This is a genomic window from Aquimarina sp. KJ22-3, assembly GCF_055808215.1.
This window is the reverse complement of the sequence record NZ_CM147859.1, coordinates 3,915,686-3,973,356: the sequence shown is the minus strand read 5'-3', so window position 1 is coordinate 3,973,356 and position 57,671 is coordinate 3,915,686. Positions and strand designations below refer to the sequence as shown.

Genomic DNA, 57,671 nt, shown 5'->3' with positions numbered 1-57,671 from the left:
CAACAAAATGAAATAGTCGCTGCAGGTTCTGGAACTAAATCCATAACAGTAACGCTACCAAATGCGCCAGAACCTGGAACAGGATATGTTTACAAAGCACACATCCGCCCACTAAATAGCTCTTGGCAAAATGCATTGGACAGAGATCAGGTGAACAATGTTACCGTACAACAACCATACGGCGATAAGGTGAGTTTTAAAAATGCACCTCTAGCCATTACTCAAGCTACTTCGTATACTTTTGATATTGATTACGAAGCCTCAACCGATAGAGAGATTATCGTAGAGTTTTGGTCGGCAACCAATTGGATTGCGCAAGAAAATATAACTGTAAGTGCAGGAAAAGGAGTTCAATCAGTTACTGTTACTCTTCCTGGTTTACCTAATCCAGGAAGCGGTTATGTATACAAAACGCATATCAGACCACTCAATACCACCTGGAGAGATTGGTTGGATAGGGATCAGGTTACTGGAGTTGCTATTAATGCCTTGAATACGCAAATCATTCCTGATGGTGCATATTTGATTACTTCGGCTGTAAATGATCAAAGATTATTATCAAGAGCTTTAGAGAATCACAGTGCCAGAATGGTCGACCCTGGTAATTTTGATGATCAAAAATGGGAATTTACTCACTTGTCGGATGATGTGTATACGATTCAAAATAAAGGAACCGGAAGATATTTAGAAGTTCCTTATGGAGCATGTAATGATGGTTCTAATGTAGCAACTTGGACTAATGCCGTAGATGCACATAAACAATGGAAAGTTGTACAAAATGGAAATGGAATTTATGGTATTAAGCCGAAGCATTGCTTAGGGCGTGGATTGGATAGAGCCGCCGGAAAATCAAATGCTAACGTACAGATTTGGGGATATAGTGCTACAAACACAAATCAGAAATGGAAGATCATAGCAGATAATACTTCGAGCAAGAACAATGTTACCAGAGAAGTAGCAGATATTGATGCAGAGGGTCTTATCGTTTCTCCTAACCCAGTTAAGGAAGTATTGAATTTACATAATATCAAAGAAAATACTTCAGTTAAAATACTAGACATCACTGGGAAACTGATTTTGTCTCAGAATTTGAATCAAAAGGATCAAAATACTCAAATCGATGTCTCGCAACTCATGAATGGGATTTACTTTATTTCTGTAGGCAATTTATCGCCTATAAAGTTCATGAAAGAGTAATAGGTATTAATAATAATATATTTAAATAAGAAAAAGGAGCCTTAAAAAAGGCTCCTTTTTTTATTCTACGGCTACAAAAATATCAACTTCGGCGTTGGTGGGATCCATGGCTCTATTATCATAGACTTCAAAATCTGTAGTGTACTTTCTGTCTAAATCTGATTTCCAAATGTTAGCCCAGGCATTTGGGATGGCATCTTTGGTTACGTCTCCTTTTGCAATAAATTTTGAGTAATTTCCGTCTTTGATTGTAGTGCCTACCAAACCTTCAGGAATATTATCCAGAGTACTTACTTTGTATCCAACAATTGCCGTATAATACCCAGCAGGACCATTTTCGTAATCTGTATAGATCCCATACATCGTATCTTCAATTCTGTTTGGGATAGTATGTACTGTTTCCTGGTCTATGAATTTTTTCCAAAGATTCTGAATATCCTGAGTGATATGTTGATCTTCGTTTCTAGTTCTTACAGATAGTCCGATAACATGAAATTCGTTAAATGATGTAGTTGTCATAATTTTGTTGTTTTAAGATGAATACTTCACCAAAGTTATATGTGGGTTATGACAACCTTATGTCAGCAGGATATTTTTGTTTTTGAAATTATACAAAATTTAGCTTGGTAAAGGCTTTATTAAGGACTTTATGATCATTTACTTCTAACCAATTGTCTAGAATAGTAGCATAAACACTTCTGAAATCCACGGTGTATTTGATATCTCCATTGTTATCTAAATCAGACAAGTTAGGAAGCTCATTATATACTCCAGGTTTTTTTAGACTACCACCTATGAGTAGAACGTTATTAGCAGCACCATGATCCGTTCCTCGACTACCGTTTTGTTGTACGCGTCTTCCAAATTCAGAAAAAGTAAGGATCAACGTGTCTTTAAATCGATCGTTCTTTTTTAAATCCTTTACCAGTGCATGGATACCATCGGCATAAACTTTTAGTAATCGATCCTGGCTGTTCAATTGATTTACATGACTATCAAAACCACTAAGAGAACTATAATACACACGGGTTTTTAAACCTGAAACGATAAAATCTGCAATCGTTTTCAAGTTTCGAGCAAAGGGGGTTTGCGGATATTGGGTTTGTGTTGTATAAATTTTAGATGTGTTATGAATATAAGATGCCGAAGAATACGTTTCTAACATGGTTTTATATAAATAACCTTGATTATCTTCATTCAGCATATTTTGATCTACATGGGTAATTACATTTTTAAAAAATGGTTCGCGGGTAGTTCTATGTAATTGTTTGGGATCAGAAACGGCAATTCCATTTTTGTCGTTGCCTTTTAGAGCTAGTGAGAGCGCACTATCTACTTCAATAGCCTCATACGGATGTTGGCAATTGGCATCCAGGTATCTGCCTACCCAACCTGTTGATAGATACTGATTTGTATCACTTGCCGTTTGCCAAATATCCGTACTTCTAAAATGAGAGCGGTTAGGATTCGGGTACCCAACGTTATTAATAATAGATATCTCTCCAAGATCATATAATTCTTTAATAGGTTTTAAGCTATTGTTGAAAGCCAAATCATTAGTTATTGATAGGGTTTCGCTAGCTTTTTTTGCAATAGATGGACGTAAGCGATGGTAAATGTCATTGCTTACTGGTATAATTGTATTTAACCCATCGTTTCCTCCTGATAGTTGAATGATAATCACATTTTTGTATCCAGATAATTGTTCTGGAGACAGGAATTCCATCCCTTTTAGAAATGAGGGAATCAATGTCATTCCTGATGCAAAAACGGATTGTCTTAAAAAATCTCTTCTTTTCATAATAGGATTATTTTTAGCAGAGTTGATATTCTGGTAAACTCAAAACAGCAGTAACATAATTTTTGAGATGATCTTCACTCAAATCCAATATCGAAGTATGTGCCGCAGGCGATAGTTCGGGTTGAATGAGGAAGTCAATGAGTTCAGTTTTGTTTTTTTGTTTGGCTATAGTTAAAAAACTATTCCAGTTGGGAGTTGCTTTTACCTTCTTCTGAAGTTTGGTCTTCATCTTTTGATACAATTGCTGTTTCATCATCGTATTTTCAGAAGGGGTTTTATCCCATTCGATGACACCACTATTCAAGGTGAGCGAAGGCAGTTTTAATCGAAGCATCAGTGTAGAGTTGTCTATCCAGGCTTTGCCACCTGGCCAACCGGCTACATTTGGCGGAAAAAACAACATTTGATTTAACTTCTTTTGAAGATATAGCAACACCTTTGGGTTCTCATAGGTAACCTTAAATGGTCGACTAAGGCCGACGATCAGCTCAATAGGAGATTTTATTTTAGACCCAATATTAACGGGTTTATAAAACCAATCGCTTTTCAGCAAGCTTTTCATCACAGCAGAAAGATCGTAGTTCGAGTTGTAAAGTACTTCAGTAAGTTCTTCTACATGTGGGTCTATAATAGTATCATTGACAAAGTATTGATATAGTTTTTGGCAAATATATCTAGCGGTTTGTTTTTCCTCTAGCAATATTCGTATAACATCTTCTCCTGTAAAATTTCCTGTTTTTCCCAAGATAGTCTTACTCCCATAATCATGGTGTGCGCTACGAAACATAAAGCTTCCCATTTTGGTAAAATTCCATCCTGTAAATGCTCTTGCCGCTTCTTTAATGTCATTTTCAGTATATCCATTATCTCGCCCCAGTGTAAATAGCTCCATCACCTCGCGCGCAAAATTTTCATTAGGATGATCTTTTCGGTTTTGTCTGTTGTTCAAGAAAATCAACATCGCAGGAGATTTTGAAACTTCCATCAACATATCGCCAAAATTTTCTAATGCGTTTTTTCTGATGACATTATTAAGATGAAGACATGCTCTTGGAGTTCTTAAACGAACCGCAAAATGATCATGAAAAAATAAGGTCATCTTTTCTCTGAGTATGCTTTCTGTTGTGATAATTTGATTGAGCCAAAGAAGATTCAGTTCGGTCATTTTTGTATTGCGAAGCTGTCTTAGCTTTCTACGTTCTTCTTTGGATAGTTCTTTAGGATTTTTGAGCAACGCGCCAAAATCCATTTGTAAGGGTGTAATGGCAGTGTGTTTTTCAAATAATTGATCTACAATCTGATCTTTAGAAAGCGTATTAACGGTTTCTAATTCCTGATATGAAATTCCAAAACCGGCACGCCAGTATAGGTGTTGTATTTGTTTATTTGTAAGACGCTTCATTACCAATGCTTTTTAGTATAGGACCGTCTATTTTAAAAAAGGTTTAAAAAAAGCCTTCAATATTTTTTGAAGGCTTTAGCATATGATGATGAGCATATTACTTACTCACATTGTATTTCACTTTTGGTATCATTACCTGTAGCATCGTTTTGAGTAATGTCTTCGGTAAACAAAACGAACTTGTCAATACCATGCCCTTCAGATCTTCCTGAAACCTCTATGGTATAATCGCCGGGAGTATCAAAGACCACAAAAATATTATGGGCGTCATTGTCACTGGTAGAAGATTGCCAATGCCATTTATTAGCCATATTCATATATATTTTAAACCATCCATCTTTACCCGATCCGTTTGGCGTAGTGTTTTGTTGACCAGCACTCTCGGGAATAGGATCCAAAGTAGTTCCTTTTGGATATACAATATTTCCATTGTTTTTTCTCCCGTAGAAGTGTTTGGCATCTGGTATTCTAAGCCAGGAATCATTATGTTCAGATCCATTTGATCCTATAGTGATATAAGATCTCCAAATAAAACGATAGGTACCCGTCTTGGTAATTCTTACTTTGTAGGTTAAGGTCCCATTGCCTGGTTCACCTAGAGAATTCTCGCCATTCCATACCAGGTATCCATCACCAGAAAATTCAGCAATATCAGTTGTTAATGTCCAATCCGTATTAGAAAAATTTCCGTTTTCAGATTCAATAATCAAAACTCCATCTTTTTCAATATAGACAGCTGTTTTGCCTTCTTCACAGGATCCATTAGCTGGATTTGTATCTGGAGTAGGAGTAGGGTCACCACCCGTTTCATCGGGAGAGGCTTCATCATCACCACTACAGGCAATAACTAAAGAGACAAGAATAAGAAGATAGAGTAATTTTAGATTTTTGGTTAGCATGAGTAATAAGCGTTAAGTTGATAAATAGAATTGGGTGTCTAATAAAAGGCTATAACGTAAAAAAATAAAAATAAGTATCGCTAAGGTTACTTTACTTTTACGGTATCCGGTACCAGTCCGGTTACATCTCCGCCGTTACGGATGACATCACGTACGATAGAGGAAGAAATATAACTCTTACCCGAAGAGGTTAATAGAAAAACGGTTTCTATTTCAGACATTTTACGATTGGTATGAGCGATGGCTTTTTCGAACTCAAAATCCGCAGGGTTACGCAATCCTCTAAGAATAAAATTAGCGTCCTGTTTTTTACAAAAATCTACGGTAAGTCCTTGGTAGGTCATTACTTTGATTTTTGGTTCATCTTTGAAGGAATCTTCAATAAATTTTTTCTTTCCTCGAGAGAGAACATATATTTTTTTCGGCATTTACTCCTATCGCCAGGATAATTTCATCAAAAAGAGTTAAACCTCTTTCTATAATATCATAGTGTCCTAAAGTGATGGGATCAAAAGATCCGGGAAAAACAGCTCTTCTCATGAGTTTACAAATGATGATGTGTTTACAAATATAACTGAAATAAAAAATTATATAAACTATCCTTTCTGTATTGCTTCTTCAATGGTGTTGGTGATTAGTTCTTGTATACTTATCCCAATAGCAGCTGCTTGCTGTGGAAGAATACTGGCTTCAGTAAAACCAGGATTGGTATTCATCTCCACAAAGTAAGGTTCTCCATCATGAAAAATATACTCGCTTCGCGAAAACCCTTTCATTTTTAAGATTTGATATATTTTTAAAGCAAGTACTCTTACTTTTTCCTCATCTTCTTTGGATAATCTAGCGGGTGTAATCTCTTGAGATTTTCCTAGATATTTGGCTTCGTAATCAAAAAACTCGTTTTCAGAAACAATTTCAGTAATTGGTAAAACCAGATCTTCTCCTTTGTAAGTAATGACACCAACTGATACTTCTGTACCGCTCAAAAAAGATTCAATAATGATCTCATCATCTTCTTTGTAGGCTACCTCTATTGCAGGAAGGAGTTCATCTTCACTTTTTACCTTAGAAACACCATAACTACTTCCTGCTTTATTAGCCTTAACAAAGCAAGGTAGACCAACAGTATTCAAGATGTCTTTTGCGTTTATTGTGTCTCCTTTATTCAAAAAGTAATTGGTAGCCGTTGGGATTCCGTAAGGTTTTAAGGTACTGATACAATCTCTTTTATTGAAAGTAAGTGCTGCCTGGTAGAAATCACAAGCGGTTTGCGGAATTCCGATCAATTCAAAATACGCCTGAAGTAGTCCATCTTCTCCTGGTGTACCATGTACAATATTAAACCCAACATCGAAAGTGATTTTTTGCCCATCCAGTAAAAGTGAAAAGTCATTCTTGTCTACAGGATGTTTTTTGTCGTCGTCATCCAGGTAGTACCATTCGTCTTTACTAATGACAATTCGAAAAGATTGATACCGATTTTTATCGATGTGTTTATGAACCACATTTCCACTTTGAATAGATATCTCATATTCGCTGGAATATCCCCCCATTAAGATCGCAACATTTCGCTTCATTGAATGACTTTTGAAAACAAAAATATCATTTATCTTATAAGAAAAGCTTAAAACTTTCCGTTTTTATATATTTGTCCAAACTATGAAGACATTTATGAATTTTTTCAAGGATCTTTTTGGATTTGTATACAGTAAAATATTTCTAATCCAAGTGGTTATTGCCATAGCTATGGTTGCGATATTAGCTTTTGTAGCTTTAGAATGGTTAGAAAGTACAACTAATCATCATCAGCGTATTGTTGTACCGAGTTTAAGTAAGAAAACGCTGGATGAGGTAGCTGGTATCCTTGAAGAGAAAGATTTGCGATACGAAGTGCAGGATTCTGCAAACTTTAACCCGGATTATCCTAGATATTCGGTGATAGAGCAAAATCCACCTGCAGGAAGCGAAGTAAAAGAGAATAGAAAGATATACGTTACCTTAAATCCATCAGGATATCGCAAAATTGAAGTTCCAGATGTGGTTCAAAAAACGAGAAGACAAGCAGAACCAAAACTGATTGCCCTTGGCTTTAAAATTGGTTCGGTTACTTATCAGCCTAATATCGCAAGAGATATGGTATTAGAAATGCGATTTAATGGTAAACGATTAAAACCAGGTACCAAACTAATGAAGACTTCTACTATTGATTTGGTTCTGGGTGATGGAAAATCAGGCTCAATTAACCTCTCAAATTAATTTTGGAAGAACACGTAGATACAGGAGATTTTGGTGCTAACGAAGATGATCTCTACGAACATTATCGATTTGTAGCGGGAGCAGGACAAGTACCACTAAGAGTAGACAAGTTCTTGATGAACTTTGTAGAAAACGCGACACGTAATAAAATACAACAGGCAGCCAAGGCAGGAAGTGTATTTGTAAATGATGTACCCGTAAAGTCTAACCATAAAGTGAAACCAAATGATATCGTTCGGGTATTGTTTGCACATCCACCTTATGAAAACCTGTTAACACCAGAAAATATACCTTTAGATATTGTTTACGAAGACGATGTGTTACTTGTGGTGAATAAACCAGCTGGGATGGTAGTTCATCCAGGGCATGGTAACTACTCGGGGACTTTGATCAATGCATTAATCTATCATTTTGATAACTTGCCCAATAACAGCAGCGATCGACCAGGGTTAGTGCATCGTATCGATAAAGACACCAGTGGTTTGCTGGTGATTGCCAAAACGGAAGAAGCGATGACACATTTGGCGAAACAGTTTTTTGATAAAACCAGTGAACGCGAATATGTAGCTATTGTTTGGGGTAATATTGAAGAGGATCAAGGTACGGTAGAAGGAAATATAGGTCGTCATCCAAAAAACAGATTGCAAAATACCGTGTTTGAAGGTGAGGAGGCAGAAAAGGGGAAACCAGCTATTACACATTTTAAGGTTTTAGAACGTCTTGGGTATGTGACTTTGGTTTCGTGTCGACTGGAAACCGGAAGAACCCACCAGATTCGTGTGCATATGAAATATATCGGGCATACACTTTTTAATGATGAACGATATGGAGGCGAAAAGATCCTTAAGGGTACTACCTTTACCAAATACAAACAGTTTGTAGAAAACTGTTTTAAGATATTACCAAGACAGGCTTTGCATGCTAGAACACTCGGTTTTGTGCATCCTACTACCGGAGAAAAAATGCATTTTGAAACTTCGATACCAGAGGATATGGAACAATGTGTTGAACGGTGGAGAAACTATGCAAAAAATCAGCTGTCTTCAGAATAGCTCTTAGCAATAAGCGTATAAATTCATACATTTTTAATGAATAACCCAAGGGTTAACATAAAAGAGAAAGAACTACTATCTGATCTTTGGTATAAACTCCATAAGATTACCTACGACTATCAAAATAATAATGGTACATGGGAATCACACCAGAGAGAAGTTTATGATCGCGGCAATGGTGCCACTATCCTTTTGTATAATAAGAAATATAAAACTGTAGTACTTACCCGGCAATTTCGACTTCCTACTTATGTGAACCAAAACGAAACGGGGCTTTTGATAGAAACCTGTGCAGGGTTATTAGATGGTGATCATCCAGAAGATTGTATACGAAAAGAGACAGAAGAAGAAACCGGATATCGAATTTCTAAGGTGGAAAAGGTAATGGAGTCGTATATGTCTCCGGGAGCGGTTACCGAGATCATTCATTTTTTTGTAGCCGAGTATTCCAAAGATATGAAGGTAAGTGAAGGAGGAGGTGTGCAAGAAGAGCAAGAACATATTGAAGTTATAGAATTAGACTTTGAGAAGGCTTATACTATGATTACTACTGGCGAAATCAAAGATGGGAAAACAATAATGCTGTTGCAATACGCTAAACTGCATCATTTGGTATAAACAGTTTTATGCGAGTTTGAGTCTTGGATAACTTTTACAAATACCTAAATAGATAAGAAATACATTTGCAGGTTTTATTTTTGATAGTACAATTGTATTTTTGGGTATCAAAAAAGAAATAGTAAATGAAAATTGTAGTATCTCCCGCAAAATCGTTGGATTTTGAAACCGAATTACCCACTCAAAGATTTAGTGAGCCAGTTTTTTTATCAGAATCAGAAAAACTGAATGGAGTTCTTAAGAAAAAATCTCCAAAGAAACTTTCAGATCTTATGGGGATTAGTGATAAGCTCGCTCAATTAAATTGGCAACGTAATCAGGATTTCCACCTTCCATTTACTAAAGATAATGCACGACCAGCAGTTTATGCGTTTAATGGGGATGTCTACACAGGTCTGGATGCCTATAATCTTCCAGAAGGTAAGTTGGATGCTTTACAAGATAAATTACGTATCTTATCCGGGCTTTACGGAGTACTTAAACCTTTGGATTTAATACAACCTTATCGATTAGAGATGGGAACCAAGCTCAAGGTAGGGCGCAAAAATAATCTTTACGAATTCTGGAAAAAAACGGTTACCGAAAAGCTCAACGAAGAGTTAGACGAAGGTGAACTGTTTATTAATTTGGCCAGTAATGAATATTTTAGTGCGGTAGATAAAAAGGCATTAAAAGTTCTTGTAATTACCCCACAGTTTAAAGACTGGAAAGGAGACAAGCTTAAAATGATTAGTTTTTTTGCCAAGAAAGCCAGAGGTATGATGGTGCGCTATATCATTGATACCGATGCAAAAACTATCGAAGATCTAAAAGGCTTTAATTATGAAGGGTATGGTTTTAGCGAAGAGCATACGGTAAAACCAAATGAATTAGTTTTTGTGAGATAGTACGGCTATTGTTTTTTATTTTTTGCTGCATCTAATTTTAGTATCTTTCCCTCAGATATGCTTCATACAAATTCTTAGATGCAAAAGATAATCAATATCCTTGATGAGATTGGTGAAAAAATTGGCACAACGGTGAGTTGGGTGTCGGTGTTATTAGCTATTATCATAGGGTTGGATGTTGTCATTCGTTATGTTTTCCAATTTACTTACGTCTGGATGATAGAAATAGAAATTTATCTATTCGGGATGTTATTTTTGTTGGCTTCCGGATATACCTTCAAATTTGATAAGCATGTACGGGTAGATATTTTTTATACCAAACTATCTCAAAAAGGTAAAGCCTGGATCGATCTTTTAGGAGCAGTTTTCCTGCTAATTCCTTGGTGCTATGTAGTTATTGTATCGTCTTGGTACTATGGTTTGTCTTCTTTTATGATAGGTGAAGGTTCTCCACAACCTGGTGGATTGCCTGCACTGTATGTCCTTAAATTTTGCATTACCCTTGGGTTTGTTTTCCTCCTGTTGCAAGGAGTGTCAAGCATTTTAAAATCAATTCAAATCCTTCGAAATAAAGATAATTAATGGAATATTTAGCAATTGTACTCTTTGTAATTATTTTTATTCTGATTTTAAGAGGTTATCCTGTTGCGTTCACTTTGGGCGGGATTTCTATAGCCTTTGCCTATGGCGTTTCCTTATTAGCGCCAGATGTTTTTCAGATGTCTACGTTCTATCTGTTGCCTTCCAGAATAATGGGTGTAGTCAATAACTATGTGCTTATGGCGGTCCCCTTATTTATTTTCATGGGGATTATGCTAGAAAAATCAGGACTAGCCCAAAGTTTGTTAGAAACCATGGCCATGATGTTTGGAAGAGTAAGAGGAGGATTAGCCATCTCTGTTGTGATTGTAGGTGCCTTGTTAGCAGCTTCAACTGGAATCGTTGGAGCAACTGTAGTGACTATGGGATTAATAAGTTTACCCACTATGCTCAAAAGAGGGTATAAAACTGAGTTAGCTACGGGGGTGATCGCTTCTTCAGGAACTTTGGGGCAAATTATCCCGCCTTCGATAGTTCTGGTATTGCTGGCGGATACGATCAATAGTTCTTCCAGAGGAGCGGCATCTGTAGATGTAGGAGCTCTATTTTCTGCAGCATTATTTCCGGGGATGGTATTGGTTGGTCTTTATATCATTTATATTTTGATCATATCCTGGATTCGTAAAGAAGATGCTCCAAGTATACCAGCAGAGGAGATACAGGAGTTTAGAGGATCCCAATTTGGAGCAAGAGTAATAAAGGTGTTATTACTTCCGGTGTTATTGATTGTTTTGGTGTTAGGGTCTATTTTTACAGGAATTGCTTCTCCTACCGAGGCCTCTGCAATTGGTGCCATTGGTGCTACTTTGCTTACGATTATTCAGAAAAAGTTCTCGTTAAAGATTTTGAAAGAAGTAGGCCAGGAGACGGCTAAGCTCACTTCAATGGTGTTTTTTATTCTTTTGGGAGCTACAACTTTTACCCTGGTATTTAGAACTCTTGGAGGAGACGCGTATTTGCAAGAAATCATAATGTCTTCAAACCTAACTCCGTTGCTATTTCTTTTGTTGGTGATGTTGGTGGTTTTTATAGCAGGATTTTTTATTGATTTTATTGAAATTGTATTCATCATTGTTCCGGTGGTGACTCCGGTATTTAATGCTTTTGGGATGGATATGCTTTGGGTAGGGATTTTGATTGCGTTAAATCTACAAACCTCATTTTTGACCCCGCCCTTTGGTTTTGCCTTGTTCTATCTAAAAGGGGTTGCTCCAGAAACGGTAAAAACAAGTCAGATTTACAAAGGGATCATTCCGTTTATCGTGATACAATTGTTCATTGTAAGTTTGGTGGTGTTTTTTCCTGAAATCATTTTCATATCAAAATAATAGAAATCACTTGTTGGTTTCATCGATAATATAGATAACTATGCGTTTTTTAAATTTCAAACCCTTTCAGCAATTTACAAAAGCTTCTTTTTGGTTTTTCTTGCTACCACTATTATTCTCTTCTTGTTTGGGAGATCCCCCAGCAAGTATGGATCCCAATACGGTGTACAATACTTCAAAACCGGACAAAGTGTTTTATTGGAAAATGACCACGACATGGCCTCCTAACTTCCCGGTTTTGGGAGAAGTGGCAGAAAAGTATTCAGAGTGGGTTGAAGAATTATCCAACGGACAAATAAAAATCAAAGTATATGGAGGAGGGGAACTAGTACCGCCTTTAGAAGCTTTTGATGCAGTTTCGCAAGGAACGATTGAGATGGGGTGTGGAGCGTCTTATTATTGGGCGGGGAAGACACCGGCAGCTCAGTTTTTTGCTGCGGTTCCTTTTGGTATGAATAGCCAGCAAATTACTTCGTGGTTAGAAACCGGAGGAGGATATGAACTATGGAAAAAAACCTATGCCAAATTTAATCTGGTTCCTTTTATGGGAGGAAATACAGGAGTGCAAATGGGAGGTTGGTTTAATCGCGAAATCAATTCTGTGGAGGATTTTAAAGGGTTGAAAATGAGATTACCAGGTATAGGAGGAAAGGTCCTTGAAAAAGCAGGTGGTGCTGCGGTATTGGTGGCCGGTAGTGAAATATATACCAGTCTAGAACGAGGAGTAATAGATGCTACCGAATGGATAGGTCCTTATCACGATTATAAAATGGGATTTCATAAAATTGCGAAATACTACTATACACCGGGTTGGCACGAAACGGGTTCTCAATTGGAGTTTTTTGTAAATAAGAATTTATATGATGGTTTACCTCCACATTTACAAGCGGTTTTGGAGGCGGCTTCAAAACGGGCACAAGTTTGGGTGTTGGCAGAATTTGATAGGCAAAATGGGATTTATTTGGATAAATTGGTGAATGAAGAGGGAGTTGAGGTTAGAGAATTTTCTAAAGAAACTTTGGATGCGCTGAGAGGATATACTGATGAAGCTTTACAAGAAATGGTAGGAGACGATCCGTTGACCAAAGAGGTGTATGAGAGTTACTCCAACTTTCAGAAAAAAATCGCAAAATGGTCGGAAGTTACCGAAAAAGCCTACTACAACAAGATACAGAAATAGCATAAAAAAACCGTTTTGGCAAGGGGAGCCAAAACGGTGAATACCACAATATGACGATGTTTACTATGGTATTATAACTCTATGGTTGTTTCATTTCCGTCTTTATCAGTCAGCGTAGCTAAATTGTCGCAGGTTCCATCTCCATAATCCAAAGTAGAAGTATCGCTATTTTCTGAAGTCACAACAACTCCACTCACCGTGTAGACACAACCTCTTTCATTTCGCAACGGAGTCGTAATTTCTACTGCATACACATCTCCATTACTAAACGTTGTAGTACTAGTTCCAGAGGTAAGGTTGTAGAAATCAAAATTACCTGGGGCATCTGCATTCATTTCAAAGAAAGTTTCATTTACAAAATTGGTGACACTAGTGGCAGAAAGACCATCTCCCCAACCAAAGGTGAAATTAGAATCTGTAGTAAATTTTCGAGTACCTGCATCACGATCAAATGTAAATATAGAGGTAGCAGTTCCGTTAACAGAAATATCTTTGTAGGTAAAATTCTCTACGGTGTAGGTAATGGTAACCTTATTTTCAGCATCCAGGTCTACGCTAAAACTCATCCTGATCAACCCGGTGATCACTTCACCTTGACCTACTTCACATCCGTCTCCAAAATCTATGGTTATAGTCCGTGTAGTTTCGGTAACCTCAGAAGTTGTAGTTACACAGTCGTTGGATTTTGTAGGTACTATTCGATTAGCAACAAAACCTGATTCTAAAGTAAATACATCCTGAACAAATGCTTGAATTCTTTGATTAGCCGCTTCAATATCCTTATATTGTATAGAGGTCGTGACCTGTTCGGTTGGAATCTCTTGCTCGTTGTCATCATTCTGGCAACCAACAAATAAAAATAGACCGAAGCATAGCGGACTTAAAAGCGTAATTACCCTGTTTTTCATGCTTAATTGATTTTTTTAATTAGTGAATATTATATTGGAATGGTTGTTTTTAAAACGGTAAAGCGGCCGATAATCTTATTATAGGATTCGTTAATTTATGTTAAGGTTATGTTAGAGAAAATGTGTTGAAAAAGAAAAAAAGCTCAAAAAAGAAACTTTATATTCTTTTTCTAATATTTTAAAATATCTATTGCAAAGAATTTATCTTATCAATATCTTCGCAGCGAATGTTCGCTAAAAGTGTTCTAAACTCAAAATTTAAATTATGCAAATTAAAAAGGTTTTAGTTGCCAATCGTGGTGAAATTGCCATTAGAATTTTTAGAGCTTGTACAGAAATTGGGCTACAAACTGTAGGGGTGTATACCTACGAGGATCGTTATTCTTTACACCGATATAAAGCTGATGAAGCCTATCAAATCGGAGAAAATCACGAGCCATTAAAACCTTATTTGAATATTCCGGAAATCATTAAAGTTGCTAAAAATAATAACGTAGATGCGATTCATCCGGGTTATGGTTTTCTTTCTGAGAACGCTGACTTTGCAGAGCAATGTCAGGAAAATGGAATCATTTTTATTGGACCAAAAGTATCAGTACTACGTTCGTTAGGAGATAAGATCACTGCAAAGAAGGTGGCTATAGAGAATAACATTCCTATCATCGAAAGCAACAAAGAAGATCTTGTAGATATAAAGGTTGCACTTAAAGAAGCTAAGCGAATTGGATTTCCGGTAATGCTGAAAGCAGCATCTGGAGGAGGTGGTCGAGGTATGCGTGTGATTAGAAATGCAGAAGAATTAGAAAAAGCATATCCCGAATCAAGAAGAGAGGCTCTTAATGCATTTGGAGATGATACTGTGTTTTTGGAGAAGTTTGTTGAGAATCCAAAGCATATTGAGATACAGATTGTAGCAGATCATCATGGTAATATGGTGCATCTTTTTGAACGAGATTGTTCGGTACAAAGACGTTACCAAAAAGTAATCGAATATGCTCCTTCATTTGGCGTTGCACAAGATATTTTGGACAATTTGTATAATTACGCACTTACGATATGTAAGGCAGTAGATTACAACAATATTGGGACGGTAGAATTTTTGGTAGATGATGATGGAAGTATTTATTTTATAGAAGTAAACCCAAGAGTGCAAGTGGAGCATACGGTTACCGAAATCGTAACTGGAATTGATTTGATCAAAGCTCAGATTTTTATTGCTGGAGGATATCAGCTATCTGACAAACAAATTAAAATTGGAAGTCAGGAAAGCTTAAAAGTCAACGGATATGCTGTACAATGTAGGATTACTACAGAAGATCCGGAAAATGACTTCAAACCAGATTATGGAACCATTTCTACCTATCGTAGTGCTTCAGGATTTGGGATTCGATTAGACGCTGGTAGTGTATATCAAGGGGTAACGATTTCTCCTTTCTTTGATTCGATGCTGGTAAAAGTTTCTGCCAATAGTAGAACATTGGATGGGGCTTGTAGAAAAATGAGAAGAGCGCTCTCTGAATTCAGAATCAGAGGGGTGAAAACCAACATGCCTTTCCTGGATAATATTTTGAATCATGATACCTTCAGAAAAGGTGCGGTAACGGTAAACTTCATCAGAGATACGAAAGAACTTTTCAAAATAAAAGAATCTCGTAACAGAGCGACCAAATTGGCTAATTTCTTAGGAGATGTTATCGTAAATGGAAATCCAGATGTAAAGAAATTAGATCCAACTAAAACTTTTGTGACGCCACAAGTGCCTAAGTATGATGAAAAAGGTGGATATCAAAAAGGAACCAAAGACTTGCTTACAGAACTTGGACCTGAAAAGTTTGCAGAGTGGTTAAAAAATGAGAAAAAAATCCATTTTACAGATACCACTATGCGAGATGCGCATCAAAGTTTGTTGGCAACACGTATGCGAACCTATGATATGTTGAAAGTAGCTGAGGGATTTGCAAAAAACCATCCACAAGTTTTCAGTATGGAAGTATGGGGTGGAGCAACTTTTGATGTATGTCTGCGATTCTTAAAAGAAAATCCTTGGGAGCGTCTTAGACTGCTTCGTGAGGCGATGCCTAATATTCTGTTGCAGATGCTAATCAGAGGGTCAAACGGAGTCGGATATACGGCATACCCAGATAATTTGATCGGTAAATTTGTAGAACAATCCTGGGAGAACGGAGTAGATGTATTCCGAATTTTTGATTCTTTAAACTGGATGCAATCTATTGCGCCTTGTATCGAGCATGTTCGGACCAGAACCGGAGGATTAGCAGAAGGGTCATTATGTTATACCGGGGATATTTTGGATCCAAAAAGAACAAAATACACCTTGGAGTATTATGTGCAATTGGCAAAAGATATAGAAAATGCTGGAGCACATATTTTAGGAATTAAAGATATGGCGGGGTTGTTAAAACCTTATGCGGCCTATGAGTTAGTTTCTGCATTAAAGTCAGAAATTAATATTCCTATTCATTTACATACGCATGATACCTCTTCGGTACAATCAGCAACGTACCTCAAAGCTATGGAAGCAGGAGTGGATGTAGTAGATGTGGCTCTGGGAGGACTTTCGGGATTAACCGCGCAACCTAATTTCAACTCTTTGGTAGAAGTGCTTAAGTATCACGAAAGAGAGAACGAAATGGATATTCAAAAACTTAACGAGTATTCTAATTATTGGGAAGCGGTGAGAGAATATTATTATGTATTCGAATCTGGATTAAAAGCAGGTACGGGAGAAGTATATCAGCACGAAATTCCAGGAGGACAATACTCTAACCTAAAGCCTCAAGCTCAAGGCTTGGGATTAGCAGATCGTTTCCACGAGATTACAAAGATGTATGGAGAAGTAAACGAATTGTTTGGAGATATTGTAAAAGTTACTCCAAGTTCCAAAGTGGTTGGGGATATGGCGCAGTATCTGGTGAGTAATAACTTAACCATCGAAGATGTAAAAGAAAGAGGAGAAACCATTTCTTTCCCTCAATCTGTAGTAAGCTTGTTCAAAGGTGAACTTGGGCAACCAGAAGGAGGATTTCCTAAGGAGCTTCAAAAATCAATATTAAAAGATCAAAAACCTTTCACAGATCGACCTAATGCACATCTGGAGCCTATTGATTTTGAAGAAGAATACAAAGATTTTGAGAAGGTATTCAAAAAAGGAATGGGAAGAGAGTTAGACATTACTGATTTCCTATCTTATAAATTGTATCCAAAAGTATATGCAGGAGCCTATAACCATCATTTGAAGTATGGGAATGTAATGAATATCCCCACAAAGAATTTCTTCTATGGGATGACTCCGGGAGAAGAGATTATTGTGCAGTTGGATAAAGGAAAAATACTATTGATCGAATTAGTATCAGTAGGAGAGCCTAATGAAGAAGGTAAAGTAACCGTTTTCTTCAAAGTGAATGGGCAAACTCGAAATGTACAGATACAAGACAATTCGATAAAAGTGGATAAAGTGGTTCATGCTAAAGCGGATAAAGCCGATGCCAAACAAATCGGGGCGCCTCTTCAAGGTTCGTTATCTTCGATATTGGTAAAAACAGGTCAGGCTGTTAAGAAAAATGATCCGCTGTTTATTATAGAGGCGATGAAAATGGAAACTACTATTACTGCCAATGAAGATGCTGTGGTCAAAAAGATTGTACTAAAAGGTGGAACAATGGTAGAGGCTGATGATTTGGTGATCACTTTAAAATAAACAAACAAAATCTAATTAAAAATGGGGCTTTCAAAGCCCCATTTTTTACTTATGAATGTTTGGTTGGATTACCCAATATGACAAGGTGCCGGAAAAGCTTCCAAACTCTCTCCTGGTCCGCATGTTCCTAAGTCAGAATGGCAAGTTCCTCCAATAGAACCAGGTAAGTGACCTCCATTTACTGTTCTCTTTTGAAGGTCCGAAATAATGTTTTTGTTTAAAGTCAACTTGTTCAAATTTCTCTTTTTCATTGTAAAATATTTAAGGTTAATAATTATTAAACTAAAGTTAGGTTTTATGTTTATTAAGTTTTTCTCAACTTCAGTTAAACTTAACCCAAAAATGAAATTTGAATTCATTTGATCTTTACTACCGTAAAGCCTTATAAAAACTGTTTTTTTGATCTGTTGAAATAATGAAAGGATGAACCGATGTTCGGTTTTTTTATCATTCTTTTTGATGAAGATATTAAGTCAAGATACAGGTTAAGGTGCAAACTTATTCTAATCTTGGTTTAAACTTTTCATAACAGAAAAGACACATGTAGCTCGTAGACGATTTATAACTTAAGCCTATTAACAAACTTAATTTATAAATCATGAAAAATGTATTTCGTACAATTGCCTATGTATTCGTCTGCTCTTTTATTTTAACCAATTGCGAAAATGAACCTGATGAAGTTTTTGATGCTGCCAACGAGAGTTCTGTGCTTCAGGAAGACTTCAAAAAAATAGCTCCAGATAACCATCCTGTGGTTCAATGGTTATACAAACAAGGATATGAGAAAGGCAGTATTTATGAAACCAAAGATTTCTTTTTGGCTCCGCCAGATTTATTATATAGCAAGGATATTAAAGATTATGAACAAGAACTTGATGATATAAGCAAACAAGCTTATAATAACGGGAAAACGGTTTCTCTGGAAAGAATGCGTATTCAGGTGTTTATAGATAATTCATTAAATAATACGTTGCGTAATGATGCGGTAAATGCAATTAATGCTTGGAATGGAATTAATAATTGTGCTTTGTTTTTTGTAAGAGTATTTAATGCAAATCAAGCGCACATAACTATGCGTAGCGATTTTGGTGTAGAAGATGCCGATGTCCTTGGGCGAGCTGGTTTTCCTACCAACGGTAGACCTTTTAATACCGTAACCATCAATGTAGATGAGTTGATGCGGTTTGGAGCTAACTTAAGGAGAAATGTTTTTGTACATGAGTTAGGACATTGTGTGGGGTTCAGGCATACCGATTGGAGAGCTAATGGAGAGAGTAGTGCAATCAATATACCTGGTACTGCAGAAAATGATACACAATCCGTAATGTGGCACACAGCAAGAGGAGGAGTTACTTTTTCTAATGGAGACCTAATAGCGGCCAGAGCTTTATTTCCAAGAGCTTTACGAATCGATAGAGAATTGGAATATAGTTATACAGAATATCCAGATTTTGAACAAGCATTTAATGTATTTGTAGATGTTTTTACAGATGGAAGCTATACCACAACTGCCAATCTTAATAGAAATATAACTGTTGGGTATCGTGTTGAGGTGAGAGAATATAATCATACTTCGGGAACCTATTACTACAACAGATCTCGTAATCTTAATGCCGGGTTGAATCGATATTTTATAGATGAAGAGGAAGAGCAATGTACCTTTTTACAAGGTGAAACGTGCACAGAAGAAAGTGTCGATATTACTTTGGCTAGAACTCGATTTTAAGACACAAGATAGCATCTTATTTTTTAATTTAAATATGCAACAAAACGATGAACTACTGGTTCATCCTTTTTATTTGTTGATTATTGGTAGAAGTTGTTGTCAATAACAGAGTTAAACCTTTGAAGTTTCCAAAATCTTTCTATTTTTACTAAATAAGAGGAAAATACCCCGGGAAACGTTGAAAATTAGGCCTATTCAAATATCATTGTTTATATTTTTGGTGCTAGGAGCATTGTTTGGATTAATGTTCTTGAGTCAGAAAGGAGGAGTGCAAAAAGAGCAAACTCAGGATGATGGTTTTTCTTATGAAGGGGTTTCGTTAAAATACCCTACCTACACTACCTTTTTGGGTTTAGAAAAAGATTCGTCCCTTACCAGACAAGATATTCTGGAAGTTACCGAGATTGTTACTCCGTTGGAAATAGAAACTCCAGAGGATAATCAGATTGCAGAAGTGCAACAAATCAAGCAACTACCGGATTTTTCAAAAATTGATACTACCCGTTTAGTACGAATACGATATCCCGATAGCAATCCGGATTTTGCCAACCAGTTGCGTAGAAAGTTATCTTCAAAATCATGTAGGATTCTACATTATGGAGATTCTCAGATCGAAGGAGATAGAATTACTGCCTATTTACGAAACCGATTACAGCATATGTATGGAGGTAGTGGTCCTGGATTTATACCATTAATGCCTGTTTATCGTCAAATAAGTGCTATTGTAGAACCTAGTGAAAATTGGGAACGATATGCCTTTTTCGACCCAACAAAAAGAAGTTTTCACATAGAAAGTACGGGGCGTATCTTTCGGTATCCCGTTTTACAGAGTATCAGAAAAAACTACCTGATAGTGCTGTACTAGATTCCTTGCCAGTAATCAAAGCTTCGGTTACTATCGGTAAGTCCAAAAAAACCTATGCCAAGTTTCGAAGGTTTACCAACATTGGTTTGCATTATGGCAATTGTAACGTTCCTATCAAGATTTCTGTGTACAATGACGGGGAACTGATTCAGCAAGATAGTTTAATACCTGATGGACGATATCATCAATACAAAATTAGGACATTAACTACACCAACCAACCTCAAAATAGAATTAGAAGGTAAGGTAAGTGCAGATTTTTATGGATTAACACTGGATGGTGGATCAAGAGTGCAAATTGATAATATAGCCATGCGTGGAGCCTCAGGAACCATATTTGCAAGGGCTAATGCAACTACTTACTCACGAATGGTGAGACAGTTGAAACCCAAAATAGTGATCATGCAGTATGGGGGTAATACTATGCCTTATCTCAAAGACTCTATCGATGTCGATAAATACGCAAATCGCATCAAAACCCAGGTCAATTGGATACGACGAAGAGCCAAAAATGCTAACTTTATATTTATAGGCCCTACAGATATGTGCTTACCAGTTAATGGTAAAATGGAAACCTATCCCTTATTGCCTTATCTCAATACTAAGTTGATGGAAACCTGTTTGTCAAATGATGTAGCATATTGGAGTATGTATGATGCTATGGGAGGGAAAGGATCTATGGAGTTATGGGTAGAAGAAAAACTTACTGCCAAAGACTATATGCATTTTACCTGGAAAGGAACCAAAATAATTTCTGAACTATTTTTTACTGCCCTATACCTAGACCTTAAAGAACCCGAAAAAAATGAAGTGTAAAAAACTGTTGTTTTACCTATACTTAGTTGCGGTACCTGCTATGGCGCAAACTTATGTGTTAGATTCTATAGAAGGAAAATATCCCTTTGTGAACTGGAAAGCCAATACGATAAAAATGGCAGAGTATTCTCCCGCTTTCAAGACACTTTTTCATAAAATGGATACCATAGCAAAGGGAGGAAAAACCGATTTGCATATTTTTCATATCGGAGGCTCTCATATCCAGGCAGATATTTATTCTAATCGTTTGAGATCGTATTTACAGACCATGGGCCCAACGGCCAAAGGGCAAAGAGGTTTTATCTATCCTTATAAAATTGCCAAAACCAATAATCCCGGTAACTACAGAGTAGAACATGATGGAGAGTGGCAAGGATATCGCTGTTCGGTAAGAAAAGATAGCGTAGCTTGGGGACTCTCTGGAGTAACCGCTGTATTCAAAGATTCTTTGGCCAATGTAAAAATTAAAGCTAATGGGAACAACTATCATCAAGATATGTATGATTTTGACAAGATCAGAATCTTTTATGATGATTGGAGTACGGACTACGAAATTGCATTTAAAGAAGCTGGATTAGTCTCAGAAATAAAAGAAAACAAAGAAGCCCACTTTATTGAGTATAAACTGACCAAAAAAGTAGAGGAAATCGATTTCTGTATTCGAAGAGTTGAAGATCATGAAGAAGCTGAGTTCTTAATGATGGGAATAGAATTGATGAATGATAATAAAGGAATTCAATATACCTCTATCGGAGTGAATGGAGGAAGTTTTTCATACTACGAACGATGCGAATATTTTGATGATCAGCTGTTATTGTATAAACCTGATCTGTTTATTGTTTCGGTGGGAACAAACGATGCCTATCATCCAGATTTTGAGCCTCAGGAATACAAACAACAATATACCAATCTGATAAAACTGATTCAAAAGGCAAATCCCGAGTGTGCAGTGCTGCTTACCGTACCCAACGATTCTTATTACAAAAAGAAAGTGCCAAACCCTAGAACGAGAATAGCAAGAAAAATGATTTATGAAGTTGCCAAAGAACAACAAATGGCAGTTTGGGATTTTTACGAAATTATGGGGGGCTTTAACTCATCTAGAGATTGGTATAATAACAAACTAATGCCCAAAGATCGAATACATTTTACCGTAAAAGGATATCGAATCAAAGCAGATTTGTTATTACAGGCATTAGCGAATGCCTGGGAAAAAGAACTGCAAGTACCGAACAATTCGATTTTGAATAGCATTATTAATGAATAGATTATTAGACATATTTTCATTTTCAGAGGACTCTCCTTTAATCTTTACTCAAGCAGATTTTTGGGTGTTCTTCTCGGTGGTCTATTTTATCTATGCGATTGTTTACAGTAAAAAAAGCCTTAGGAGTGCATATCTTTTTGCGATAAGTATCCTTTTTTATTACAAAACAAGTGGGCTTTTTATTGGGATTCTGCTTTTTAGTACGATCAATGATTTCTTTTTAGGAAAAGCTATTTACAGGAGTAAATCGGTCATTTTGCAAAAGTTCCTGGTAGCGATTAGTGTAATTATCAATTTGGGTACACTTTGCTATTTTAAATATGCCTATTTCTTTACAGATTCCTATAATTATTTGTTTCAGACCAATTATGAGGTTATCAACTATCTTGCGCAATGGGCCAACACCTGGGGAGAGGTAGATTATTTTACAGTTGATAAGATTATCTTACCGGTGGGGATCTCGTTTTATACGTTCCAGACGATTAGCTATAGTGTAGACATCTATAGAAAGCAAATTAAACCACTCAACTCTATTATCGATTTTGGCTTTTTTGTAAGCTTTTTTCCGCAGTTGGTTGCCGGCCCAATTGTACGAGCGGCGGATTTTGTTCCACAGATCCGAAAGGAAATAAAGATCACCAAAGTAGAATTCGGACAAGCAACTTATATGATCCTAAAAGGATTGATCAAAAAAATGTTGTTTGCAGATTATATCGCGGCAAATTTTATGGATCGGGTTTTTGATGTACCCGAAATGTTTTCTGGATTTACCAATATCATGGCGATGTTTGGATACTCCCTACAGATTTATGGAGATTTTTCTGGGTACACCGATATCGCAATAGGCTTGGCATTATTAATGGGATATAAATTACCGATCAATTTTGATTCTCCATACAAAGCGATTCACTGTGGTGATTTCTGGAAACGTTGGCATATTTCTTTATCAAGTTGGTTAAAGGATTATCTATACATTCCTATTGGAGGTAATCGTAATGGGAGTATTTTTTCATATGCTTTTATTTTGGTATTTACCTTTCTTGGGGTATTTGCAGTGTCTGATTATGGAATAGCTCTAATAGCGGCTGCAGGGGTAGGTTTCATGTTGATTATTACTTTGTTTTCTTCACGATTAGCTTGGCATTTTAATAGAAATGTAAATATTATGATCACCATGTTGATCGGAGGGTTGTGGCACGGAGCTTCCTGGAAATTTGTCATATGGGGAGGACTTAATGGAGTGGGAATTGTGGTGTATAAATACTGGAGAAAGATTAGTCCTTACGAAAATTCTAAAGCCTGGTATGCCTTATTATGGAGAATTGCATTGACTTTTGTTTTTATCACATTTACTAGAATCTATTTTAGAGGAAATAGTATGGATCATATCGAACGGTTTTACCAGCAAGTAGCAACAAACATGGACTGGGGAAATGCGTTGGCTGTGCTTTGGGAATATAGAGTGGTATTTATCGTGATGCTTATAGGCTATATTACCCATTGGTTGCCATATAAAACAAAGGATTGGATAGAAGCTTTATTTATAAAGAGTCATTTTATCATTAAAGCTATAGTGGCTACTTTGGTAGCAATTATTTGCTATCAAACCTATGCTGCCGATTTCCAGCCATTCATATATTTCCAGTTTTAGAGATTTTTGCTATCGTTATGCTTACATCTTTTCTGGTGCCTCAGAATATTTTTGAATAAAATCAGTAATCAAATCTCGGTATTCGCTTTTGGGAGCTTCTGATAAGTTTCTCCAAAGTTCACCATGTGTTAAGTCAACATGACGTACTTCCAGTTTTTGGAAGTTCCGTTTTTTGATCCCTTTTTCAAAAATTCGAGTGTAATTAAATGTCCCTGTATCCGAAAGAAGTAATATTGGCACGGATAGATGATCCAGATATGAAGTGGCAGAAGCGGTTTCAAAATGTTTTTTGGTGTCACCAAATACGGATTGTACATGTAATTTGGCGAGATGAGGTCTGCTTCCATTAAGAAAAGCTTCATGATAGTTCTCAATGTCATAGGTGCCACTAACAGGAATGATGCCTTTAATGTGATTTTGGGTTAATCCATGTTCTTTTAAGAAACGTTCATCCAATGCGAGCATTGCAGTAAGATGTGCTCCCGAAGAAAACCCACCAACAAATATATGTTCTTTGTCATAGCCATACTCATCTGCATGGTCGATTAACCATTTTAACGCAGTACTTACATCTTTAACATGATCTGGGTATTGAATGTCTACCACTGGATTAGGATCACGCCAATCTGCACTTAGGCGATGCCCAACAGAGGCAACGGCGATTCCTTTTTTGGCAATATTGCGTACTACATTCATTTCAATATTCCTATCTACATAGGCCCAGGCACCACCGCCAATCCAAATGAGTAAAGGAGCTTTTGTTGTGGTTTGTGGAAGCACAAGATTCAATCTTTGCAGAGGGTCATCTACTGCTCGAGTAGCTTGAACATAGGGGATATTATGAATTTCTCTAATATCGGCTATACCAATATGTTTTTCTAAAACATAAAAGGGGATATCTCCATATTGTAATATCTTTTTATGAAATTCTAGTGTTGAAAAATCTGCTTCTTTTTCATAAAGGCTTCTCCATTTTAGTATTTTGTCAGCTCCATATTTATAAGTAATCACTTGGGCAGGCCATTGCTTCATTCTCTTTATTTCCCGATGTGCAATATGATCCTGTTCTTGTATATGCTGTTGCCAAAATGCTAAAGCTTTTTCATCAGACCAACCAAAGTAGTTTAACCCTACATCCATGGCTACTCGAACAGACCGGATAAGGTCCCATTCCCATTTTCCATATTCATCGTAGCTGTTTTTATAAGCACCTATCTCATATCCAATTTCTTCAATGTAAGCAGCCCATCCTTCTTTATAACAAGCAGAACCCACAAGCTTTTGTATCTCTGATAACTCAAGTTTCTCGGCATATTTAATTTGGTAGTGGTGTCCAGGTAATCCTTCATGAGTGTATAACCATCCTATTTGTCTTTTACTGTAGGGTTTCTCAAAGTATTTGAAATAAAGCGAATTCTCTCTGCGCCGATAAAAACCAGGGGTTTCTATCAGAGTTTCTTGTTTGTATTCTTTAATACTTACATCGGGTATCGAACTCAACCCTGGAAACAACTCTGTAATCTTATGTCCTACTTCCATCTTCTTCTCCTGGTAAGCTTTCAAAATTTCAGCAGGGTCATTGAAGAAGAAATCAGGATTTGTAAGATGTTTTCTGAAACTAATACTATCCATGCCGGACGTACTTTGGATATCCTTCATTTTGTTTTTTACCCTTGCGATCTCTTCCAGACCAAAATCAAACATCATTTCAGGTGTTACTTTTACATCGACCCATTTTTTCAAAAAATAAGTATATAATAGTTTACCGTTGGGCACATTAACAATCCCCGTAGTAGGAATTTTATCCGGTTTTTCTTCATTCCATTTTTTCTCAAGATTGATCCTGAATTTGTTGAGGGCTATTTCATACTTCATTAAATTGAAGTCTAATCGTTCGCTTTCTGATAAATGACTGGTGTTAATTTTGATGAGTGCCGCTTCCAGGTCATTAAACGTTTTTTCTTGAGCGAGTACCGCATCTTTGTTTTGGATATTGTTGAGGTTTTCTATGTAATCCAAAGTCAATGGAGGTAAGTCCATTGTTTTGTAAGCTGCTACGAATTGCTGGGATACCAACTCCAGACCTTCGGATTGAGCTTTGGTCTTACATGAAAAGAAGATGATGAGGGTAGAAAGACATAAATAAAAACGCATACCTGGCTGAATGATTTAAATGATACTGTACTTCATAAAATTAAGATGACAGGAACAAGGAGGCTTGTAAAATATTGCTAATTTGTCATTTTCCTGCGTTCAGAAGGAGATATATCGTAGTAGTTTTTGAATTTTTTGGAAAAACTTGCCAAATCATGATAACCCAGATCATAGGCTATAGTATTGAGCTGCATGGTATTGTTTTGAAGTAGCTCAATTGCCTTATCCATTCTTAACTTTTCTTGTAGTTCCTGAGGAGATTCCTGAAAACACAACTTAAACAATCTTGAAAAATGATACTTAGAAATGCCAGTATAGGTAGCCAACTGGTCTAATGTTATCTTTTGGTTGAAATGTTGATAAATGAAGTTCTTGCAAGAAATCATTTTAATGAGAATAGCTCTTTGTGTATCTGTGTTTCTGGATTGAACGGAGAGGCGTTCATGAAGACCGGTAATCTCTTTAGCGAAAGTGTGTACCTGCTCGTTTAGAATAGTTAGGGTTTTATACAATTCTGAGTTATTGTCTTTATTTGAATGGGTAGTATGCAATTTTTTGACCAAAGGTGAAAAATGCAAACAATCAAATGGAAGATTAAAGAGTAGAGGATTGGCATACATTTTTGCAAGATCGATATCAAGAGTAGTAGGATTTAAATCGATGCAAAGCCCATGGATACTTTGGGAAGCTAATTTGGATTTTGCTTCAAACTTTTGGCCTTCAGGAACCAGAATAAACTGTCCCTGTTTAACGCGAAGAACCTGATCGTTTATTAAATAGTCTTCATACCCCTGCTTGACATATTTTAATGCAATACCCTTGGTTTCACCTTTGAAATAAAATTTTTCATAGGCATAGGATTGCTTGATTTCGCCATATTGACTTTGGTATTTGCTTTGGTTACTAAACATACAATACAATCACGAACTATTTTAACGTACTCTTGGAACTCGTCTTGTTCTAATAAACTTAATACAAATTATTTACGGTTGCAAATCTTCTTAAGTTACTAGTGGTTATGAAGCGAGTTAATAGGTGTTCTTATTCATTTATCTTGATGGTTTTGAAATCGAAATGGAACGTATCTTTTTTTGCTTGAATAATTTCGACCTTCTTTGCAAGTTTTCCATACATACTTTCTTCCCATTGTTGATAGGTTACTTGGATGGTTTCGGTTGTGTCCATCATATTTAGAAATTCGATAGTTCTAATCTGTTCTATAGCGTTGTCATAATAAATTTTTACAGGGTTGTTCAATCTATCAATCCCTGAATATAAATCAATCTTAGATTCAGAGTTTTTTTCATATTTGATTTGATTAAAAAAAGACCAGGGATTGGTTTGTAATCTATGGAAATCATGACTTCTAATCATCTCTACGGCAACATTTGATAAGGTGTCTAAAATTTTTCCGTCCTTATCAACAGCGTAGCCTTTGTTGTCTGAGCTTAATTCCCCTATGAATGGGGAGTCTCTATATTCGTAAACTTGAGAAAAAAGGAGGTATCCATTCTTTTTTGAGATTACTTGTGTAGTGTACCTGCCATTGGGCCCATTGCAATGGGCAAATGTGTTTATACTTTTGATATGAAAGTATCTTGGGTCAAGAGATAACTCATTGTTTGCGGTATTTTTCTTTTTAGCGCAAGAAATAGATAGCAATAATGAGATGACAACAAATAATGCTCTTTTCATAAGTGTTTGTTTTGTTCGCTACCAAAAGTGGTATAGAATTACTGATTACACATTTTTATGATATACTTCTAGTATAGCACTATTTTATTTGATCCCTCTTAAACTTTTGTTATTTATTATACTCACAGAATTTATTCGTTGATTTTCCTCAATAGAAATTCAACATATCCTTCACCATTCTGGTTGTTAAATAATATGGGATTTCCATACACGGCTACATTAGGAACACCGGCTGCATCCGCAAATTCTTTAATTTCTCTAGCATGAAAAGGATGATGATTAAAACTACCTGTGCTTGTAGGTTCATCGTTTTGTGTTCCGGTATTCGCAACCCAAATTTCAGGATCATCTGAGCTAAGAAAAGAAAGCATATCAACTTGTTGGCGATAGGTTTCGATCTCTGGAGTTTGGTATTCTTGTTGATTGCTTACCCCATAAAAGTTGTATATTCTATCTTCTCCATACTCTTGAATAATATCTTCTAGAGTAATTCCAAACTCAATAAAAACATCACCCAGCCATCTTTTTTCGATATCCAAGCTGGATTGTGTAGCTTTAATGGCAAGTCCTTGTACACGAGTACTTTCTCTCAATACAGGATCATCGCTATTTATTTCTTTTAAATCATCATTTGTTGCTAACCACAATGAAGTTGAAGCCCCTGCCGAAGAACCGTATAGTACAATTTTGTCTTTGTCAATGTTTAGTTCATTATGAATATACCTTATATATTGTAAAGCTCTTTTGGAATCATTCAAACTTTTTAAAACACCTTCGGTATCACCAGTTTCAAGAAGTCTATAATTGATTGTGGCTACCGCAACACCATTGTTGAGCAGCCTGGTAATATCTGATTCAAAAGTTGAGTTGTAAATAAATGCTTTATCTCCTCCAGTAAATCCACCGCCATGAATAAAGATCACCAATCCTGTAGGAGTAGAACTATCTGGTAAAAAGATATCGAATTTGGTTTTGTCGTATTGATCATACGACACATCCATCGAGAATCGAGCATTTGTGCCTTCAATGTTTATAGGGGCATTTGTGTATTGAAGTACTACCAGGCGTTCTTGAGCATCTGGAGATGATACAGTCGATTCATCATCACTACATGAAACTGTACCCAAGACTATGAAAAGACAGCATAAAACTTTATATATTTCCATCACATGTTTTGATGTATTAGACTCCGTTTGATTAAAAAGGTTTAGTGAAGTCGCTAAATTTCTTATGATTTATGTGAGATTAGTCCCGGACTTCAATTTACTAATTTTAGAACAATACATATGGGTCAGAAATCGGGAGTGGATTTAAAAAGTATTTAGTTAGATTATACTTATTCAGAGTAGTTTTATTCTATCAATTGGATGGATTCAATAATAATTCCATTACCACAATATTCATCAGATGCTTCCCAATTTAATTGTACAGTGATTGGAAATGTAGAATTTTCTAAATCAATGGTAGCGTTTTGTGGCAATTCAGAAAAACGCCTTGCAGATTCCTCTTCATCGATGTTAATAATCCATCCTCCACAGCAGGCACATAGTGTTAAATCTAAACCTGAGATTGTTGCGGTTGATTCGAATTGGATTGGAGAGTCATCATCATTTTTGCAACTCAAAGCGATACATCCTAAAGCTAAAAATAAAGTCAACATCTTGATTTTCATTGTTTTTTTGTTTTTTGATTACCTTTAATAGATCCATTCACCATAGAAAAGTTGCGTGGGACTGAAGAATGCTGTAGTTCTTTTATTCTGTAGTTTTATATGTTAGTTTTTGTTTTTTAGAGAATACAGTTACATTCGTATCATGTTTCAACACATTCATCCTTACGAACCTTTTTTCCCTCCAGAAGCAACAAAGTTGATTGTGGGTACTTTACCACCTCCCAGATTTACTACGGGAGCACTTAATGATAAAGATGTAGATTTTTGCTATGGTAGCAGTAATGGTTTGTTATGGCCGGTCTTGGATCGAATTTTTGATCTTGGTCTTAAGTATGAGACCACCCACGAAGCCGCAGAGCAACGAAGAAGATTTTTGACGGCAAATCGAATTGGTGTTTGTGATATTGTACAGCGTTGCGAACGTGACAAGATCGATGCTTCAGACCTCGGAATGCAAAATGTTCAATTAAGAGATTTGGTTGGCTACTTAGAAAAATATCCAAAAATAGATCGTTTGATCTTTATGGGCGGCAATAGCAAAAATGGACCTGAGTATTTTTTTAGAAGACTCTTAAAAGAACATGATCTAAAGTTAGAAGTAGTTTCTAATACGGTACCTAGAATACATAAGGTGGTAATAGCTAATAGAATGATTGAAACCGTATCGCTTACAGCGCCTTCGGGTTCTGCAAATCGGGCAATCGGAAGTATGCAGATCTATAAGGATCTAAAAAGCAAAGACCCCAAATTCAATACCATCGACTTTAGAGTCATGCAATATCAAGAATTCTTTTGATTTATTCTGTTTCTTCCTCTTTGGCCTTTTTTGTAGTTTTTTTCGCGGCGGATTTTGCCTTCGGAGGAATCGTGGAAACAGATTTTTTTCTTTTTCTTCGTCTTCCAAAGGTGCCCATATGGATTTTACCACGTTTTGTCTTTTTATCTCCTTTGCCCATAAATCTTAATTTTTGTGTTAAACTATCTGAAAATTAAAGTGTTACTAATTTAGTGAATTAAGACAGAAAAACGAAAAGAGTATAATATCCTTTTCAGCTTACAGATCATTTCAAAATTAATTTCAGTGATTTGATCTATTTTATTAGATGTTTGTCGAAAGGTTTTGTTTTATAACATATTAATTCTTTTTTTGGGAGCAGAATCCAACTACCCCTGGATCTTTCATCCTAACCAACCTCTTGAGTGATGGCTTAGACTAAAAGCTATACACCAACTAAACATGAAAATTAATTTTTTCACTTTACTTTTTTGTGCCCTTTGTATTCCTATATCTGCACAGCAGATTGATGAGAAGTTTGCCAGAAATGGCCTTTGTTTATTCAAGGAATTGGGGATGAATACCTCTCGAATCATCGACTACAATTTAACAGACAATGATGAACTTTATGTCTTGCATTTGTCTGATGATAATGGTAATTTGATTCGTTTGCTTAAAAATGGTCAGAAGGATACCTCTTTTAATTTTACCTCGGCCATTTTAAATAATGAAGGAACTACTCCGGTTGCGATGAGCGCCACACCTTATGGTACCGTAGTGGTGTTATCCAATTTGTGGAATGGATTGAGTTGGATGATCCATATTAATGAGTTTTTTGAAGACGGAACGCTGAATACTCAATTTGGTAGAGGAGGAATTTATACCAAAAGCATATTAGATAACTCTGATGATAATTTTGGTCAGTTTTTATATACCTCATCGAATGGAGAAATTGTAGTGGTTGCAAAAATCAATGATTTTAGTGTTTCTACCACCGAAGAGAAGATAGCTATTCTCAAATTGAGCAGTGAAGGAAGGACCTTATCCTCGGACTTGTATGCCAATCATTGCTATCGATTAGATAGTTCTGCCATGCGGGATGACTATCTGTTTTTGGCGTATTCTGGAAGTACTGAAAATGAAGTGGATCATGCCACTTATCTGGCTGGTTTGAACAGTGAACGAATGGAACGTCAAAATATACATTGTTTGTCGGTAGAAGGGGATTATGAAACTATTGATCAAATAGTATTGACAGATACTTCAGTGTATATTTCTCAAATAAAAACGAATTCTGAAGCATTATATCTTATCAATAAATATGACGTAGACGGTAATCAGGATAAAACCTTTAGAGATAGTGGCCAGGTGGATGGTAATGCCGATTTGTATGACTCCAATTTTGTTGTAAATAAGAAAGGGGAACTATTTGTAGTGTCCAAAAGCCTGAATGATGATGCTGAGATATTGATCAAGAAACTTAAGAATGATGGAACCATAGATGAAACTTTTGGAGTTGATGGTATCGCATCTATTATGCTTAGACACCCTACAATTACATTGGGTAAAATGCAGATTGACGAAAATGATCTATTGTATATTGCTGGAGAGATGTCTATTGATGGCAATCCTTACGGTTTTATCACAAGAATCGATACTAGCGTAATGCTTCTGAAAAGGGAAAAACTGGATAAATTTATCCGTAACCTTTTTGTGAAACGAGAGTAAGATATCAAAAGCGAAAACAAGCGAAATAATTGGGAAAATTGACTTTTGGCCTGTTATTCATCTAAAGCAAATCCATTTTTGATAGCATAAACAGCCAAACCTACTCTTGTTTTTAAACCTAATTTGGTAAATAAACTATCCCTATAATTTTCAACCGTACGAGGGCTGCAGAACATTTTTTCTGCCATCTCTTTATAACTCATCTCGGTTGTAGAATATTTAAGGAATTCAATCTCCCGATTGGATAATTTAATATTGTTTTTGTCATCAGCATCCTTATCGTTTAAACTTTCGAAAACCTTTATAGAAGCCCATTCTGGGAAATACCTTCCCCTTTTGACCAGTTTTTGTAAAGACATTTCTAATTCCAAAGGTTGGATGTTTTTTAGCATATAACCTTTAGCTCCATTTTTGATCATTTTAATCAAGCTGGCATCGTCATTTTGCATGCTTAAGGCCATGATCAAAATATCCGGGTATGTTTCGCTTAGCCACTTGGCAGTTTCAAAACCATCCATTTCTGGCATACTCACATCGAGTAATATAATATCCGGTTTTATAGTAGAGTTGATTTTTTGCTGTAAATCTTTCCCGTTTTCGCAAGTGTAGACCACATTGAAATCTTTGAATTTTGAAATAATTTCTGCCAGAGCATTGGCAATAAGTATGTGATCATCAACAATAACAATATTATAATTCATTTTCTGGTATTTCTAAAGTTAATTGAGTTCCATGATCAATTTCGCTATCATAATGTAGTGTAGCCCCAATCCATTTTGCTCTTTTTTCGAAATTGCTGATTCCGATTCCTCCATTGGTAACACTACCCATGTCAAATCCAATCCCATTGTCTTCTAAATACAGTACAATCTTATCGGTATATTGAGTTAGTTTGATGGTGATTAAGGAGCACTTGGCATGTTTGATGCTATTTTGAATAAATTCTTGAGCAATACGATAGATGACGGTTTTGACAGCGACGGAATGTATGTTGATTGGTTGAGGATACTCAAATTTAACATTGCACTTGTTCAAGTGATTGACCCTACCGCTTAGTTGTTCGAGTAAGTCGACAATACTTTGATTTTTGAGGTTACTTTGCGCCAAGGATCTGGAAATTTGTCGAAGTTCTTCCAACGAATGATCTACGAGGTCGTTTATCGATTGTATAGAGGTAGTGTGTTGTTCTAATTGATCGATAGGTAATTGTTTGATATATAAACTGGCTAATGTAAGCTTCTGTCCAACACTGTCATGAATTTCCTGACCTATGTGATTCATGGTATTGGTTTGAATTTCCATCTGTACTTTAAGGATCTCTTTTTTGTGGGTTTCATCTTTGTGCAATAGTTGTTGATAGTGCTTTTTCTTTTTTACCTGATATTGATAGATAAATATGATAATGCCTGCAATAAATGCAAGAAAGATCACATTAAAGAGTGCTAGCATTATTTTGAATGATGTTTCCCCCATATAAACGAGATTGCAAATAGTGTGTACATGATAATATTAGCTATCAAAAAATAAGCGAAATACAATTCCCAGATTTCTCTGTAGTGATTTCGCAATAAACCGTAAAAGCAAAATAAGGGGTAAGTGCCTACGTAAAGCATGATGACTCCCAAATTTATGTAAAACATCTTATTATCCCTAAAGTGTAGAATACTATCATCTTTGATTTGCTTTAAAAATTCTAGTATTACAAAGACGATCAAAAATAGGGTACCCACAGACGGATTTAAAGAATACACAACTTCGAGCTTTTTAAAGAACAACTCTATAGGGAGATAGGTCAATAAATATATGCTGATACATATGGTAAATAGCTTTCTATTATTCAAAGATTGTACTCCATAGAGCCAATACAGGAAAATATACTGTATAGGAATACCTATATAGGCATAATACATTTGTTTTAGTTTAGCTTCTATTCCAAAATCAAAATGCCAAAAAGTCTCCTGAGCAGCTATAAAAATTAGGTAATAAATAAAAAACCTCCAACGACTATTTTTCAATTTAGATACATAAACCAATCCTACTACTGCAGCCATAATCTCAGACAATAGCAGGATAGGTTTTAAGATGTAAAAGTAGTCTGGCATAATGTGAGATTAAAAAGACTCTCCAGATCCATCAGCAGGAGGGATAAGACTTCCGTGATTTTGTGCAGAAATATTACCTGAAGCACTTGATCGTTTAGTAGAAGTCAAGGCAAAGATTGAGGTTACTGTATTTGTAGACTGATATTCTGGAAATTCACTCATTTTTTCCCCGTATGTTCTTACGTCCAAGGGGTGAAAATCAATATGGGTTTTTCCATTTTGTATAGTAGGGACCAGTACCAGTGTATGATGTTCTTCAAACTTTTTTGTCAATTCACTTCTTGCAAGATCTCTTAAGTCTGGATATTTTTTCTCCCAGGTGCCATTATTCGGATATCTGGAATAATAAATTCGAATACCTAAGCTCCTTTCTTCTCTGGCACTGCTATCGGTGTTCTTTTCAACTTGGTATAAAAACTTTTTTAAGGTCTCCAAATCAAACCAAATAGAGTGAGCGTCTTCTTGCATTACTGTTTTTATGAACCGAAGCTGATTTTGTCGATACCCATTAGTCATAGCATGCACTAAATCCACATTTAGGGTATTCAAAGGTTCACCAGAATAGTCCATACAAATTGTATTTTGATTCGAAGAGTTGGATTGCGATCTCTTTGGTGGGTTATAATAAACATAAGATGCAAAGCCTGCTGTAACAGCAACTAAAAGTATTGTTGAAATCATTTTTTAGGTTTTAAAGAGTTAACATATTGGTTTTACAAATAACGAAAATCTAAGGAAGTATTGAGTCCAAAAATCAACCTAAATTGATAGGGTTAAACAACCTAAAATTTGAGGTTGATCAAATAGAGAATTAAGGTTTTTGAGCGTTGCCTGCGATCAGCAAAATGATTGAATTTTGTCCTGTTAACAAAAAGTATCGGAATGCATAAAGATCGAGGAAGCCGAAAATCGTAAGAGTAGGCAATCTTAAAACCATTAATTATGAAAAATCTAAAATTTTTAATTGTACCTATTATCGCAAGCTTTTTTTCTTGCTAAGTTGTGAGAAAGATTCATCGGATAGCTTTAAGGAAGAAACCAAAGTAAATCACAATAGGGGGGATGCAGAATTTGATTTTGCGAAGATAGAAGAACTTTCTTTAGATGAAATTTCTTCTATAGAGAAATCCTTTATCGAGGAAACCAAGAATATTAGTCTGGTTAAAGCACTACAGGATTATGACGGGCCAGATGAGGTAGATCATTCTATCGTGAATGATTATTTGGTGTACAAAGGAGAAAAACCAATTGATACACGAGAATATTATCTGGTAACCGAAGAAATTATTAGAAATCCAGAAGCATCAGTAGAAGAATTTACAGCTGTATTGCAGGAAACAGGGGTGTATTCTACAGTTCAATTGGAGTTGTTTACAGAGTTGGATGCACAAATGGTTACTGCTACTACTTTTGAAGAGGCGATAGAAACACTTACCGCCTTTGAAGGAGTAATCAAAGAAAACAGAGAACTAAACACTTTTGATAGAAACACAATGTTGTTGTATATGTCAACCATGAAAGGGTTAATGTATACGGACTATGCAGCTCAAAAAGGATTTTGGGATTGTGTGAATTGTGTTTGGAGAAACGGTTGGAAAATTCTTGGATGGGGTGTATTCAGAAGCATACCAAAGGTAATAGGATGTATATTTTCGAATTTATCAAACGGATGGGGGATGTTTTGGTGTATTCTAAGAGCCTTAGGGTCTGGAGTTGCACATTCATTTAATCGCTTTTGCGGATCAGTTTGTTAAAATTGGGGCTACAAAAAGAGAAACCGGGAAGTTTTCTTCCCGGTTTTATTTTATGAAGTGATTCTTATGTCTAATCCTCCCAAGTGCTAACGGCTTGAACAGCTTCGTCTGTATAATCCGAAAATACACCATCTACACCTGCATCAAAAAACAAGTGATATTCTGCTTCAGGATTACCCTGACTCCATTGCGTATTTTCATTTCTAAACGTGTATGGATGTACGAGTAAGTCATTGTCGTGTGCAAGATCTATAAAGTCTGTTGGCTCTAGTAAAGTTAGCTCTCCAGAGTCTTCGGTTCTATAGGAAATGATAAAAGGTTTCCACGGGCCAATGCCATCTGCATAGGTAGCTGTAAACTTCATTCCTTCTTCTGTAGTAAAAAACTCGTAGGTTCTGTCATCTCCATTTACGAAAAAATCATAGGGAGAACCATAGGAGATGAAGTCTCCATCGGGTACATTATAGTCTAAAGATCCATCTTTGTTGATATTGTAGGTGGAGATAAGCTGTACCAATTTTACCGTAGATTTTGAGTTGATGTATTGCAATGGCGCTACCTCAAAACATTGTACAAATACTGGTGCATTTTTGTGATTCCAATGCGCTTTAGAAAGAGCTTTCAACAGTTGGTCTTCCATAAAATACGCTCCGAATATTTCATTGTGAAATAAAGGGTGCTTGATTTCAGGATAGATCCCTAATACTTTTCCTCTTGCCAGGGATTGTGCTTTTGCCAATTGTATCACCTCTTCAAAAGTTGGGATTTCAAAAAGGTTATCAAAGTTTGTCGGTCTTCCGCTAAATGCTTGTTTGGCTCTTAAAGTTTTGATTTCCTCCAGGGTAAAGTCAGAAGCAAACCAATCGGTTACCATTTTACCATCTAGGTTTTTGGTTGTCTTTAAGTGTGCAAATTCTGGAAGATCTGCAACGTTGGTAGTACCGGATAACATTGGTTCATGTCTAGCTACCAAATGTCCGTCTTTGGTTAGCACCAAATCGGGTTCAATAAAATCTGCATCCCATTCTGATGCTTTGATATATCCTTCAAGCGTATGTTCTGGGAGTACAGACTGTGCTCCTCGATGTGCAATCACGATAGGCAGATCGTTATCAGGTCCGGGATTACCGGAGTTGTCATCGATAAGATCGCAGGAGGTTATCATCATAAAGGTAATAAGGCTAAATACGGTGGACATGTGTTTTATCATTTCTTGGGTTTTAAGTTAGTAAACGTTGGACAAGAAATGAAACTGAAATTATGAAATTGTGAAGTAGGTATTACTCTATGGTCAAGAAAAGGATAAGAACGTTAAGTTTTATGAACTGTGTATATTTTAACGTGAAGTACAAAAGCATAGGAGCGAAACCATTTATCTAATTTCGCTCCTAATAGTTATCTGATTTCTTCGATAAACTGGTTGATGGTATCCACTCCATTGCTGGTCAAATGCTTTATGAAAGCCGAACCAATAATCGCACCTTTTGCCGTCTTTGTGGCCTGAGTAAAGGTTTCATTATTACTTATTCCAAAACCAACAATCTGTGGGTTTTTGAGGGCTAAAGCATCGATACGTTCAAAATATTGTTGCTGTACATCTCCAAAAGTATTTTTTGCACCTGTAGTACTTGCAGAGCTTACCATATAAATAAATCCATTAGAAACGCTATCGATAAATCGAATTCTTTCTTCTGAAGTTTGCGGGGTGATCAAAAACACATTGATTAACCCGTATTTCTCAAATGTCTCTTGGTAGTGCTCGTGATATTCGGCTACTGGTAAATCGGGAATGATTAATCCATCGATTCCGATTTCTTGGCATTTTGCACAAAAAGCTTCTACACCGTATTGCATCATAGGATTGAAGTATCCCATGATAATCAATGGGATATTTACGGTTTTCCGGATGTCTTTTAATTGCTCAAACAATAGGGTAGTAGTCATCCCATTTTTTAGGGCAATAGTAGAGCTTTCCTGAATGGTAGGACCATCTGCCAAAGGATCACTAAAAGGTAATCCGATTTCTATCATATCAACACCATTTTTTTCAAGATCCTGGATGATTTGAGCTGTATCGTGCAATGATGGATACCCTGCGGTAAAATATATAGATAATAACTTCTTATTCTCAGCTAATTTTTCTTTGATTCTATTCATTGTTATAAGTTTCGAGTTGCTCTATATAGAGGAACACGTTGTTAATTTAGTCCAAAACTATATGGATTATTCATTACTCGTTTCAGCATCGCAATTTGTCCGCAGTGCCATAGGGTGTGCTTGATGTTCCAATCGATGGCTTCAAATTTGGTTTTGGCAACCGGATGAGGTTGATCCAAAGGTTCTAATGGCTTGTCAAGATCATCTGGAGACAAGTTTTGTATGATTTCCAGAGATTTAGCTTGCATGAAAAGCAAGTTTTTCTCCAGATTTCCTACAGTATCTTTATCATTAGTCTGTGATGCTGTGGATTTAAAAGTATACCAGTCTGCATATTTTCGGATAGGCACTTGCTCAAAAACGTCTGGTTGATGACCAGTTATTGATAGTATACTATGATAGTAATAGCTAATAATTTGATGCCCAACTTGCCAGGCAATGTTAGTTTCCATAACGTTAGGTGAGTACTCCCATTCATCTTTGGGAACGGATAGCGCCAGTTTATTAAACCATTCGTATGCACTTTTTGTCTGTGTAACCAATACCGAAATCGTATCCATAATTGTGTGAATATTTGATTGTACTTTATTTATAGTCTAAAATAATCAATATATGTATTCAAATCTTTATCACCTCTTCCCGAAAGACTGATCACCACCACATCCTCTGGTTTGAACTTTTTATCATTAAATATCGCTAATGCATGAGAGGTCTCTATGGCAGGTATGATCCCTTCTAATTGGGATAACTCCAATCCGGCAGCCATAGCATCATCATCGGTAACCGAGTAAAACTCTCCTCTTCCTGTACGATACAAATGGGAATGCAATGGCCCTACACCAGGGTAATCCAATCCAGCAGAAATAGAGTAAGGTTCTGTTATTTGTCCGTCTGCAGTTTGCATTAGTAACGTTTTGCATCCATGAATGATTCCTTCTTTACCCAATTGTGAAGTTGCTGCGCTTTCTCCACTATCTACACCTTTACCGGCAGCTTCGACCGCGATGATACCCACACTTGGCTCATCCAAAAAGTGATAGTAGGTACCAGCGGCATTACTTCCTCCTCCAATACAAGCCACAACATAATCAGGATTTTCTCTTCCTTCTTTTTCCTTAAGTTGCCATTTGATTTCTTCAGAAATAACAGATTGAAAACGGGTCACCATATCAGGATATGGATGAGGTCCTATAGCAGAACCAATGATGTAGTGCGTATCTACTGGATTATTGATCCAATCTCGAATCGCTTCGTTGGTGGCATCTTTTAGGGTTTTGCTACCAGATTTTGCGGGTCTTACTTCGGCTCCCAGCATTTTCATACGGGCTACATTCGGCGCCTGACGTTTAATATCAATCTCGCCCATATATACCACACATTGTATTCCCATAAGTGCACAAACTGTAGCTGTAGCTACTCCGTGTTGTCCTGCTCCGGTCTCGGCAATGATTCTATTTTTACCAAGCTTTTTGGCTACTAATATCTGACCAATAGTATTATTGACCTTATGAGCCCCGGTATGATTTAAGTCTTCACGTTTCAGGTATACTTTGGTATTGTGTTTTTCTGAAAGTCTTTTTGCAAAGTACAAAGGTGAAGGACGACCTACGTAATCTTTTAGTAACTGATCGAACTCTTCCTTAAAAGAAGGGTCGTTCATAATATCTAAGTATTGGGTACGTAATTCTTCTACATTAGGATATAACATTTCTGGGATGTACGCGCCTCCAAAATCACCATAATATCCTTTTTCATTTACTTGATAACTCATAGTTTTATTTTTTGATCCCTAGAGATAAGGGTTAGTTGGTTTTTAAATTTTTCTACTGCAACATCGTCTTTCAATCCAGGATCGATTTCGAACTTACTGTTTACATCAATTGCATGAATAGGTAAATCAGTTTTTAAGATTTCCTGTATTTTTTCAATTTCATCAAGACCAATTCCGCCACTTAGAATAAATGGAGTTTCAGAATCATATGTTTTCAATACATTCCAATCAAAAGTATAGCCATTACCTCCTTTTTCTTTTCCTTTAGTATCAAACAAGAAATAATCTACAATATCTTCATACGGCTCAAGGATGGAGAAATCGAATTCATCTTTGATGGAGAATACTTTCCATAGAGCAACAGTAGTATCTAGTTCTGATAAACTTGATTTTAGTTCTTTGCAATAGGCTGCAGATTCGTCTCCATGTAATTGTATTGCTCTGAAATTGAATTGTTTTACTTTTTCTACAATATTTGGGATGGTATTATCTACAAAAACTCCCACTTTTTTGATTGTGTTTGGAAGCATTGGGATTTCAGTATCAAAATTCCTTGGAGATCGATTATAAAAAATAAAGCCTAAATAATCGGGTTCTAAAGCAGCGATGGCTTCGATATTATCCGAGTATTTCATTCCGCACACTTTGAGTTTCATGGTTGTAAGTTTTTTATAAATTCGATAGCACTAGCTCCTGGATTTTCCGTTTTCATAAAGTTTTCACCAATCAAAAAGCCTTGATATCCGTACTGTTGCAGATCTTTTATGGCTTCGATGTTACTAATTCCACTTTCTGAAACTTTTACAAAATCATCCGGTATTTGTGTACTTAATGTTTTACTCACATCGGTACTTACCGTAAATGTTTTTAGGTTTCTGTTGTTTACTCCAAGCATATCCAGAGACGGCATAATAGATTTTTGCAATTCTTCTTCATTGTGAACCTCGAGTAAAACATCCAGCGACAGACTTTTGGCAAACTCAGATAGATGTTTGATTTGTTCTCGTTCTAATACCGCTGCGATCAATAGAATGACGTCAGCCCCATGTGCTTTGGCTTCTAGTAACTGATATTCGTCAATGATAAACTCTTTGCGAAGCAACGGTAGATTTACCGCTGATCTTGCTAGTAGTAGGTCATCCAGAGAACCTCCAAAATATTTGCCGTCAGTAAGTACAGACATACCCGATACTCCAGCAGTTTCATAACCCTGTGCAACATCCTGCACGCTTACTTTTTGGTTGATTACGGATTTTGATGGAGATCTGCGTTTATGTTCTGCAATAATTCCAGTATCGCTACTTTGTAATGCTGTAGCTAGCGAGTGGGTTTGCTTGTCAAATAATACCGAAGATTCTAATTGCGAGACAGGAATCAAGCTTTTTTTAAGCTCAACCTCTTTGTACTTATCAGCTACTATTTTATCTAATATATTCATTGTTAATTTTTGCTAAGCTCCTGTACTTTTTTCAACGTTGCCAAACCTTTTCCTGATAGCAAGGATTCTTTGGCTCTTTCAAATCCTTCTTTGGGTTGTAAGCCTTCGACTGTTGCAATGGCAATCCCGGCGTTGGCGCAGACTACATTGTTCTGAGCTTCAGTTCCTTTTCCATTTAGGATATTCATGAAGATTTCCGCAGATTCTTCTACCGAATCTCCACCATGAATTTGTTCTTGTTTCAAAACTGGCACACCAAAATCTTCAGGAGATAGCATCCCTTCGGTTTGGTTAGAAATCGTTTTGGTATTTCCGGTCAGCGAAATCTCGTCATAGCCATCTAATGCATGAACGATAGTAAAGTTCTTATCGGTATTTTGATAAAGATATCCATACATTCTCGCCAATTCTAGATTAAATACACCCACCATTTGATTTTTCGGAAAAGCCGGATTTACCATAGGTCCCAACATGTTAAAAAACGTTTTTACCCCCAATTCTCTTCGGATCGGAGCTACATTTTTCATCGCAGGGTGAAATAGTGGTGCATGTAATACACAGATTCCTGCTTCATCCATACTTCGTTTTAAAAAGTCTTTGTCATTACTGAATTTAATCCCCAAATATTCCATGACGTTAGAACTTCCACATTTTGAAGATACTCCATAGTTTCCGTGCTTGGTCACCTTGATACCTGCTCCTGCAGACACAAAAGAGGATAGGGTAGAGATGTTGAAGGTGTCTTTCCCATCACCTCCTGTACCACATAGATCGATAGGATTGTACTCGCTAAAATCTACCGGGATACACAGTTCTAACAGAGCATCTCTAAAACCTTCCAGCTCTTCTATGGTGATGCTACGCATCATAAATACCGTTAGGAAAGAGGCGATCTGACTTTGATTATATTCTCCTCTAGAGATATTGACCAAAACGCTCTTGGCTTCTTCTTTGGAGATGGTTTCGTGATTAATTAATCGATTAAGTAACTTCTTCATAGCTGATTTAATTATTAATCCAGTTTTCTAACATTTTTTTACCGTCTGGAGTAAGCACAGATTCAGGATGAAATTGCACTCCACGTACATCCAGTTCTTTATGGCGTAACGACATGATTTGTCCATTTTGATCATAAGAAGTCACCTCCAGACAATCGGGCAGGTTATTATCTGCCACTACCCAGGAGTGATATCGCCCTACGTCAAAATTGGAGTCTAGACCTTCAAAAAGAGGCTCGTCGGTTACAGACAAAGTAACATTGGTAGCCACACCGTGATATACTTCATCAAGATTGATCAATCGACCTCCAAAAACTTCACCTATGGCCTGTTGGCCAAGGCAAACTCCAAAAATACTTTTGGTGCTTGCATAGGATTGGATGATGTCTTTCAAAAGTCCGGCTTCATCAGGTATTCCTGGTCCGGGAGAAAGTAATATTTTTTGAAAAGGCGCTACATCATCTAATTGTAGTTGATCATTACGTTTTACGGTTACCTCGCAACCTAGATCTTCCAAATAATGCACCAGATTGTATACAAAAGAATCGTAGTTGTCTATTACTAATACTTTTTTACTCATTTTATATTCTTTTTGTCCTAATGGATTCAACATTATATTTCTTCAGCTAGTTGCAAGGCCTTTGTAAGGGCGCCTAGCTTGTTATATACTTCTTGTAATTCGCTTTCTTCGTTGGATTCATTTACCAATCCAGCACCAGCTTGCCAATGTAGTTCATGATTCTTGCTCAAAAATGTTCGAATCATAATGGCATGGTTAAAATTTCCATCAAAATCCATAAACCCAATAGCACCGCCGTAGAAATCCCGGTTTACGGTTTCATATTTTTCGATAAGTTGCATGGCCATGTGTTTTGGAGCACCGCTAAGCGTTCCTGCTGGGAAAGTATCTGCTACTACCTGCATGGTAGTGGTCTCTTCATGTTTTTTGCCAGTAACCTTACTCACCAAATGGATAACATGAGAGTAAAACTGAACTTCGCGATACGTCTCTACAGTAACATCACTTCCATTACGGCTCAAATCATTACGAGCAAGATCTACCAACATCACATGTTCTGCATTTTCTTTTTCGTCTTTTGAAAGTTTTCTAGCTAATTCGGCATCTTGCTCATCATTACCAGTTCTTTTGAAAGTTCCGGCAATAGGATGTATTTCTGCAATCCCTTCTTTTACCACCAACTGAGCTTCTGGGGAACTTCCAAATATTTTGAAGTTACCGTAGTCAAAATAGAATAGGTAGGGAGAGGGGTTAATGCTGCGTAATGCTCGATATACATTGAACTCGTCACCTTTAAATTTTTGAGAAAAACGTTTGGATAATACGAGTTGAAAAACGTCACCACGTTGACAGTGTTTTTTGGCCAGTGTAACATGTTCTTTGTATTGTTCATCATCCAAATTAGAAGTCGTTTCTCCAACAGTCGTAAAATTATAGGATGCAAAGTTCTTTACGTTGAGAAGAGATTCTATTTCTGAAATGTTACTTTCAGAATCATAGCAATGTGCGAATATGTAGGCCTCGTTATTAAAATGGTTGATGGCAATAATATTTTGATATACTGAGTAGTGCATATCAGGAATGTGAAGCCCACCTTCTTTTTTGGAAATCGAAATGTCTTCAAAATATCGTACCGCATCGTAGGCGATATAGCCAAAAAGGCCATTATTAATGAATTTGAAATCACTTTTGGAAGTCGAAAACTGCTGACCAAATTGTTCAATGATCTGCGGAACATTGGTAGCTACTGTAATGGGGATTTCTGCTGTGCTTTTATCTGGAAAAGATTGGTAGATTACCTCATTTTCAATTTTGATACTTGCAATCGGGTTACAACAGATATAGGAGAAACTGTTTTCATTACCTCTGTAATCACTACTTTCTAACAGTAAACTATTTGGGAAACGATCTCTGATTTTAAGATAAACACTTACCGGAGTAATGGTATCTGCTAAGATTTGCTTGTAATGTGTGGTTAATGTATAACTCATTTTTGCATCATGTGGTTTTGTTTTCGACTTTAGTTTTTAAGCAATAAAAAAAGGCTTGTCGTGAATGACAAGCCTTTTTTGTATGGTTACTTAACACAATAACAGGGCTATTTCACGACGTTTACGTTTCGTGAAGACCACCACCAGTTATTTGATAAGAATAATTTCATATTTGCTCTTTATGGGATCAAATATATAAATTAATTATAATTCGAAACAACAAAAAATTACATTTTTAAATTTACTGCCAATTCGAACTCATCATTGATCGCTTTGTCTCCTAAATTGTCGAAAAAACTTCCTGATCCATACTTGATACCGTATTTTGTTCTATCTACAGATAGAGTAGTAGAAGCAGTATCACCAGTTACAGCAAGATTGAATTGAATTGGATTTGTTTTACCTTTGATCGTTAGATCTGCAGCAATCTTGTACCCATCACTGGTTTTTTTAGCTTTAGTAATCACTAGTTTAGACGTTTTGTGATTTTGTACACCAAAGAAATCATCAGAGTTCAAATGTCCTTCTAATTTTTCTTTTCCTTTTCCAGCTTCAAGATCTGTTACTTGTAGAGAAGTCATATCTACGGTAAATTCTCCGCCAGTAATGGTGTTGTTTTCAAATACCAAATATCCATCAGATAAATTTAAGGTACCGGTATGTTGTCCTGTGATTTTTTTTCCAGTCCATTCGATGGTACTTTTTGAAGCATCTACTGCTTTTTTCTGAGCAAATACAGAAGAAGTTGCAATGATAGCAAAAGCTACGATGAATGATTTAAGTTTAGTTTTCATGATTTTTAAAAATTTGATGTTATATAATAATTTAAATTGATGTTCTAAGTTTGTTTAAAAGTGTATTGAGAGTAACTAGATCTTCTTCACTGAGTGTAGATGTTAGTTCGGTTTCAAAATTATGCATCGCGGGACTTACTTTGTCTAGAAACGTTTTTCCTTTTTCAGTAATATGAATTTCTACTTTTCTTCGGTTAGAAGGGCAGGTAGCACGGGTTACATATTCTCTCTGAATCAATTTATCCACCAATCGGGTGGTATTACTCATCTTGCTTACCATTCGTTCTTGTATGGTGCTTAGGTTGGCAGGTTTCCCTTTTTGTCCTCTTAAAATTCGCAATACGTTGAATTGTTGGATAGAAATATCATAAGTCTTTAGTTCGAGGTTAATTTTGTCTCTCACCCAGTTTTCGGTATACAAAAGATTTACTATTGCTTTACGAGAAAGCGGTAGTTCGGCTTCTGTTTTTATGATCTTTTCGATATTCACTTGTCTATACAATATTTGTATGTACAAATGTAAAAGAATAGATGTTTTAGAAATTATAAATTGATATTAATTCTTTGTTAAAGTTCAATTTTAGAAGCTTTTAAATGGATAATATTGCGGCATGAATGCTATTTGCAAGGGGTTAAACATTTGTAAAAAATTCTGAAAATATTTAGATAAAAGACAGAAACCTTGTTAATTTTCTTTTAGTTAATTAGCGGTTTTGATAAATTCGTATTATGCCAAAATATGCTATATATCTTGTTTTTCTAGTTACTCTTGTCAATTGCAAGGGCGAGCAGAACGTTGCCCTTGATGCAACAGATGTATACAAGAGTAAAGGGGTTGAAATACCGATGTATGATTTTGAAAGTTTTAAACCCTTGTTATCCATAAACGATGGAAAAACCAGAGTCATTAATTTTTGGGCAACCTGGTGTAAGCCTTGTGTGGCGGAATTGCCTTATTTTGAATTAATCAATAGTAGATACCCTGATAATGAAGTGGAGGTGATCCTGGTAAGCTTGGATTTACCAAAACAAGTGGAGACGAAATTGGTACCATTTTTAAGGAAGCAAAAGATAGAGAGCAAGGTTATCTTGTTAGATGATCCAGATGCCAATAGTTGGATTCCTAAAGTGAATAAAAATTGGTCGGGTTCTATACCTGCAACGATTATATATAAAGGAAACACTGTTAATTTCTATGAACGTTCATTTACCTATAATGAGCTGGAAAAGGAATTGAAAAAAATATTATAAGCATAAATTGATAGATAGATAACAAAAACAATTACTCATGAAAACGTTAAAAATTCTTGTCGGAGTGGCTTTTATAATAGCAATTAGCGCTTTTGCTATAGATAAAGTTTCGAATCCTCCCACCACAGGAGGTTATGCAGTTGGAGATGTTGCGACAGATTTTGAATTAAAAAACATAGATGATGCTATGGTTTCTTTGGCAAATTATAAAGATGCCAAAGGGTTTATCGTGATCTTTACTTGTAACCACTGTCCGTACTCGGTGGCCTATGAGGATAGAATTATTGAGTTGGATAAAATGTTTAAAGACAAAGGATATCCCGTTATTGCTATCAATCCAAACAATCCGAAAGCCTATCCTGATGATAGTTTTGACAATATGAAAGTTCGTGCAAAGGAAAAAGGGTTTACTTTCCCGTATTTGTTTGACGACGGACAAAAAATCTACCCACAATATGGGGCTACCAAAACCCCTCACGTATACGTACTAGAAAAAACCGGGAACGGGAACATCGTGAGATACATTGGTGCTATCGATAATAACTATAAAGATGCTTCTTCGGCAGACAAGAAATATGTAGAAGATGCGGTGAATGCACTTTTAAGCGGGAATAAAGTTCCAGTAGAAGTAACCAAAGCGATTGGTTGCAGTATCAAAGCGTAAATCTTCGTACAAAGTTTATCGAATTGAATGTATTTTACGCAATACAATTCAATAAGGACTGTTATATTTGTAAGGAATATAAAAAATAACAGTCCAATTTTAGTATAAACAATTTTATAATGGCAGCAGACATTACCCAAGAAGAGTGGCAAGACTTGATCTCCAAAGATGATAATGCAGTAATTTTAGATGTTAGAACCGAAGAAGAAGTAGAAGATGGTTATATCCCTAACATGATTAATATTGATATCAGAAAAGGTCAGGGGTTTTTGGATGAAGTAGGTCAACTCGATAAATCCAAAAATTATTATGTGTATTGCCGATCTGGAGGACGTAGTGCACAGGCTTGTACCTTGATGGATCAGATGGGATTCGGGACCACGTATAATCTGTTAGGAGGTTTTATGAATTGGGACGGAGAAACCGCTGAATAAATATGAAATTTAGAATACTCACATTAGCACTCATCTTTGCTCTTACCCTTATTGGATGTAATAATTCATCTGATGATGGTACTACAGTAGAACTCATTACTGTAGAGGAAATGGATTCGTTGTTGAAACTGGGAGAAGTAAAGCTGATCGATGTACGAACCCCACAAGAGTTTGCCCAAGGGCATATCGAAAGTGCCATCAATATCGATTTTCGAAATGAAAACTTTGAAGAGTTAATTGCCAAGGTTGACAAAACTAAGCCTGTGGCGGTATACTGTGGCAAAGGCGGTAGAAGTGGTAAGTGTTCTTCGTTTATGAAAAAAGCAGGCTTTACCAAGATTTATGATCTGGATGGCGGTATTACCGAATGGAAATTTAACGGAAAAAAGGTAGTAAAATAACTTATCTTTCATATGATACTATAGAAAACCACCAATTTTGGTGGTTTTTTGTTTTTAGACGCTAAAATCTTTTTGTAGAATTAGGTAATATATTTTCTATATTTAGGACACATAGTTATCTATTGTAATTATAAACATACGTTGGTAACCATTAAGAACAAATCAGAATGAAGAGATTTTTTTAGCTTTAATCCTACTATGTCAGTTTCTTATTTTTCAATCTTGTAGCGAGGAACAAACAGATTTAATCTTACTGGGAACCGTTCATCAACCTGTCGAAAATTTTAATTCGGACAGTCTATACAACATCTTGAAGAAAATTCAACCTGATTTAATACTATTTGAAGTCGATTCTACTTTTTTCACTCAAGACTTTAAATTCAAAAAGACATGGGAAAGCAATGAAAATATTGCAACTATAAAGTATATGAACAATTTTGATGTGGATGTTCGACCATATGAGTTCACAGGAAGAAATGAATACCGAATAGAAATCGGTTCACGTCCAACAGATAGCAAAGCATCCAATCTTTTAGATAGCTTGTACAAAAACAATTTATTGGATTCATCTAATAACAAAATTTATAAAGAATTCCTTGAAGTAAATGACAGTCTTAATTCATTTGCATATCTAGGAGCAAAAGCTTTTAATAATTCGAAAACAGATAAAATTGCTCAAATCAGACAAGAGTATCAATATAAAAAGCTTTTAGATATCATGGATGAATATCCGATTTTCTCTAACACATATTATGTTAAAAATGAAGTTGATAGCATCAGTTATCTTGAAGGTTATAAAAGAGCTTCTGAATTTTGGGATTTGAGAAATAGAACAATGGCTAAAAATATTCTACACTTTACTGATGAGTTTAGAGGAAAAAGAATCGTCGTTTTAAATGGGTACTTTCATCGTTACTATCTAGATTCCTTGCTTAGACCTGAACAGAAAAAAACAGCTTCATTATTAAAGACTGGGATAAATATTAAGCGGCTACCGACACCGTGCAAACTTCATTAAAGGCAGTTAAACCGTTGTAAATAATTATGAAAACAGTTAAAAAAATTTCAATTGGCATAGGCGTATTTATATTAATTGCAATAATATTATTTGTCTGTGATGTAATTTGGAAATCTCCCAGTTTCTATACAGTTCAACAAATCAGTGAAATAAAAGAGCCGATAATGGATATGAAAGCCTATGAAGAAATTTGGCAAACGCATAGGAGACCATATATATATTCTATCTATTCGTCTTCGGGAGGAGAAGTTCACATTCTTGGAGTAGAACATATAACAGATAAAAATCATCCTCAGTTCGATACAATAAGAAGTGTATGGAATGAAACCAATCCTACTGTTTCACTTGTTGAAGGAAGACTTGGTTTTTTATTTACATGGTTTCAAGATCCTATTGAGAAATATGGAGAAGGAGGCTTGGTTTCTAAATTGTCAAAGAAAAATAGGGTTGATTTATTTACGTGGGAACCAACTAGAGATAACGAAATTGAGATTCTAATGAAAGAATTTTCTGTTGAACAAATCGCTATGTTTTATTCATTTCGCCCTTATTTCAGTAACATGAGACATGGAAAACCAGAAAACCCAGAAGATAAGTTACAATCTTATCTAGAAAGTAGAACAAATTATAAACATATCAAAGGAATCTATAAGTCCTGGAAAGAGTTAGATGGTATCTGGCAGAAAGATTTTCCTAAAATCAATTGGCGAGATTATTCTGACGAATATGGTTGGCCAAAAGGCTACCTTAGTGATATAGCAAATTCTTCTAATTTATCTAGGGACTTTCATATGATTCAAACAATTTTTGAATTAGTAAATAAAGGAGAAACGGTATTCGTTACCATGGGAGCTAGTCATGCTCCTAGAATAGAAAAATCCTTAAAAGCTATGATAAAATAACTATTTACAACAATGTATAACAAAATTTAAAACTGATGGTTACACGAAACCGTTACATACAAATCACAATAGAAAGAAATAAATGACTCAGAATATAAATATAGCCGTTCTAATAGACGGTGACAATATACCATCAGCCAATGTGAAAGAAATGATGGAGGAGATTGCCAAATATGGTAATCCAACAATTAAAAGAATCTACGGTGATTGGACGAGACCAGGGTTGACTAAATGGAAAAATTTGCTATTAGAAAATGCGATTACTCCAATTCAACAATATGGATACACAACGGGAAAAAATGCAACAGATTCTGCTATGATAATAGATGCGATGGACATTCTTTATAGTGGAAAAGTTAATGGATTTTGTCTTGTTTCTAGTGATAGTGATTTTACTCGTTTGGCTACACGACTTAGAGAAGCAGGAATGTTAGTTATCGGAATAGGAGAGAAAAAGACACCTAACCCGTTCATTGTTGCATGTGATAAGTTTATTTACATAGAAATTCTTAGGAAACAATCTGAGGATAAAACAGATGCGAAAGAAACGACTAAATCTTCAGTAGATAAAATCACCAATAAAGAGGTTAATTTAATTTCATCTTCAATCAATGATTTGTCGGATGAGGAAGGATGGGCTTTCCTTGGAGATGTTGGAAGTTTAATCCAGAAAAAACGCCCCAATTTTGACTCGAGAAATTATGGGTTTGAAAAACTCACACCACTGATTAAATCAATTAACAAGTTTGAAATAGAACAACGTGAAAACCCTAGAGGACGAAGCAAACTGATTTATGTTAAAATAAAAGAAAAGCATATAACAAGAGCTAAGAAATCTTAGTAATCTAGTCTTTAGGCGAGTTTTACACAGCTTTGCTATCTTTAGGGCTGTTGCGAGATTTAAGTTAACCACTTGCCATAACAAACTATATACAAAACATTGCTTTTAATATTGGGAAATGAAATGTAAAAATTGTGGAAATTCTTTTGAAGGAAAATATTGCAATGTATGTGGACAACACATCAGAGTAGACAGGTTAACCTTTTCCAGCTTCGTTGAAGAAATTTCGGAGAGTGTTTTTCAAGTTAATCGTGGCCTTTTTTATACGATCAAAAGCTTAATCATAAGACCTGGCCATGCAATTAGAGAGTTTTTAAATGGGCAACGTAAATATTATTTCAAACCCATTGCTTTTATTCTATTATTATCCACTTTTTATTTTTTAATTACTAAAATACTAGGAGCTACTACACTTTTAGAAAATGCTATTTCAGGATTTCGACAGGGAGCAGAAAGCCAATCTGACCACTTACATAATGCTGTAATTTTAGAATTCTCAACCGAATGGTTTACGAATAACTTCGCGTATTCTAATCTCCTTCTTATACCAGCTTTATCAATCGCATCGTACATATCTTTTTATGGAAGAAAACAAAACTTCCTGGAGCATATGATAATCAATTCCTATATAGGAGGGCAACAAACTATTTTTTATGCATTCTTCACCATTTTTGATTTTGTAGTGAAGCAAAGTGACTTAGGAGTGACTTTGGCTTTTGTTATATCTATTGTCTACAGATTTTGGACTTTTATCCAGTTTTATCAAACAGAAAATAAAATTTATACAGCACTTCGATTAGTACTAACTTACATCGTATTTTACATGATAATTATGCTTTTTCTGGGGGTATTGGTTTTTGCGGCAATAATTTTAAAAGAATAGTAAACATAATAATGACTATGATTTATTGTGGTTTTGTACCACACCAAAATAAAAGTATAAATCAAAGAATTGGATATTGTTGTGGAATCATAGTCGAGGCTGTTATATCTGATTGAGGAATAAGAAATGATAATCAATATTAATAAATCCAAAAAAGGCTTCATCAGACTTAAGTATGATATTAAGGTCAATGGAGAACTAAAATATCGTTCAAAATCTAATGTTTTATTACCCTATATCAAAACTGAAGTTTATGATCTGAATAAAAACAAAGTGCTAAAAGTTGTAGACAAAAGATCTAACTCTAATTTGTTACAATTTTATCTGAACTATAAAACTTCAAATTATGAATTTAAAAGTGATTCATTTTTAGAGCATAATCTATTTTATCAATCCAAAAAAATTAGCTTCTTTCCTCAACAAGGACATTTAGTTTCAATATTAACTGATGATAAACAAGTTGGGTATTTTGATAAGAATAAGAAAACAGGGGTTAAGGGTAATAAATTTGTAATTGAGATTGCTGACAACCTCATTCCAGAAGAAATACTCATAGGATGTGTGTTAGCGTATGATCTTAAATTTTACTCTAACAGAGACATGAATTTGATTTACGATTCTGGTTATACCTCTATTACCCCAATTAAAAAACATAACGAAAACTGGAAAGAAAATTTATAAAACCTGCAATAGTACTATATAAGGTTGTAGCAGTAAAGTGATTAATCGATTGGTTCTTATGTTTTTGGTAAGGCACAATGTTTGCAGAAAGAAAGTTAGTAACCAATGCACAAAACTGCCTGCCGGTGAGTCGGTACGAAAAGTAGGATAACATTTGGCCCTGCTACAACTCAAGTATTACACATTATCTGTTATTATCAAAAATGAGAAATAGACATATTTTAACTCTAGGTATATTGATTTTAATGAACTTTATTGGTTTGGGCCAAACTAAGATGAATAAAAATCCCAGAGTAAAACGTTTAAAAGAATCTACAAAATTCGAAAATGATAAGGTTTCAATTGTCGCTAAGCTTATAGATTCAACGCAAAACATTCATGTTTTTTTAATCAATAGAACGACAGACACTTTACCTGTTTTTGGAGGATATGATGCTAAAATTTTGTTTGATAAAGAAATAAAAGATAGTGATGGAAATTGGAAATCATTTGACACATTGCATCATCAAGCTTATTCGTGTGGTACAGGCTTAAAAACCATAAAATTACCTAAAGACACATACACATATGAAGTTTACCATAAATCAAAATATACTGGTGAATTAAACACTGAAATTAGATTTTCTTTTAGAATTAAAGATTCTTTAGTTATTTATTCAAAACCATTGAGTATAGAAGCGAATAAGGAGTTACTTCTTAAACCATCTGATCGTATTAAAAAAATCTTAGTAAAGAGCTAAAAGAAAATAAAACTCTAAATTATAGTCAAAGGGAAAAAATGTTGTTGAGAATAGTTTCCATACACGCTAAAGAAGGAAATCACAAAAAGACCATATCCATCTGTCAAGACTGGTTGAAAAACAACCCTGATTCTTTTAGGATGAGGTATGAGTTGGCTGTTGCTATTTTTAAATATATTTCAAAACATAAAAATACATTGAATAAGATTAAAATAAACATATTGTTAGGTAAAGCTATCAATGAACTAAATAGAATTCCTAAAGGTGACGCTCCATTTTCAATAAAATCAAAGAAATATATTAATACCTATAGTAAATTACTGTTATCCGAATCTGAATGGAATGATCTTAAAAAAGAAGAATGTATATCGAAAAGTAATAATGACTTTTGTTACTACAAAGAGTTATTAGATGGAAATGTAAGTACATTGTATAATAATAAATAAACAATGGCTAATCATGTACAACCAATCATAGCTGCCTATTGATAGGCTAAGCTTGTTTTACTAACCGTTAGGAGCAATCTAAAAACTTTGTAACACCAGAGGATAATTCGGATCTAAGTTCAAAAAAGCAAATATGAATCAACTTGGCGAAAAATACTCGGAGGAAAAAAATATTGAACTACTGAAAGCCTCATTAAAGGGAGATAAGGGTGCATTAAATGAGCTAATTGCTATTCATAGACCTTACATCTTTAATGTGGCTTGGAAATTCTCTTTTAACCCACAAGATGCGGAAGACTTGACACAGGAAGCACTGATAAAGGTAATTACTAAATTATCTCAGTTTAATTTCCAAAGTCAATTTAGAACCTGGCTTTATAGAATCGTATTCAATGAATTCTTGAAATCAAAAAGACGTAGTGGAGAAAAGCAGTTCACTGATTTTGAGAGCCAGGGAAAACGATTAGATTCCATACAACACACCTCTTTTTTAGATGCTAAAGAAGAGGCAGAGTACGAAGAATTAACAAAAGAGGTTCGATATAGATGTTTATCAGGAATGATTATGTGTCTAACTCGTGAGCAAAGATTATTATTTATTGTAGGAGAGACATTTGGCGTTGATCACAATCTTGGGGCTGAAATATTTGATATAAGCAAAGCTAATTATAGATTAAAATTACATAGAGCAAGGAAAGAACTTGTAAACTTTATGCAACAAAAATGTGGATTGATGAATCCTGAAAATCCATGTAGGTGTGGTAAAAAAGCTAAGACCATGCATAAAAATGGTTATTTAACAGAAGACCAGCTTTTTTTTAATGTAGGCTATAGAATGAAAGTAGCCGATTACGCTGCAAAAAACAGTGAAATTGTTGCGGATCTTGTTGACAATAAGCATCTTGAATTACTAAGAGACACTCCTGCCAAAGATAACTTTAATAAGGAAACAATTGTGGATGAAATTATTGGAGATAATGAACTGCTCAACTATTTTGAATTGAGTTAAGATATCAGACCAAGCTTTAAAATGCCCGTAATTCTATGAGTTACGGGCATTTTGTTTTCTGTTTTGTAACACATCAATTGAAATTGGATCAAAAGGGAAATTTTAAATCAATTTATATGAAACATCCTAAAGTAAACGAGAGTTTAAAAATTGAAGCTCCTGCTGTAGAAATCTGGAACAGAATCAAGTCCTTCGATAGGGTAGAAGATTATGCAGGAGGAATGATTACCCATAGCGAAGTAAAAGGAAATGGTGTAGGTTGTGAAAGAACTTGTACAATGAATTCTGAACAAGGGGAAATAACAATCAAAGAAGTTATTACGGAATTTAATGATTCAGAAAGATACTTAAAATATTTAGTTCAAAACCCACCAATGCCTGTTACTAATATGGAAAACAGTATTTCCGTAAAAGAATTGGTCAATGGAAGCGAAGTCACTTGGCAGAGTTTTTTTGATACTGATGGCTCACAGGATCAGGAAATTACCTCGATGCTTCAGGGCATGATACAAATGAGCTTAGAAGGAATTAAAAAATTATATTAAATTAAAATTACATCAAAAATGAAAAATCTATTTTTAGCGACATTAGTCCTTTTACTTAGTCTAAATTTAGCTACAGCACAATCAATGGGCGAGCCAAAAGTTCAATTCAGTAAAATAATAAATAAGTCGGCGGATAAGTTTTGGGAGACAGTGAGACAAATTGACAAAATAGACAAATACTCATCAAATGTTGCAAGAGTTGAATGGACCGGAAATATCGGAAAGGGAGGTCAAAGGGTATGTTATACGCCGGATGGTAAAGGCTACTTTAAGGAAAAAATTGTAGCTTATAACGAATCAACAAGAAGTTTTTCGTATTCTTTATTAGAAGGAGCACCTGTAAAGGGTATGGTAAACACTATTCAAATAATTGATTTAGGTTATGGCAAATGCGTATTTGTATTTTGGTCTCATTATGATAAGTTTATTAACAACCCTCAAATGACACAGGAACAATTCCATGCATTTATGAATAGTTCTCTAGAAGAAATGACTGAAAAAATGGCTAAAGATTCATAAACTGCAGTGGCTAACATTGGGAATAAGTGATAGCGGTTTCGGTGTAAACTTTGACCGCTATTACTTAATTCAAATATATTCTATAAAACCAGTAGTGCAATCTAAAATTAATTCTTTGACAATACATTGACTGCCGCCTCTAGTTGTTGATCTCTTCCTGTAATAACAACTTCTGGGTCTAGGGCGACTTTAACATCTGGTTCTAATTGTTGGTTTTCAAGGTATTTACCTTTGGTGTCAATAATACCAACCATCGGTATTCCGAACCAAGCTCCATTTTGTAACCCTTCCCACCATACTGCAGTACCAGTTCCTGGTACCGGCATACCTACCAGTTTTCCGATACCCATTGCTCGATACGTAACAGGAAACATATGCGCATCAGAGTAGTTGCTTTCACTCATTACAACAACTGATGGTTTACTCCATTTAAATTGAGGTTCTGATCCTAAATTTTGACCTCTAGGCCTAAAATCCATATAAGGTTTTCCATTTAGAAATGTAGCAAGATCATCATGAAGCCAACCTCCACCATTAAATCTAGTGTCTACAATCAATCCTTTTTTGTTGTAATGCTTTCCTAAAGCATCGTCATATACTTTTCTAAAACTCTCATCATTCATTCCGCGAACATGTACATAACCCAACTTACCGCCAGAAAGTTGTTCGACAAGCTTATTACAATTTTTAACCCATCTTTCGTACAACAGTTGGCTTAACTTTCTTCTATTAATTGGTTTTACGGTTTCCTTCCATTCTTTTTTTGATTCAGGATCATAGAAAGTAAGCAGTGTATTTTTACCAGCCTTACGGTTAAGGAGTGGATAATAATTCATGTCCTTATTAATTTTTACACCGTCTATAGCTTGTATGATGTGACCAGCTTTGGATTTGTTGTCTTTACTCTTTAACGGACTCTTGTCCATAATTTCAATAATCTTTAATCCATCACCAGTGTACGATGGATCTAAGAAGATTCCTAATGAAGCGGTTTGATCTCCATTTGGTTTCGAATCTCTATAGCCTGCACCCGTATGAGAAGCATTTAGTTCACCTAACATCTCACTCATTAGCTCTGCAAAATCAAAATTATTGTTGATATCCTTTAGTTTAACAAAATAGGCTTTTTTATAAAAATCCCAATCTACGCCTTGCATATCTTTACGGTAAAACTTCTTTTTCGTTTGACGCCAAATATGCTCAGCCAAGTAAGCGCGCTCCGCCATTTCGTCAAGTAACATTTCACCTTTTATAGAAATACCTTCTGTCTTTCCTTTTTTCAGATCAACTTTACTTATTTTACCGTTTGATAGAATATAAAGGTTTTCTCCTTTTGGTCCCATCTCCATATCTCCTGGACTTTTGGCATTTAATGAAGCAAGAATTTTTGTTTCTTTAGTACGAAGGTTAGTTTTCCATAGATTGTAACCTTTCTCAAATTTGGCAAGATAGTAGAGCGTTTTACCGTCTTTCGAAATAATAGCAGCTCCAAGATCCGAAGAATGAGTAGTCAATCGAGTGATTCTATCTTTGCGTCCATCCAGCTCAAACTCAATAGGGTCTACCTTCTTTTCTTTATCCTCACCTTTCTTTTTATCTTTTGAATCATCCTTATCACCTTCAGAATCTGAATCCTTCTTCTCTTCAGACATTAACTCTGATTCAAGTTCACTTAAGTTGAAATCATCCCAGGCGGCTTGTGTTAAAAACATACCATAAAAATCCATTTCGGTTCCCCAACTTGCATGGTTTTTCATTCCATTTCGGCTAGAATACCAGGTAATCATTTTACCACCCATCATCCACTGCGGGATATGAGCTCCATACCCAGTAGGAACAATATTAATAACAGGTTCTTTACCAGAGGCATTGACTAGACCTGCCTGGTCTATCCATTGACCATCTCTCAAATAATTTACCAAGAACCATTTGCTATCAGGAGACCACTCATAAAACTGATCCCCATCCGCATAAGAATAGTTATTATTGCCGGGCATAATCTCGCGTACTTCCTTACTTTCTAGGTTAATGACCTTCAGATTGGTGCGTTCTTCAAGAAAAGCGACTTCCTTACCATCAGGAGAATAGCTTGCCTGAAAAGTTTCAGCAGCTGAGTTGA

The 57,671-nt window shown here is 35.7% G+C and carries 60 protein-coding genes and 1 pseudogene (2 of these 61 running past the window's edge); 31 read left to right on the top strand and 30 right to left on the bottom strand.

Annotated elements, in window-relative coordinates; genetic code table 11:
• Positions 1-1,197: the final stretch of an RICIN domain-containing protein gene (locus tag AC0L3Q_RS18315; protein WP_473281748.1), read on the top strand. 2,385 nt of this gene lie to the left of the window's left edge; the window shows 1,197 of its 3,582 coding nt (coding positions 2,386-3,582); the start codon falls outside the window, past its left edge; its stop codon occupies positions 1,195-1,197.
• A 60-nt stretch (positions 1,198-1,257) separates the two neighbouring features.
• Here AC0L3Q_RS18315 and AC0L3Q_RS18310 read toward each other — a convergent pair whose 3' ends face one another.
• From AC0L3Q_RS18310 to AC0L3Q_RS18285, 6 genes and pseudogenes are all read right to left on the bottom strand, one after another.
• A complete protein-coding gene (locus AC0L3Q_RS18310) occupies positions 1,258-1,716 on the bottom strand; it encodes a GyrI-like domain-containing protein (protein ID WP_473281746.1) in 459 nt (152 codons plus the stop codon).
• A gap of 88 nt (positions 1,717-1,804) precedes the next feature.
• Positions 1,805-2,998, bottom strand: coding sequence for a DUF1501 domain-containing protein (locus AC0L3Q_RS18305; RefSeq protein WP_473281744.1), 1,194 nt, complete (start codon positions 2,996-2,998; stop codon positions 1,805-1,807).
• A gap of 13 nt (positions 2,999-3,011) precedes the next feature.
• Positions 3,012-4,400 carry a DUF1800 domain-containing protein gene (locus AC0L3Q_RS18300; protein ID WP_473281742.1) on the bottom strand — a complete coding sequence of 463 codons (1,389 nt, stop codon included), beginning with the start codon at positions 4,398-4,400 and terminating at the stop codon, positions 3,012-3,014.
• A 101-nt stretch (positions 4,401-4,501) separates the two neighbouring features.
• Complete coding sequence (locus tag AC0L3Q_RS18295; RefSeq protein ID WP_473281740.1) at positions 4,502-5,299, bottom strand: hypothetical protein; 798 nt, start codon at positions 5,297-5,299, stop codon at positions 4,502-4,504.
• A gap of 86 nt (positions 5,300-5,385) precedes the next feature.
• Positions 5,386-5,839, bottom strand: a pseudogene (gene coaD, locus AC0L3Q_RS18290) (pantetheine-phosphate adenylyltransferase).
• A gap of 56 nt (positions 5,840-5,895) precedes the next feature.
• Positions 5,896-6,876 carry a D-alanine--D-alanine ligase gene (locus AC0L3Q_RS18285; protein WP_473281738.1) on the bottom strand — a complete coding sequence of 327 codons (981 nt, stop codon included), beginning with the start codon at positions 6,874-6,876 and terminating at the stop codon, positions 5,896-5,898.
• A 94-nt stretch (positions 6,877-6,970) separates the two neighbouring features.
• Between AC0L3Q_RS18285 and AC0L3Q_RS18280 the strand changes: the two genes are divergently transcribed.
• The 7 genes from AC0L3Q_RS18280 to AC0L3Q_RS18250 all read left to right on the top strand — a co-directional run bounded on the left by AC0L3Q_RS18280 (position 6,971) and on the right by AC0L3Q_RS18250 (position 13,220).
• Complete coding sequence (locus AC0L3Q_RS18280) at positions 6,971-7,555, top strand: PASTA domain-containing protein (RefSeq protein WP_473281736.1); 585 nt, start codon at positions 6,971-6,973, stop codon at positions 7,553-7,555.
• Positions 7,555-8,607 carry an RluA family pseudouridine synthase gene (locus tag AC0L3Q_RS18275; RefSeq protein WP_473286962.1) on the top strand — a complete coding sequence of 351 codons (1,053 nt, stop codon included), beginning with the start codon at positions 7,555-7,557 and terminating at the stop codon, positions 8,605-8,607. The genes AC0L3Q_RS18280 and AC0L3Q_RS18275 overlap by 1 nt, the downstream gene beginning before the upstream one ends.
• Positions 8,608-8,643: 36 nt before the next feature.
• A complete protein-coding gene (gene nudK / locus AC0L3Q_RS18270) occupies positions 8,644-9,225 on the top strand; it encodes a GDP-mannose pyrophosphatase NudK (protein ID WP_473281734.1) in 582 nt (193 codons plus the stop codon).
• A 125-nt stretch (positions 9,226-9,350) separates the two neighbouring features.
• Complete coding sequence (yaaA, locus tag AC0L3Q_RS18265) at positions 9,351-10,112, top strand: peroxide stress protein YaaA (RefSeq protein WP_473281732.1); 762 nt, start codon at positions 9,351-9,353, stop codon at positions 10,110-10,112.
• 78 nt (positions 10,113-10,190) lie between these two features.
• Entirely contained in the window at positions 10,191-10,694 is a 504-nt protein-coding gene (locus AC0L3Q_RS18260) for a TRAP transporter small permease subunit (RefSeq protein ID WP_473281730.1), read from the top strand.
• Positions 10,694-12,040 (top strand): TRAP transporter large permease, encoded by a 1,347-nt coding sequence (locus AC0L3Q_RS18255; protein WP_473281728.1) that lies wholly within the window; start codon positions 10,694-10,696, stop codon positions 12,038-12,040. Before AC0L3Q_RS18260 ends, AC0L3Q_RS18255 begins: the two co-directional genes overlap by 1 nt.
• 40 nt (positions 12,041-12,080) lie before the next feature.
• On the top strand, positions 12,081-13,220 hold the full coding sequence (locus AC0L3Q_RS18250) for a TRAP transporter substrate-binding protein (RefSeq protein ID WP_473281726.1): 1,140 nt from the start codon (positions 12,081-12,083) through the stop codon (positions 13,218-13,220).
• A gap of 71 nt (positions 13,221-13,291) precedes the next feature.
• Here the strand turns inward: AC0L3Q_RS18250 and AC0L3Q_RS18245 are convergent, their stop codons facing one another.
• On the bottom strand, positions 13,292-14,128 hold the full coding sequence (locus AC0L3Q_RS18245; protein ID WP_473281724.1) for a hypothetical protein: 837 nt from the start codon (positions 14,126-14,128) through the stop codon (positions 13,292-13,294).
• 265 nt (positions 14,129-14,393) lie between these two features.
• Between AC0L3Q_RS18245 and AC0L3Q_RS18240 the strand changes: the two genes are divergently transcribed.
• A complete protein-coding gene (locus AC0L3Q_RS18240) occupies positions 14,394-17,846 on the top strand; it encodes a pyruvate carboxylase (RefSeq protein WP_473281723.1) in 3,453 nt (1,150 codons plus the stop codon).
• A 68-nt stretch (positions 17,847-17,914) separates the two neighbouring features.
• On the opposite strand, the gene AC0L3Q_RS18235 is transcribed toward AC0L3Q_RS18240, so the two are convergent.
• Positions 17,915-18,097 carry a class I lanthipeptide gene (locus AC0L3Q_RS18235; RefSeq protein ID WP_473281721.1) on the bottom strand — a complete coding sequence of 61 codons (183 nt, stop codon included), beginning with the start codon at positions 18,095-18,097 and terminating at the stop codon, positions 17,915-17,917.
• 347 nt (positions 18,098-18,444) lie between these two features.
• Between AC0L3Q_RS18235 and AC0L3Q_RS18230 the strand changes: the two genes are divergently transcribed.
• From AC0L3Q_RS18230 to AC0L3Q_RS18210, 5 genes are all read left to right on the top strand, one after another.
• Positions 18,445-19,572 carry a M57 family metalloprotease gene (locus AC0L3Q_RS18230; RefSeq protein WP_473281719.1) on the top strand — a complete coding sequence of 376 codons (1,128 nt, stop codon included), beginning with the start codon at positions 18,445-18,447 and terminating at the stop codon, positions 19,570-19,572.
• Positions 19,573-19,777: 205 nt separating this feature from the next.
• The gene (locus AC0L3Q_RS18225; RefSeq protein ID WP_473281718.1) at positions 19,778-20,437 is read left to right on the top strand and encodes a hypothetical protein; all 660 of its coding nucleotides are present in this window, start codon (positions 19,778-19,780) and stop codon (positions 20,435-20,437) included.
• Between the two features lie 5 nt (positions 20,438-20,442).
• Positions 20,443-21,252 (top strand): SGNH/GDSL hydrolase family protein, encoded by an 810-nt coding sequence (locus AC0L3Q_RS18220; protein ID WP_473281717.1) that lies wholly within the window; start codon positions 20,443-20,445, stop codon positions 21,250-21,252.
• Positions 21,242-22,519 carry a GDSL-type esterase/lipase family protein gene (locus AC0L3Q_RS18215; RefSeq protein WP_473281715.1) on the top strand — a complete coding sequence of 426 codons (1,278 nt, stop codon included), beginning with the start codon at positions 21,242-21,244 and terminating at the stop codon, positions 22,517-22,519. The genes AC0L3Q_RS18220 and AC0L3Q_RS18215 overlap by 11 nt, the downstream gene beginning before the upstream one ends.
• Positions 22,512-24,170, top strand: coding sequence for an MBOAT family O-acyltransferase (locus AC0L3Q_RS18210; RefSeq protein WP_473281713.1), 1,659 nt, complete (start codon positions 22,512-22,514; stop codon positions 24,168-24,170). Before AC0L3Q_RS18215 ends, AC0L3Q_RS18210 begins: the two co-directional genes overlap by 8 nt.
• A 21-nt stretch (positions 24,171-24,191) precedes the next feature.
• Here AC0L3Q_RS18210 and AC0L3Q_RS18205 read toward each other — a convergent pair whose 3' ends face one another.
• The 5 genes from AC0L3Q_RS18205 to AC0L3Q_RS18185 all read right to left on the bottom strand — a co-directional run bounded on the left by AC0L3Q_RS18205 (position 24,192) and on the right by AC0L3Q_RS18185 (position 29,691).
• Positions 24,192-26,324, bottom strand: coding sequence for a DUF885 family protein (locus AC0L3Q_RS18205; RefSeq protein WP_473281711.1), 2,133 nt, complete (start codon positions 26,322-26,324; stop codon positions 24,192-24,194).
• A gap of 77 nt (positions 26,325-26,401) precedes the next feature.
• Positions 26,402-27,235 (bottom strand): AraC family transcriptional regulator, encoded by an 834-nt coding sequence (locus tag AC0L3Q_RS18200; protein ID WP_473281709.1) that lies wholly within the window; start codon positions 27,233-27,235, stop codon positions 26,402-26,404.
• A 130-nt stretch (positions 27,236-27,365) separates the two neighbouring features.
• Positions 27,366-28,019 carry a hypothetical protein gene (locus AC0L3Q_RS18195; protein WP_473281707.1) on the bottom strand — a complete coding sequence of 218 codons (654 nt, stop codon included), beginning with the start codon at positions 28,017-28,019 and terminating at the stop codon, positions 27,366-27,368.
• A gap of 131 nt (positions 28,020-28,150) precedes the next feature.
• The gene (locus tag AC0L3Q_RS18190) at positions 28,151-29,185 is read right to left on the bottom strand and encodes an alpha/beta hydrolase fold domain-containing protein (RefSeq protein WP_473281705.1); all 1,035 of its coding nucleotides are present in this window, start codon (positions 29,183-29,185) and stop codon (positions 28,151-28,153) included.
• A 185-nt stretch (positions 29,186-29,370) separates the two neighbouring features.
• Positions 29,371-29,691, bottom strand: coding sequence for a hypothetical protein (locus AC0L3Q_RS18185; RefSeq protein ID WP_473281703.1), 321 nt, complete (start codon positions 29,689-29,691; stop codon positions 29,371-29,373).
• A gap of 142 nt (positions 29,692-29,833) precedes the next feature.
• Here AC0L3Q_RS18185 and AC0L3Q_RS18180 point away from each other — a divergent pair, with 142 nt between their 5' ends.
• The gene (locus AC0L3Q_RS18180; protein WP_473281701.1) at positions 29,834-30,487 is read left to right on the top strand and encodes a uracil-DNA glycosylase family protein; all 654 of its coding nucleotides are present in this window, start codon (positions 29,834-29,836) and stop codon (positions 30,485-30,487) included.
• Position 30,488: 1 nt separating this feature from the next.
• Here the strand turns inward: AC0L3Q_RS18180 and AC0L3Q_RS18175 are convergent, their stop codons facing one another.
• Positions 30,489-30,647 carry a 30S ribosomal protein THX gene (locus AC0L3Q_RS18175; protein WP_473281699.1) on the bottom strand — a complete coding sequence of 53 codons (159 nt, stop codon included), beginning with the start codon at positions 30,645-30,647 and terminating at the stop codon, positions 30,489-30,491.
• Positions 30,648-30,928: 281 nt separating this feature from the next.
• Between AC0L3Q_RS18175 and AC0L3Q_RS18170 the strand changes: the two genes are divergently transcribed.
• Positions 30,929-32,194, top strand: a complete 1,266-nt coding sequence (locus AC0L3Q_RS18170) for a hypothetical protein (RefSeq protein ID WP_473281697.1) — start codon at positions 30,929-30,931, stop codon at positions 32,192-32,194.
• Positions 32,195-32,247: 53 nt separating this feature from the next.
• On the opposite strand, the gene AC0L3Q_RS18165 is transcribed toward AC0L3Q_RS18170, so the two are convergent.
• The 4 genes from AC0L3Q_RS18165 to AC0L3Q_RS18150 are packed head-to-tail and all read right to left on the bottom strand — an operon-like array spanning position 32,248 to position 34,977.
• Positions 32,248-32,895: a response regulator transcription factor gene (locus tag AC0L3Q_RS18165; protein WP_473281695.1), complete on the bottom strand. Its 648-nt coding sequence runs from the start codon at positions 32,893-32,895 to the stop codon at positions 32,248-32,250.
• Entirely contained in the window at positions 32,885-33,667 is a 783-nt protein-coding gene (locus AC0L3Q_RS18160) for a sensor histidine kinase (protein ID WP_473281694.1), read from the bottom strand. The genes AC0L3Q_RS18165 and AC0L3Q_RS18160 overlap by 11 nt, the downstream gene beginning before the upstream one ends.
• On the bottom strand, positions 33,643-34,296 hold the full coding sequence (locus tag AC0L3Q_RS18155; RefSeq protein WP_473281692.1) for a hypothetical protein: 654 nt from the start codon (positions 34,294-34,296) through the stop codon (positions 33,643-33,645). The genes AC0L3Q_RS18160 and AC0L3Q_RS18155 overlap by 25 nt, the downstream gene beginning before the upstream one ends.
• 9 nt (positions 34,297-34,305) lie before the next feature.
• A complete protein-coding gene (locus AC0L3Q_RS18150; protein ID WP_473281690.1) occupies positions 34,306-34,977 on the bottom strand; it encodes a hypothetical protein in 672 nt (223 codons plus the stop codon).
• Between the two features lie 311 nt (positions 34,978-35,288).
• Between AC0L3Q_RS18150 and AC0L3Q_RS18145 the strand changes: the two genes are divergently transcribed.
• On the top strand, positions 35,289-36,050 hold the full coding sequence (locus tag AC0L3Q_RS18145; RefSeq protein WP_473281688.1) for a hypothetical protein: 762 nt from the start codon (positions 35,289-35,291) through the stop codon (positions 36,048-36,050).
• Between the two features lie 70 nt (positions 36,051-36,120).
• On the opposite strand, the gene AC0L3Q_RS18140 is transcribed toward AC0L3Q_RS18145, so the two are convergent.
• The 11 genes from AC0L3Q_RS18140 to AC0L3Q_RS18090 all read right to left on the bottom strand — a co-directional run bounded on the left by AC0L3Q_RS18140 (position 36,121) and on the right by AC0L3Q_RS18090 (position 45,735).
• Positions 36,121-37,248, bottom strand: a complete 1,128-nt coding sequence (locus AC0L3Q_RS18140; RefSeq protein ID WP_473281686.1) for a glycerophosphodiester phosphodiesterase — start codon at positions 37,246-37,248, stop codon at positions 36,121-36,123.
• A 197-nt stretch (positions 37,249-37,445) separates the two neighbouring features.
• Positions 37,446-38,207 carry a tryptophan synthase subunit alpha gene (gene trpA / locus AC0L3Q_RS18135; protein WP_473281684.1) on the bottom strand — a complete coding sequence of 254 codons (762 nt, stop codon included), beginning with the start codon at positions 38,205-38,207 and terminating at the stop codon, positions 37,446-37,448.
• A 41-nt stretch (positions 38,208-38,248) separates the two neighbouring features.
• On the bottom strand, positions 38,249-38,767 hold the full coding sequence (locus AC0L3Q_RS18130; RefSeq protein ID WP_473281682.1) for a DinB family protein: 519 nt from the start codon (positions 38,765-38,767) through the stop codon (positions 38,249-38,251).
• A 29-nt stretch (positions 38,768-38,796) separates the two neighbouring features.
• Positions 38,797-39,978 (bottom strand): tryptophan synthase subunit beta, encoded by a 1,182-nt coding sequence (gene trpB, locus AC0L3Q_RS18125; protein ID WP_073317500.1) that lies wholly within the window; start codon positions 39,976-39,978, stop codon positions 38,797-38,799.
• The gene (locus AC0L3Q_RS18120) at positions 39,975-40,634 is read right to left on the bottom strand and encodes a phosphoribosylanthranilate isomerase (RefSeq protein WP_473281680.1); all 660 of its coding nucleotides are present in this window, start codon (positions 40,632-40,634) and stop codon (positions 39,975-39,977) included. The genes trpB and AC0L3Q_RS18120 overlap by 4 nt, the downstream gene beginning before the upstream one ends.
• Complete coding sequence (gene trpC, locus AC0L3Q_RS18115) at positions 40,631-41,416, bottom strand: indole-3-glycerol phosphate synthase TrpC (RefSeq protein ID WP_473281678.1); 786 nt, start codon at positions 41,414-41,416, stop codon at positions 40,631-40,633. Before trpC ends, AC0L3Q_RS18120 begins: the two co-directional genes overlap by 4 nt.
• Positions 41,417-41,418: 2 nt before the next feature.
• Positions 41,419-42,414 (bottom strand): anthranilate phosphoribosyltransferase, encoded by a 996-nt coding sequence (trpD, locus tag AC0L3Q_RS18110; RefSeq protein WP_473281676.1) that lies wholly within the window; start codon positions 42,412-42,414, stop codon positions 41,419-41,421.
• Positions 42,415-42,421: 7 nt separating this feature from the next.
• Entirely contained in the window at positions 42,422-42,994 is a 573-nt protein-coding gene (locus AC0L3Q_RS18105) for an anthranilate synthase component II (RefSeq protein WP_473281674.1), read from the bottom strand.
• 32 nt (positions 42,995-43,026) lie between these two features.
• Entirely contained in the window at positions 43,027-44,424 is a 1,398-nt protein-coding gene (locus tag AC0L3Q_RS18100; protein WP_473281672.1) for an anthranilate synthase component I family protein, read from the bottom strand.
• A gap of 227 nt (positions 44,425-44,651) precedes the next feature.
• A complete protein-coding gene (locus AC0L3Q_RS18095; protein ID WP_473281670.1) occupies positions 44,652-45,218 on the bottom strand; it encodes a YceI family protein in 567 nt (188 codons plus the stop codon).
• 31 nt (positions 45,219-45,249) lie between these two features.
• Positions 45,250-45,735, bottom strand: coding sequence for a MarR family winged helix-turn-helix transcriptional regulator (locus AC0L3Q_RS18090; RefSeq protein ID WP_473281668.1), 486 nt, complete (start codon positions 45,733-45,735; stop codon positions 45,250-45,252).
• A gap of 212 nt (positions 45,736-45,947) precedes the next feature.
• Between AC0L3Q_RS18090 and AC0L3Q_RS18085 the strand changes: the two genes are divergently transcribed.
• From AC0L3Q_RS18085 to AC0L3Q_RS18020, 14 genes are all read left to right on the top strand, one after another.
• Entirely contained in the window at positions 45,948-46,469 is a 522-nt protein-coding gene (locus AC0L3Q_RS18085; RefSeq protein ID WP_473281666.1) for a TlpA family protein disulfide reductase, read from the top strand.
• 37 nt (positions 46,470-46,506) lie between these two features.
• Positions 46,507-47,133, top strand: coding sequence for a thioredoxin family protein (locus AC0L3Q_RS18080; protein ID WP_473281664.1), 627 nt, complete (start codon positions 46,507-46,509; stop codon positions 47,131-47,133).
• A 119-nt stretch (positions 47,134-47,252) separates the two neighbouring features.
• Positions 47,253-47,567: a rhodanese-like domain-containing protein gene (locus tag AC0L3Q_RS18075; protein ID WP_073317524.1), complete on the top strand. Its 315-nt coding sequence runs from the start codon at positions 47,253-47,255 to the stop codon at positions 47,565-47,567.
• 2 nt (positions 47,568-47,569) lie between these two features.
• Positions 47,570-47,968, top strand: a complete 399-nt coding sequence (locus tag AC0L3Q_RS18070; protein ID WP_473281662.1) for a rhodanese-like domain-containing protein — start codon at positions 47,570-47,572, stop codon at positions 47,966-47,968.
• Between the two features lie 310 nt (positions 47,969-48,278).
• Positions 48,279-48,986: a hypothetical protein gene (locus AC0L3Q_RS18065; protein ID WP_473281660.1), complete on the top strand. Its 708-nt coding sequence runs from the start codon at positions 48,279-48,281 to the stop codon at positions 48,984-48,986.
• A 26-nt stretch (positions 48,987-49,012) separates the two neighbouring features.
• Positions 49,013-49,888 (top strand): hypothetical protein, encoded by an 876-nt coding sequence (locus AC0L3Q_RS18060; protein ID WP_473281658.1) that lies wholly within the window; start codon positions 49,013-49,015, stop codon positions 49,886-49,888.
• 82 nt (positions 49,889-49,970) lie between these two features.
• Positions 49,971-50,729, top strand: a complete 759-nt coding sequence (locus AC0L3Q_RS18055; protein ID WP_473281656.1) for an NYN domain-containing protein — start codon at positions 49,971-49,973, stop codon at positions 50,727-50,729.
• Between the two features lie 118 nt (positions 50,730-50,847).
• Entirely contained in the window at positions 50,848-51,612 is a 765-nt protein-coding gene (locus AC0L3Q_RS18050) for a DUF3667 domain-containing protein (RefSeq protein ID WP_473281655.1), read from the top strand.
• 126 nt (positions 51,613-51,738) lie between these two features.
• Positions 51,739-52,293 carry a hypothetical protein gene (locus tag AC0L3Q_RS18045; protein ID WP_473281653.1) on the top strand — a complete coding sequence of 185 codons (555 nt, stop codon included), beginning with the start codon at positions 51,739-51,741 and terminating at the stop codon, positions 52,291-52,293.
• A 203-nt stretch (positions 52,294-52,496) separates the two neighbouring features.
• A complete protein-coding gene (locus tag AC0L3Q_RS18040) occupies positions 52,497-53,033 on the top strand; it encodes a hypothetical protein (protein ID WP_473281651.1) in 537 nt (178 codons plus the stop codon).
• Positions 53,034-53,071: 38 nt separating this feature from the next.
• A complete protein-coding gene (locus AC0L3Q_RS18035) occupies positions 53,072-53,479 on the top strand; it encodes a hypothetical protein (protein WP_473281649.1) in 408 nt (135 codons plus the stop codon).
• Positions 53,480-53,612: 133 nt separating this feature from the next.
• The gene (locus AC0L3Q_RS18030) at positions 53,613-54,488 is read left to right on the top strand and encodes an RNA polymerase sigma factor (RefSeq protein ID WP_473281647.1); all 876 of its coding nucleotides are present in this window, start codon (positions 53,613-53,615) and stop codon (positions 54,486-54,488) included.
• A gap of 116 nt (positions 54,489-54,604) precedes the next feature.
• Positions 54,605-55,033 (top strand): SRPBCC family protein, encoded by a 429-nt coding sequence (locus tag AC0L3Q_RS18025; RefSeq protein ID WP_473281645.1) that lies wholly within the window; start codon positions 54,605-54,607, stop codon positions 55,031-55,033.
• An 18-nt stretch (positions 55,034-55,051) separates the two neighbouring features.
• Positions 55,052-55,552, top strand: coding sequence for an SRPBCC family protein (locus AC0L3Q_RS18020; RefSeq protein WP_473281643.1), 501 nt, complete (start codon positions 55,052-55,054; stop codon positions 55,550-55,552).
• Between the two features lie 107 nt (positions 55,553-55,659).
• On the opposite strand, the gene AC0L3Q_RS18015 is transcribed toward AC0L3Q_RS18020, so the two are convergent.
• Positions 55,660-57,671: the 3' portion of a S41 family peptidase gene (locus AC0L3Q_RS18015; protein ID WP_473281641.1), read on the bottom strand. Its footprint extends 1,219 nt past the window's final position; only the last 2,012 of its 3,231 coding nucleotides appear in the window; its start codon lies beyond the right edge, outside the window; the stop codon is at positions 55,660-55,662.

Bases quoted from the DNA above. Each gene is read 5' to 3' on its own strand.
- AC0L3Q_RS18030 (WP_473281647.1), top strand. From the start codon at position 53,613: ATGAATCAACTTGGCGAAAAATACTCGGAGGAAAAAAATATTGAACTA.
- trpB (WP_073317500.1), bottom strand. From the start codon at position 39,978: ATGAGTTATCAAGTAAATGAAAAAGGATATTATGGTGATTTTGGAGGC.
- AC0L3Q_RS18295 (WP_473281740.1), bottom strand. From the start codon at position 5,299: ATGCTAACCAAAAATCTAAAATTACTCTATCTTCTTATTCTTGTCTCT.
- AC0L3Q_RS18175 (WP_473281699.1), bottom strand. From the start codon at position 30,647: ATGGGCAAAGGAGATAAAAAGACAAAACGTGGTAAAATCCATATGGGC.
- AC0L3Q_RS18210 (WP_473281713.1), top strand. From the start codon at position 22,512: ATGAATAGATTATTAGACATATTTTCATTTTCAGAGGACTCTCCTTTA.
- AC0L3Q_RS18160 (WP_473281694.1), bottom strand. From the start codon at position 33,667: ATGGGGGAAACATCATTCAAAATAATGCTAGCACTCTTTAATGTGATC.
- AC0L3Q_RS18055 (WP_473281656.1), top strand. From the start codon at position 49,971: ATGACTCAGAATATAAATATAGCCGTTCTAATAGACGGTGACAATATA.
- AC0L3Q_RS18105 (WP_473281674.1), bottom strand. From the start codon at position 42,994: ATGAGTAAAAAAGTATTAGTAATAGACAACTACGATTCTTTTGTATAC.
- AC0L3Q_RS18230 (WP_473281719.1), top strand. From the start codon at position 18,445: ATGAAAAATGTATTTCGTACAATTGCCTATGTATTCGTCTGCTCTTTT.
- trpA (WP_473281684.1), bottom strand. From the start codon at position 38,207: ATGAATAGAATCAAAGAAAAATTAGCTGAGAATAAGAAGTTATTATCT.
- AC0L3Q_RS18050 (WP_473281655.1), top strand. From the start codon at position 50,848: ATGAAATGTAAAAATTGTGGAAATTCTTTTGAAGGAAAATATTGCAAT.
- AC0L3Q_RS18205 (WP_473281711.1), bottom strand. From the start codon at position 26,324: ATGCGTTTTTATTTATGTCTTTCTACCCTCATCATCTTCTTTTCATGT.
- AC0L3Q_RS18180 (WP_473281701.1), top strand. From the start codon at position 29,834: ATGTTTCAACACATTCATCCTTACGAACCTTTTTTCCCTCCAGAAGCA.
- AC0L3Q_RS18195 (WP_473281707.1), bottom strand. From the start codon at position 28,019: ATGAAAAGAGCATTATTTGTTGTCATCTCATTATTGCTATCTATTTCT.
- AC0L3Q_RS18140 (WP_473281686.1), bottom strand. From the start codon at position 37,248: ATGTCCACCGTATTTAGCCTTATTACCTTTATGATGATAACCTCCTGC.
- AC0L3Q_RS18250 (WP_473281726.1), top strand. From the start codon at position 12,081: ATGCGTTTTTTAAATTTCAAACCCTTTCAGCAATTTACAAAAGCTTCT.
- AC0L3Q_RS18235 (WP_473281721.1), bottom strand. From the start codon at position 18,097: ATGAAAAAGAGAAATTTGAACAAGTTGACTTTAAACAAAAACATTATT.
- AC0L3Q_RS18130 (WP_473281682.1), bottom strand. From the start codon at position 38,767: ATGGATACGATTTCGGTATTGGTTACACAGACAAAAAGTGCATACGAA.
- nudK (WP_473281734.1), top strand. From the start codon at position 8,644: ATGAATAACCCAAGGGTTAACATAAAAGAGAAAGAACTACTATCTGAT.
- AC0L3Q_RS18285 (WP_473281738.1), bottom strand. From the start codon at position 6,876: ATGAAGCGAAATGTTGCGATCTTAATGGGGGGATATTCCAGCGAATAT.
- AC0L3Q_RS18305 (WP_473281744.1), bottom strand. From the start codon at position 2,998: ATGAAAAGAAGAGATTTTTTAAGACAATCCGTTTTTGCATCAGGAATG.
- AC0L3Q_RS18040 (WP_473281651.1), top strand. From the start codon at position 52,497: ATGAGAAATAGACATATTTTAACTCTAGGTATATTGATTTTAATGAAC.
- trpC (WP_473281678.1), bottom strand. From the start codon at position 41,416: ATGAATATATTAGATAAAATAGTAGCTGATAAGTACAAAGAGGTTGAG.
- AC0L3Q_RS18215 (WP_473281715.1), top strand. From the start codon at position 21,242: ATGAAGTGTAAAAAACTGTTGTTTTACCTATACTTAGTTGCGGTACCT.
- AC0L3Q_RS18240 (WP_473281723.1), top strand. From the start codon at position 14,394: ATGCAAATTAAAAAGGTTTTAGTTGCCAATCGTGGTGAAATTGCCATT.
- AC0L3Q_RS18190 (WP_473281705.1), bottom strand. From the start codon at position 29,185: ATGGAAATATATAAAGTTTTATGCTGTCTTTTCATAGTCTTGGGTACA.
- AC0L3Q_RS18165 (WP_473281695.1), bottom strand. From the start codon at position 32,895: ATGAATTATAATATTGTTATTGTTGATGATCACATACTTATTGCCAAT.
- AC0L3Q_RS18200 (WP_473281709.1), bottom strand. From the start codon at position 27,235: ATGTTTAGTAACCAAAGCAAATACCAAAGTCAATATGGCGAAATCAAG.
- AC0L3Q_RS18280 (WP_473281736.1), top strand. From the start codon at position 6,971: ATGAATTTTTTCAAGGATCTTTTTGGATTTGTATACAGTAAAATATTT.
- AC0L3Q_RS18185 (WP_473281703.1), bottom strand. From the start codon at position 29,691: ATGAAAATCAAGATGTTGACTTTATTTTTAGCTTTAGGATGTATCGCT.
- AC0L3Q_RS18060 (WP_473281658.1), top strand. From the start codon at position 49,013: ATGAAAACAGTTAAAAAAATTTCAATTGGCATAGGCGTATTTATATTA.
- AC0L3Q_RS18255 (WP_473281728.1), top strand. From the start codon at position 10,694: ATGGAATATTTAGCAATTGTACTCTTTGTAATTATTTTTATTCTGATT.
- AC0L3Q_RS18155 (WP_473281692.1), bottom strand. From the start codon at position 34,296: ATGCCAGACTACTTTTACATCTTAAAACCTATCCTGCTATTGTCTGAG.
- AC0L3Q_RS18035 (WP_473281649.1), top strand. From the start codon at position 53,072: ATGTTGTTGAGAATAGTTTCCATACACGCTAAAGAAGGAAATCACAAA.
- AC0L3Q_RS18085 (WP_473281666.1), top strand. From the start codon at position 45,948: ATGCCAAAATATGCTATATATCTTGTTTTTCTAGTTACTCTTGTCAAT.
- AC0L3Q_RS18025 (WP_473281645.1), top strand. From the start codon at position 54,605: ATGAAACATCCTAAAGTAAACGAGAGTTTAAAAATTGAAGCTCCTGCT.
- AC0L3Q_RS18120 (WP_473281680.1), bottom strand. From the start codon at position 40,634: ATGAAACTCAAAGTGTGCGGAATGAAATACTCGGATAATATCGAAGCC.
- AC0L3Q_RS18080 (WP_473281664.1), top strand. From the start codon at position 46,507: ATGAAAACGTTAAAAATTCTTGTCGGAGTGGCTTTTATAATAGCAATT.
- AC0L3Q_RS18260 (WP_473281730.1), top strand. From the start codon at position 10,191: ATGCAAAAGATAATCAATATCCTTGATGAGATTGGTGAAAAAATTGGC.
- AC0L3Q_RS18300 (WP_473281742.1), bottom strand. From the start codon at position 4,400: ATGAAGCGTCTTACAAATAAACAAATACAACACCTATACTGGCGTGCC.
- AC0L3Q_RS18310 (WP_473281746.1), bottom strand. From the start codon at position 1,716: ATGACAACTACATCATTTAACGAATTTCATGTTATCGGACTATCTGTA.
- trpD (WP_473281676.1), bottom strand. From the start codon at position 42,414: ATGAAGAAGTTACTTAATCGATTAATTAATCACGAAACCATCTCCAAA.
- AC0L3Q_RS18150 (WP_473281690.1), bottom strand. From the start codon at position 34,977: ATGATTTCAACAATACTTTTAGTTGCTGTTACAGCAGGCTTTGCATCT.
- AC0L3Q_RS18045 (WP_473281653.1), top strand. From the start codon at position 51,739: ATGATAATCAATATTAATAAATCCAAAAAAGGCTTCATCAGACTTAAG.
- AC0L3Q_RS18245 (WP_473281724.1), bottom strand. From the start codon at position 14,128: ATGAAAAACAGGGTAATTACGCTTTTAAGTCCGCTATGCTTCGGTCTA.
- AC0L3Q_RS18075 (WP_073317524.1), top strand. From the start codon at position 47,253: ATGGCAGCAGACATTACCCAAGAAGAGTGGCAAGACTTGATCTCCAAA.
- yaaA (WP_473281732.1), top strand. From the start codon at position 9,351: ATGAAAATTGTAGTATCTCCCGCAAAATCGTTGGATTTTGAAACCGAA.
- AC0L3Q_RS18095 (WP_473281670.1), bottom strand. From the start codon at position 45,218: ATGAAAACTAAACTTAAATCATTCATCGTAGCTTTTGCTATCATTGCA.
- AC0L3Q_RS18070 (WP_473281662.1), top strand. From the start codon at position 47,570: ATGAAATTTAGAATACTCACATTAGCACTCATCTTTGCTCTTACCCTT.
- AC0L3Q_RS18020 (WP_473281643.1), top strand. From the start codon at position 55,052: ATGAAAAATCTATTTTTAGCGACATTAGTCCTTTTACTTAGTCTAAAT.
- AC0L3Q_RS18100 (WP_473281672.1), bottom strand. From the start codon at position 44,424: ATGAGTTATACATTAACCACACATTACAAGCAAATCTTAGCAGATACC.
- AC0L3Q_RS18170 (WP_473281697.1), top strand. From the start codon at position 30,929: ATGAAAATTAATTTTTTCACTTTACTTTTTTGTGCCCTTTGTATTCCT.